This window comes from Devosia sp., assembly GCF_025809055.1.
Taxonomy (GTDB): Bacteria; Pseudomonadota; Alphaproteobacteria; order Rhizobiales; family Devosiaceae; genus Devosia.
Map to the genome: position 1 here is coordinate 964,816 of NZ_CP075529.1, position 57,671 is coordinate 1,022,486.

The window sequence follows — 57,671 nt, forward strand, 5'->3', positions numbered from 1 at the left end:
CGCGTCTGATCCGTCTCATTGGGAAATTGTCCACTCTGCGTTCAAATAGGTGCGTAGGGCCCGAAGCCTGCATTGAAGGAGCAAGCCCCGTGCCAAACTCTGGTTTCTGCGTCACAGATGACGGGCGGGAACCATTGGAGCGCACCGCAATGGCACGGGCCGGCAAAGTTCACCCCTGAAATCAGAGCCATTCCGCAATGGATTTCCGTTTCGCTCAGCGGCCTCCCAATCAACAGACTTGCCGAAGACCCTCGCCAGTTAAGGGTCACGCATGACCCCAACGCGATCTCCAATGTTACCGGATTGACCCATTCTTGGCGCGACCAGCTCCAGCCTGGCGCCTGCACCAGTTCAGGTAAAATCCTGAAATCAGACGTGAAAATGCCTCCTGCCGGCTCACTCATCGATCCTGGCACGGCCGTTGCAATGAGAAGTGGGCGCCAAAACAAAACAATTCTCGGCGCGTATGGAGGAGTTCATGAAGAAGAGCCTTTTGGCCCTAACGGTAGCCACGCTGCTGTCCACGACCGCCATGGCCCAGCAGGTCACGGTCGTAACCTCGTTTTCCAAGGACGTCACTGACCCGATCAAGGCCGCATTCGAGGCCAGCAATCCCGGGATGACCCTTGAGGTCCAGAACAAGAGCACCAGTTCTGGCGTCGTCTACCTGGAGGAAACCCGCTCGAACAACCAGACTGACCTGTTTTGGGCGTCCGCACCCGACGCGTTCGTCACGCTGAAGGATCAGGGGCTGCTATACCCCTTCCGCCCAAATGTTGAAGGCATTCCGGAAACCGTTGGCTCCTATCACGTGAACGACCAGGACGGGTATTTCTTCGGCTTCGCGGCTTCCGGCTACGGCATGATGTGGAATACCCGCTATCTCGATGCCAACGGCATCGAAGCACCGGCCGAATGGGATGACCTGACCGAGGCGCAATATCACGACCACGTCGTGATCGCGGCGCCCTCGCGCTCGGGTACCACCCACCTCACCGTCGAAACGATCCTGCAAGGCGAGGGCTGGGACGGTGGTTGGAAATTGCTCAAGCTGATCGGCGGCAATTTTCAGCAGGTCACGGATCGATCCTTTGGCGTTCCTGACGCGGTCAATTCAGGCCAGGCCGGAGTTGGCATCGTGATCGATTTCTTCGGGTTTTCCGCACGCGCCAGTGGTTTCCCAGTCGATTTTGCCTATCCGTCGGTCACCACTGTCGTGCCTGCCAATATCGGCGTTGTAACAAACCCGCCCAATCTGGCCGGCGCGGAAGCTTTCGTGAACTTCCTGCTGTCCGAGGAAGGGCAACTGGTTCTGTTCGATCCCGCCATACAGCGTCTGCCGATCAATCCCGCAGTTTATGACCGCGCTCCAGAGGGTCTCCCTAATCCATTCGAGGATGCACAGTTTGCCTCGATGATGACTTTTGATGGCAACCTGTCTTCGCAGCGAAGCGCTGTGGTCGACGCGCTGTTCGACCAGACCATCACATTCCAGCTCGAAAACCTGCGGGCTGCCATTGGCGCAATCCAGGCAGCGGAAGCGGCAGCAATAGGCATGGACAATGCCGAGGCCCAGGCGCTGATCGATGAAGCCATTGGCTTGGTCGCCGCGCTGCCGGTCGATGCAACCGCAGCGATCAGTCCGGACATTGTCGACGCCTTTGAAGGTGGGGAACAGGCCTCTGCCCGCCAGTCGCAGCTGGAGCAGGAATGGGCCACCTTCGCCCAGACCAACTATGCCCAGGCCAAAGAGAAGGCTGAAGCGGCCCTGGCCCTCCTGAGCTAGCTCGGCTTGGGATGTTGCTCGCTCCCGCCGCCTCCCGGCGGGGGCGGGTAGCACTCATCAACTCAACACTAAAAAGAGATAATCCGATGGCTGATATCAGCTTACCCCAGGCCAAGGCCGGGCGGCGGGTGTCTGGTCTCGTGCTGCTCATGCTCGGCATCGCAGCGTTTTTGGCGATCTTCCTGCTTATCCCTGCAGGTACCGTCATCTACGTTGCATTCACCGAGAAAGGCACGGGCGCATTCACCCTCGTCAACTTTGTCGACTTTTTTTCAAACGACCTGTTCAAGCGCTCGTTTGCCAACTCACTCTATGTCTCGGCAATGTCGGTAGTCTGGGCCAGCATCTTCGCGCTCCCCTTGGCCGTCATTACAACGCGATTTGAATTTCGCGGGTCAGTACTGATCCAGACCCTGGGGTTCCTGCCACTGATCATGCCGCCTTTCGTTGGTGCCGTGGCCATGCAACTGCTGTTTGGCCGCAATGGCACCGTCAACCTGCTGCTCGAGCAGAATTTCGGCATCAGGCTCCCGTTCATGGAGGGTTTGAATGGTGTTATTTTCGTGCAGTCGCTGCACTATTTCCCATTCATTCTGATCAACGTCTCCAACAGCCTGCGTCAGATAGACAGTTCAATGGAGGAAGCGGCTCAGAACCTCGGGTCCAGCGGTTTCCGGTTGTTCCGCAAGATTGTTTTTCCGCTCGCAATGCCCGGATATCTCGCCGGCGCCGCCCTTGTCTTCGTCAAAGTCTTTGACGATCTGGCCACTCCCCTACTGCTCAATGTCAAGGACATGCTGGCCCCCCAGGCCTATCTGCGCGTGACGTCCATCGGTTTGACTGACCCAATGGGCTACGTCATTGCCTCAATCCTGATCGCAGTTTCAATCTTTGCCATGTGGGGCTCGGTCGCCATCATGAAAGGCCGCGACTACTCTACTGTCCAGCGCGGCGGCGGAGGCCTGGCCAGGCGTAAATTGAACCGCGGGGAGGCGGTCCTCGCCTATGGCGTTGTCGGGCTGGTACTGCTGCTGGTGCTGTCGCCCCACATCGGATTGTTGCTTCTGTCCTTTGCCACCATCTGGTCGTTCAGCCCGATGCCCGATGGCTATACCCTTGCCCATTATGGCCGCGTCATCGGGGAGAGCTCGATCTACATCCGAAACACCCTGGTTTACGCCTCGACGGCCGGATTGATCGACGTGGTGATCGGCGGGGGTATCGCCTATCTCGTGCTCCGCACGAAACTCTTTGGTCGGCAATGGCTCGATTGGGCCGCGTCGGCGGCCTTGGCCGTCCCCGGGGTCGTGCTGGGGATCGGATATTTGCGCACGTTCTACGACGTGACATTGCCCGACGGTACACCCCTGGCAACACTGCCAATCATGGTGATCCTCGCACTGGCCATCCGGCGTCTTCCATACGCCTTGCGTGCCGTTTTTGCTGCCATGCAGCAGATCTCGGTTTCACTTGAGGAGGCGGCCGAAAATCTTGGGGCCAACAAGAGCCGGACCGTTCGGCGCATCGTACTGCCACTCATGCTGGGCGGATTGTTGGCTGGATTTGTCACCAGCTTCGCGACAGCCGCTGTGGAGTTGTCGGCGACGCTCATGCTGATCCAATCGACCAGCGAGGCACCAATTGCCTATGGCCTCTATATGTTCATGCAGTCTCCCGCCGGTCGCGGCCCCGGAGCAGCACTTGGCGTGATTGCCGTTATCCTTGTCGCCGTCTGCACATTCGTGTCGCACATCGTCATCGAACGCAGCCAGAAATCCCTTGGAATGAAAAAATGACCAAGCCACTCGACATCTCTCGTACGCAGGTTGCCCCGATCAATCCTCAACCGATCAGCATTCGCGGGGTCAACGTCCACTATGGTCCTCTTCATGTCCTGAAGGACATCAATCTCGAAATCCAGCCGGGTGAACTGTTCGCGTTTCTTGGGCCGTCGGGCTGCGGCAAGACCACCCTGCTCCGCCTGATCGCCGGCTTTCTTTCGGCAAGCTCTGGAAGCGTGGCCGTGGGCTCAACTGAGCTTGAGGGCACGCCCCCCTGGGAACGTGATGTAGGCATGGTGTTTCAGTCCTACGCTCTTTGGCCACATATGACGGTTCGCAAGAACGTCGCCTTTGGCCTTGAGGAGCGCAAATTGCCACGCTCCGAGATCGACGCGCGCGTCGATGCTGCACTGGCACTGGTCGGAATGAGTCACCTCGCGGAGAGGCGCCCCTCGCAACTTTCCGGCGGCCAGCAACAGCGTGTGGCCGTGGCCCGGACGATCGCCATTCGCCCAAAAGTCCTTCTTCTCGACGAACCGCTTTCCAACCTGGATGCGAAGATGCGTGTGCAGGTTCGTCAGGAACTGCGGGACCTTCAGCAAAGTCTTGGGCTTACTGCAATATTTGTGACTCACGACCAGGAAGAGGCAAACACGATCTGCGACAGGATAGCGGTATTCAGCGAAGGCGAGATCCAGCAGGTCGGGCGTCCCATGGACTTGTACGCCAAGCCGGACAATCTGTTTGTCGCAAGCTTTCTTGGCACGGCCAACATCGTGGAAGGAACACTGAGCGGCGAAGGCGGCACGCGTATTTTTACCACCGCGGGCTCCGTCGCCCTGACCGTTGGTGAAAAGGCCGAAGTGCCAGAAGGTGCCAAGCTTGTATTCAGACCCCAGCATTGCAGCCTGAGCCGCAACGATCCCACCGATGCACTCCTGCCGGGAGTGGTGGAAACGATCGAGTTTCTGGGCTCTTCAGTGCGGTATGTACTCAAGATGGGTTCGGATACTATTCTCGTCGAAACCCCGTTCCAAAGCGAAGGCCAGGTACGTGCGGTGGGAGCTCAGATGGAGGTTTTTCTGCCTCAGGATGCAATGCTGTGGTTGAACCAATAACAGCCTGGGCACGGCCTTAGCGCCGTGCCCGTTCACCCGCACATGAGGAGGATGTGCAAGTGTCAAAACTAATCTGGGCCGTACGACCATTGATTGCGCTTCTGGCCCTCGTGGGACAGGTTCCGGCGGGGCATGGCGAGGACCTGATCATCCTGACATCGTTCCCGCCGGCCTTTTATGAGCCTATCACCGAGAAATTCCAGCAATCGCACCCCGATATCACAGTTGAAATCGTGCAACGCAGCACGACCAGCGCCGTCCGATTTCTGCTCGAGCGCGACAGGGTTGATGTTGATGTGTTCTGGGCGTCTTCCCCGGACGCCTTCGAACTGCTCAAAAGCCAGAACCAACTGGCCGTACTGCAGGTGTCGACGCCGCTGGAAGACCGGACCGTCGCCGGTTATCCGGTCAATGACGTGGACAACACCTACTTTGGCTTCGCATTCTCAACTTTTGGGGCTGCCTATAATCCCGACTATCTTGCACGCCACGATTTGCCGGTTCCGCGACGTTGGTCAGATCTGACCCTACCGGCGTACTGGGGGCATGTGGGCGTCACCTCCCCCTCGCGATCCGGAACAACGCATTTTATCGTTGAGGCGATCTTGCAGACATATGGCTGGGATCAGGGCTGGGCACTGATCGCACGAATGGGTGGTAATCTGTCCACCATCACCGCGCGCAGTTTTGGTATCGCCGACGGCATCGAGCAAGCACGATTTGGCCTGGGACCAAGCATAGACTTTTTGGCCACGGTCGAACGATCCTCCGACGCGATCGCATTCGCTGTCTTGGATCCGCTGTTTCTTGTGCCGGCCAGCGTCGCCGTACTGGAGCGCAGCGCGTCCCCAACCGCTGGTGCTGCGTTTGTGGACTTTCTCCTGTCGACGGACGTCCAACTCATGCTGATGTCCCCCCAGCTTGGTCGCATTCCGGTGATCGATGAACTGCGTACGCTTGCTCTTGCCAAGCGCGGCACCCGCCTGCCTGCCCCGTTGCTGGACAATGGTGCCACGTTTGATGCCGCCCTTTCGGCGCACCGCTACGGACTGGTCAATGCCTTGTTTGACGCCTGGATTGTGGACCATCGAAGCGAGATCAGCGCAATCTGGGCTCGGGTCAACACTATGGACGCAACCAGCGCTCGTTCACTCATTTCGCTGCTCACCCAACCGCCCATCGACGAATTGCGGGCGCTAGAGCTTATGGCCATTCCAAATGACGCTGGATACGGTGGGCCGATTGAGGAGATGCCGGAGGTTTCTGAAGAGATTTCTCAGGCTGTGAGCGGCCGCCTGTCTATGATTGCAAGCGAGTTGGAACGTGTTGCAAGTAACCCAGCGACCCAATGACCTGACGTTGCGGCCCATTCGGTCACGATGGGGCATTGCGACGCGCATCGCGCTTGCCTTTGCACTGGTTGTCGGTCTCTCCAGCCTCACTTGCCTTGCCGGGCTGCTGCTCTACGAGCGGCTGTCCATTGAAATGCAGCGCATCGCCCAGCATGAATTGCCGCGACTGTCGGCCGCGACACGGCTTGCGCGGACCGGGGCAGACATCAATGCCAGCGTGGCCCTGCTGTCTCGCGCGGAAACTCTTGCCGAATTCGAAACGCTTTTTGAGGAAGCCAGGGAGCGGTTTGCCCGGCTTGAAAGTGCGATCAGCAGTTCGTCAGAATGGCGTGACAACGCCTCGCTTCATGATCGGCAACACGAGCTCACCGAAAACCTTGAGGCGCTGGAGGTGCTGGCATTGCTGCGGTTCAACCTCGCGGCGCGACAGCGTGAACTGGTTGAAGAACTAAGATGGCTCCAGGCAGACCTGATTGTCGAGATTGAACCGCTGATCGACGATGCGCGATTCAATATTGCCCAGGATCTCCAGATTGCAGCGGCTCCCGACAGCGTTCTGCGCGAGTCCGCTCGTAGCGAGGCACTGTTGACGACTTTGGCACAGGCCAACCTTTCCGTTGGACTGCTGTCTCGGTTTTCCGAGTTGTCCAGCCGCTCGGGTGTCAGTGACGCACTGGCATTTCTCGATGACAGCACAGACGATCTGTCACGCAGTATCGAGGTCCTTACGGCCTGGTCAGACAGCATTACAGTGAGACAGCTCGCGTCGCGCGTGCTGAGCCTATCGGACCGCGAGAACGGGCTACCTGCCCTCAAGTTTGGTGAACTGGACATTCTGACGGACATCACGACCAGTATCGTTTCTGCGCAGGGGGCGGTGGAAGCACTCAATGCGCAAATTGGCCTTGAGGTCAGCGAAAGCGAGGCGGTATCCCGTGCGGCATCAAGCAGCGTCGAGACGGTACTGATGATTGGCCGCGTTCTGCTGATCACGATCGTCGCCCTGTCGATAGGTGGGGCTTGGGCCGTGGCATATTTTTATGTCTATCGGAACATCGTCGCGGGCATCCGGCGGTTGGCCGAAGAGGCGGTCAATGCTTCGCAAGGTCTGCCGGCCAGCACTGAACCACTTCCGCGCAATGGTGAACTTGGGGAACTTTCCACCGCTCTTGAGCAACTCCGGCAAACCCGCGATGACCTCATCCAGTCGGCAAAGCTGGCCGCCTTGGGTCAAATGGCAACTGGCATTGCCCACGAACTCAACCAGCCCCTGTCAGCCCTGAGATCGCATTCCTTTAACGGCTCTCGCCAGCTCGATCGGGGCAACGTCGCCTCCGCAAAGGTCTCGCTCGAAAAAATCACTGGGCTGATCGAGCGGATGAGCAATCAGATTTCGCACATTCGGCGATTTGCCCGTCGACCCGAAGACACCCTCGAACGCACGTCCGTGCGCGCATCGATGACGGAAGCCATAGCGCTTCTTTCGCATCGGCTGGAAACTGAAGGGGTGGTAATTTCGGTCGAACCCGCAAACGCCGATACCTTTGATGCGCGCGCCGAACCGGTGCGACTTGAGCAGGTCCTTATCAACCTTCTTGCAAACAGCATGGACTGCATGGCCGGGCGCACCGAACGGCGGATAGACGTTGAACTACAGAGGGGACCTGGGTCCATTCAGGTTCGGTTGCGTGATACCGGCCCTGGTATTTCGGCCGATGAGCAAGACAAGATATTCGACCCGTTCTTCACAACAAAAGCCCCCGGCGCCGGCCTCGGCCTGGGACTGTCGATTTCCTTTAACATAGCGCGCGACTTTGGCGGCAGACTGGTTCTTGAGAGCAGTTCCCCCTCCGGCAGTGTATTTATACTTGAACTCAAGGACTGGGCCCGTGACTGACGTAGAAGTCCTGTTTTGCGACGACGATCCAGAGGTCCTTGATGCCCTGACCGAGTCGTTTCAGATCGAAGGGCTCCGGGTATTGCCTTTCTCAAGGGCAGATCAGGCACTGTTGGCACTGTCGCCCCAAACCCCGGCAGTCGTCCTTACCGATGTACGGATGCCAGTAATCGACGGATTGGACCTGCTCACCCGCGTGCAGGCCATTGATACACAGATCCCCGTCCTATTGCTGACGGGCCACGGCGATGTGCCAATGGCAGTCCAGGCCCTGCGAAATGGCGCCTGGGACTTTTTTGAAAAGCCCGCCGACCCTCTGGTGCTTGTTCAGTCACTCAAGCGGGCGATGGTGCACCGAGCGGCAATATTGGAGAACAGACGCCTCAAGACTGCCTCGCGGGACATGTATTCGATCGAAGGACGCGTTCTGGGATCTGCACCTGCAACGGCGAAGCTCAGGGACACACTGGCGCGACTGGCAACGAGCTCCGTCGATGTTCTCCTGTTGGGAGAGACCGGCACCGGCAAAGAGGTGGCCGCCCGGATCCTGCATGACTTTAGCGGCGAACGGGACCGCCCTTTCGTCGCGGTAAACTGCGGTGCGCTGGCAGAGAGCATGATCGAATCCGAGCTTTTCGGCCACGAAGCTGGCGCCTTTACCGGGGCTGGGAAGCAGCGGATTGGCATGGTCGAATACGCCGATGGCGGCACACTGTTCCTGGACGAGATTGAAGCGATGCCGATGGCGGCCCAGGTCCGGCTGCTCCGCGTGTTGCAGGAGCGGCGCGTGGTCAGGCTCGGCTCAAACCGCGAAGTGCCCGTCAAGCTCCGCGTGGTGACCGCCGCCAAGGAAGATCTTGTCGAGCGCAGCAGGCGTGGGCTGTTCAGGGAGGATCTCGCCTACCGGCTCGATGTGGCGCGCATCGATATTCCACCTTTGCGCAAAAGGCCGGGCGACGCCGACTTGCTGTTTGACTACTTCCTCGCCCTCGCCGCCGAACGCGAGGGGCAGCCGCCGCCGGCGGTGTCCCCTGCTCTGAGGCAATTTCTGTCCACGCACGATTGGCCGGGAAACGTTCGCGAGGTGCGCAATCGGGCGGAACGATACTTCCTTGGCTTGGACGAATTAAGCCCTTCTCATGCTGAGGTGGATGACACCACCCTGCAGGGCCACCGGGACCAGGCGGAAGTGGTCGCCATCGCCCAGGCCCTGCGCGCCAACAACTTCAGGGCAGGCCGAACTGCCGATGCGCTGGGCATTTCCAGAAAGACCCTCTATCTGAAGATGCAAAAATACGGCCTCCGCGACCTCGGCTAGGTTTTGGCACCGCTTGCGAAGCGCCGGCAAAAAAGCTACCGCTCGGCCATGAGCCGCAACAAGTTCCCGCCCAAACCGAAATACGATCCCGACACCGGGCCGGTCTATCTATATGGCCTGCACACGGTGCGCTCGGCGCTCGACAACCCGTCCCGGGTCAAGAAAATCCTGCTGGCGACGCCAAACGGACTCAATCGCCTCAAGGAAGGCGGAGAGATCGGCAAGGTCAAGGTGACCGAAACCACGCCGAAGGAACTGGACCGGCTGCTGGGCGGCGAGGCTGTGCATCAGGGCGTGGCGCTTGAAGTCGACCCCGTGAGCCGCTTCGGTCTCGATGATATCCACGAGCCACGCCTGGTGGTGGTCCTCGACCAGCTGACTGACCCACATAATGTCGGCGCCATCCTGCGCACCGCCTGTGCCTTTGGTGCCAATGCCGTCATCACCACCGCCCGGCACTCGCCCCGCGAAACCGGGGTCATGGCCAAGGCAGCGTCGGGCGCACTCGATCTCGTACCGATGATCGAGGTGCGCAATCTGGGAGATGCACTCGAAAAACTCAAACAGCGCGGCATGTTGGTCCTGGGCTTTGATTCAGAAGCTGAAGAACAGTTGAAACCCCGCGGGGGCGGCAAGCCGCTGGCCATCGTGCTGGGCGCCGAGGGCAAAGGCCTGCGCCAGCGCACCCGCGAACTCTGCGACGAGATGGTGCGCCTCGACATGCCTGGCCCCATCAAGTCGCTCAACGTCTCCAACGCTGCGGCGATTGCTCTCTTCGCGGCGACGGCCGGAGAAAAGCCGTGAGCGCGTTCGAACCCTTTGCCATGGCACTGCGATTGAGCGGCGTTATGCTCTCCCAGAAAGATCTCGAGGTCGCCACGCGCCAACTGGTCGTGCGCTATGAGACCGAGGACGCCGAGGGTAGTTTTTACGCGCAGATCGAAGTGCCCGTGAACAATCCGGTGCGGGCCATTCTTGATCTTGCCGACCGCTCGGGAGCCACTATCGCCGCCATGCTCGAGGATCGGCGCATCGGCAGGGCCGTGCTCGACATCGCCTTCGACTACCCACCGGATGGCGAGGCCATGTCCGCCCGGCTGCCGGCCCACGCCGCCGCGGCAATTGCCGGCCATGGCATCGACCTCGAAATCTCGGTCTATCTGGTCGATGTCGAGGACGACGAAGGCTGACGCCCTTCGAAATAAACCATTAAGCCAATCTGGCTTGGACGGCAGGCCACCCAATGCGTTAAGACTTCGCTAACCATTGAGCGAGGCCGAAATGCGCGTACCCAATGCCGGACAGCCCCTTTTCGAACGTCGAATCGTGCGTGAGGGCAAGGCCTTGGCCGAACGGATGCTGGCAGGCTACGACGTGACGGCCAACGGCACATTTGTCAGGTCCGGCAGCTCCAATCGACCTTCCATTGCCGCTTTGATGGACATGCTGCTTCCCGCCCTGCCCCGGCATAAGCTTTCCGCAAGCCACGTCCGCATCTGGAAATAGTGGCTCTCAGTAGCCGCCGCGCAGGGCGTCAAGTTCGGCCGTAATGATGCTGCGGGCAAAGACCCCGCCATTCTTGGGCGCCAGCGTCACCACTGAATAGCCTCGCGCCGAGAGTTCCGCCAGGAAATCGGGCAGCATGTCGACTGTGCGCTGGTGGATGTCATGGAACAGCACGATGCCGCTACCGCGGGCGTCCAGCCGTTCCAGCGTGCGCTCGGCCACTGCCTGGGCGCTGTCGCTATAGTAGTCCTTGCTGTCGATATCGACGTCGAGCACCACAAGGTCCCCCTGCAGCAGGGTCGTGCGCAGATACCCGGTCTGCGACAGGTAGGGAAAGCGGAAGAAGGGCGACATGGCCTCGCCGCTGCCCGCCAGCGCCGCCGAAACAGCGGCCTCGCCCTTGGCAATTTCCTCAAGCGCCGCCTGCCTGTCGAGGGTCCCCAAATCGACATGACTATAGGTATGGCTGCCCACAGTGTGCCCACGCTGGGCAACCTGCTGGGCCAGCGCAGGATTGGCGCGCGCCGCCGATCCCAGCATCAGGAAAGTTGCCTTGACGCCATAGCGGTCGAGCGTATCGAGAATTGCCGGGGTCTTGCCGGCCCGCGGGCCGTCGTCGAATGTGAGGATCACCTCGCCCGGCCGCAGCACGATATCGGCGGTGCTGGCCACGGCCAGAGTGCGCCCGGCCAGGCTCGAATGGCCGAATAACCGGTTGGGCATTTTCTGCGCCATAGTCGGCTGAGCCTGTCGTTGCATGCTGCCGGTCACCAAACTGTCGGTCGGACCGGCATGGTCCGTCGGAGAAACCGGCTTTGCACAACCGCCCATCAGGCATGCCAAAAGACCGGCAACAACCAGACCTCGAACCAACCGCACTTGCACACCCACAACACAACATTACGTGGGCCCAACAATTTGCGATTATGGTTAATATTCCCCTCGCGAAATCTTAAGAACTACTTACCCGCCAAGGATTTGGCTCGTCTACCCAGCGCATCGAGGGCACCGAGAAAGGCCGATCGGTCTGCGGGTCGAAAGCCAGGATTGTGCCCGGCAATTTCTCCGGTTTCGCGTAGATGCTGCTTGAGGTCGCGCATGGCCAGCGCCATGCCGATGGACGCCGGCGTGAACGGTTTTCCGGTGAAACCGAGAACGTGGCACCCCTTGTCGATCGCCCGACTGGCCAGAGGAATATCCGCGGTCAGGACGATGTCGTTGCTCCGCGCCTGCTCGACGATCCAGTCATCCGCCGCATCCGCCCCCGCCGGCACGACCACCACGCGCACCATCGGGTCACGCGACGGCCGGATGCCGCCATTGCTGACAAAGGTGACCACCAGACCCAGCCGCTCTGCCACCCGGCGCGCTTCGTCCTTGACCGGACAGGCGTCGGCATCGACGAAAATGATAGGTTCTATCATGCCAGAGTCGTCAGCCACGGCCGCCCTCGTCCTTCAACAAACGTGGAACAAGGCCCCCCGACCAAAAGTAGCGTATCGGCAGTCTCAAAGGCCTCATGGTGAGCCTGTCGAACCAGGAGGTCGCAGCCACATGCCTCAGTAAACAACCACGCTGCGAATGCTCTCGCCGGCATGCATCATCTCGAATCCTTTGTTGATGTCTTCAAGACGCAGGGTATGGGTAATCATCGGATCGATCTCGATCTTGCCGTCGAGATACCAGTCCACGATCTTGGGTACGTCGGTCCGCCCTTTGGCGCCGCCAAAGGCGGTACCCATCCACGTGCGCCCGGTGACCAGCTGGAACGGCCGGGTTGAAATCTCCTGCCCCGCGCCGGCCACGCCGATGACCACGGACTTGCCCCAGCCACGATGCGCGCTTTCCAGCGCCTGGCGCATAACCTTGGTGTTACCGGTGCAGTCGAACGTATAGTCCGCGCCCCCGATAAGATCGCCACGGCGCTTGGTCAGATTGACGAGGTAGGGGACGATATCCTCGCCGATTTCGCTCGGATTGACGAAATGGGTCATGCCGAAGCGTTCGCCCCATTCCTTTTTGCCATTGTTGAGATCGACGCCGATGATCATGTCGGCCCCGGCGAGCCGCAGGCCCTGGATGACATTGAGACCGATGCCGCCGAGCCCGAACACCACCGCCGTCGCGCCGATTTCCACCTTCGCCGTATTGATCACGGCGCCGATACCTGTGGTCACGCCGCAGCCGACATAGCAGACCTTGTCGAAGGCCGCGGCAGCGTCGATCTTGGCCACGGCGATTTCCGGCATCACCGTGTAGTTGGAGAAGGTCGAGCAGCCCATGTAGTGAAAGATCGGCTTGCCCTCGAAGGAAAAGCGCGAGGTGCCATCCGGCATCAGCCCCTGCCCCTGCGTGGCGCGGATGGCTGTGCACAGATTGGTCTTGCCCGAACGGCAGGAATAGCATTCGCGACATTCGGGCGTGTAGAGCGGGATCACGTGATCGCCCTTTTTCACCGACGTCACTCCGGCGCCAACGTCGACCACCACTCCTGCCCCTTCATGGCCGAGGATCGACGGAAACAGGCCCTCGGGATCGGCTCCGGACAAGGTGAAATCATCGGTATGGCAGAGACCGGTCGCCTTGATCTCGATCAGCACTTCACCGGCCTTTGGCCCCTCGAGGTCAACATCGACGATTTTGAGCGGTTTTCCGGCGGCGAAGGCTACGGCGGCGCGGGTCTTCATGGGATTCTCCTGATCGTTTTGCCAAGGGTGGCATGGCCGCCCGGTGGCAATCAACTCATCAGGCGCCGCCCAGGCTCAGAATGACGTTCACCGCCGATGCCAGAATGATGGTGTTGAACAGATGCGAGAACACCAGATGCCCTGTCACCAGCCGGCGCATCTTGCGGCTTTCCACTTTGGTGTCGGAGGTTGCCACCGACGTACCGACCGTGAACGAGAAATAGAGGAAATCGTAGCCGTCCGGCTCGTCCCGTCCCGCAAACCCGAGGCCGCCATCAATGTCCGGACCATCGGATGTCTCGTAATATTCGTAGGCGTAATGCAGCGCGCCCATGGCATGGACCGTGAACCAGCCGAGCACGACGGCGCCCACGCCCACGGCAACCTCCCAAGGGTCTGGATTGCCGCCGCCCAGTGCAAGGAAAAGCGACACGACCGACGCCAGAATGACGATGAAGACGATGAGGAAAATTCCCGCAACCGGCGTATCCTCTTCCCCGGCATGGTCTCGGAGATAATCGGCGGTCAGCAGCGGCATTTTGATGCCGGTCAGCGCCAGAAAGGCCACGAACAGTCCGCTCGCTCCGAGCCCGATCGCAAATTCGGGCACAACCAGCAAAGCGATGACCGCCACGATCACGCCGACCACCAGCCCGCCATAGAATGGCGCAAGGCGCGGCATGATTCGCTGTGTCATGACCCCGTGCCGGCGCGCACCGGTTGCCGTCTTCTCGGGCCCTGCCCCGCCTCGGCTTGATCGAGCCATGTTCCGTCCACCCGTCCGGTTCGTTTGACCGTTGAGGTGTAACGCCGATCAGTCGCGGATGGCTCCCGGACCGGGTGTTGCACCCGGCGGGACCTTGCCCATGATGATCATGCCGAGCACCTCGTCTTTGGTTACATCGGACGTCTTGGCCTCACCCACGACCTGGCCGTTCTTCATGACGACAACCCGATCCGCGAGATCGAACACGTCGTGAATGTCGTGGCTGATGAGGAATATCCCGATACCGTCCGACTTGAGCTGCTTGATGAGTTCGCCCACCTGTGCCGTTTCCTGCGGTCCAAGCGCGGCCGTCGGCTCGTCCATGATGAGAATGCGGGCGTTGAACAGGATGGCGCGGGCAATGGCGACCGATTGCCGTTGCCCGCCGGACAGCGCCTTCACCGGCTCCTTGAAGCGCCGAAAATTCGGGTTGAGCCGCCCCATCACTTCCCGCGCCTTGGACTCCATGGCGGCGTCATCGAGCGTACCGATGGCCGTGGTCATCTCCCGGCCAAGGAACAGGTTGGCAGCCGCATCGACATTGTCGGCAACCGCAAGCTGCTGGTAGATGGTCTCGATCCCGTAGGCCTTGGCATCGCGCGGATTGTTGATCGTCGCCGCCTCGCCATTGATGCGGATGTCGCCCGCATCCCGCTTATAGGCGCCAGACAACACCTTGATCAGCGTCGACTTTCCGGCGCCGTTATGTCCCAGAAGGCCGACCACCTCCCCGCGATGCAGGTTGATGGAAGCCTGGTCGACGGCGCGAATGCCGCCGAAGGCGATGGAGATATCGGTCATCTCGACCAGGGGTGCGCTGGTATCCAGCATGAACGGAACTCCTAATGCTTGTTCCGGCGGTAGAGCGTGTCGAGCCACACCGCGAAGACCAGAACGATACCGACGACGATCGATTGCAGCGGGCTGTCTATGCCCATCAGCACCATGCCCGATTGCAGGGACTGCATCACCAGCGCGCCGAGCAAGGCCCCGGCCACTGTGCCCACGCCACCCGCCAGCGAGGTACCCCCGATCACCGCCGCGGCGATGACATAGAGCTCATCCAGCGTGCCCAGGGCATTGGTTGCCGCGTTGAGCCGGGCCGTCGAAATGGCCGCCGCGATGGCGCAGAGCGCCCCCATCAACATGAAGATCTTGACCGTCACCCAGCGCGTATTGATGCCCGCCAGTTCCGCCGCCTCGGGATTGCCGCCCATGGCATAGACATAGCGGCCGAAGCGGGTGCGGGTCGCAAGGAAGGTCATGACCACTCCGACACCCACCGCGATCAGCACCGGGATGGCGATCCCGTGCGAGATGAACAGCCCACCCTCGGGCACCGGCAGATTATTGGCGGTTGCAAAATTCTCGGCGATCCGCACCGGCCAGGGATAGGCATTGGCGACGGCGATCGCAGCGATGGTCGCACCACACCCGATGACCGCAAGGGCCACCTCGGCCCAGACCGGCCGCTGCGGAAACTTGAACCGCCGCCGCTGCACGCGCCCGAAATAAAGCGCGCCGACAATGGCGGCACAGGCAATGGCTGCAACCACCCAGCTCCAGAATGCGCCGATCGAACCCGACGGCCCGCCCCCCATGAGCTGGAAGGTTGAATCCATGGGCGCCACGGTTCGCCCGGCAGTCACCCACCACGCCGCTCCGCGCCACACCAGATAGCCGCCCAGCGTCACGATAAAGGCCGGGACCTTGAGATAGGCGATGATACTGCCCTGCAGGGCGCCGATCCCCATGCCCACTGCCAGTCCGATGACCAGCGACAGCAACCAGATCATGGGATGCCCGAGCCCTAGGCCCAGTTGTACTGGCAGCACCTGCGTTTGCATCACCCCCATGACCATGCCCACGAGCCCGAGAATGGAGCCAACCGACAGGTCGATATTGCGCGTCACGATGACCAGCACCATGCCCGTGACCATCACCGCCACCGAGGCAGTCTGCACCGACAGGTTCCACAGATTGCGTGGCGTCAGGAACAGGCCACCCGAAAAGATATTGAACGAGACCCAGATGATGGCGAGCGCACCGATCATGCCCAGGAGGCGCGTGTCCACCTCCGTGGCCATCAGGAAGCGCTGCAATGGATTCTGAACGAGCTGACTTGGATGCGTCGTGCCGGACATGGCCTGTGGTTCAGCCATTGTATTCCCCCGTGGCGAGTCCCCGTTCCGCCGGGGCTGTCCATTGACGAAGTGCCGCAACCGTCGGGTCGCGGCACTCCATGTTGTGCCTAGATTGTCACGCGATCAATCGCAGGCTGCAACCGAACCGGCCGCTACGCCCTGGCACACCACATCCTTGGACACCCAACCGGCATCGATGACAACGCTGAGGTTGTCCTGTGTGATGGCCACGGGGGCGATGAAGAACGCGTTCATCTCGACGCCATTGGGTCCACCGGCAAACGGCACCACGCCGGTCACCTCGTTGAGCGCCTTGCCGCCGGCGAGTTCGATGGCCACTTCAGCGGCCTTCTTGCCAAGCTCGCGCGCATCTTTCCACACGGACACGGTTTGCGTGCCCAGGGCGATGCGATTGAGAGCGGCATGGTCACCATCCTGGCCGGAAACCGGCACGGCGCCGGCCAGGCCCTGGGCGGCGAGCGCCGCGATGGCGCCACCGGCGGTGCCGTCATTGGAGGCCACGACGGCGTCGACTTCGTTATTATTGGCGGTCAGGAACTGTTCCATGTTCGCCTGGGCGACTTCAGGGTTCCAGTTGTCGGTATAGGCTTCGCCGACATTCTTGATCGTGCCCGCGTCGATACCGGCCTGAAGCACTTCCATCTGGCCTTCGAACAGGAAGTCGGCATTCGGATCAGCCGAATTGCCCTTGATGAAGACAAAATTGCCTTCTGGCTGCACGGCGGCAACGCCCGCGGCCTGCAGGCGACCCACTTCCTTGTTGTCGAAGGTGAGATAGAAGGCGTCCGGATTTTCGATCAGGCGGTCATAGCCGATCACCGGAATGCCTTCAGCCACGGCTGCGGCAACCGCGGGGCCAACGGCTTCGCTGTCCTGCGCCAGCACGATGATGACGTCTGCACCCTGGCTGATCAGGCTTTCGATGTCCGTCAGCTGCTTGGAGGCGGACGACTGGGCGTCGGCCGAGATATACTGGGCGCCGGCCGCGTCCAGAACGCTCTTGATGGCGCCTTCATCGGTTTTCCAGCGCTCTTCCTGGAAGTTGTTCCAGCTCACGCCAACAACGATCTGATCCTGTGCAACCGCCGAACCGGCGAGCACAGTCGTGGCCAGCAAGGCCGCGACAAACTTGTTCATGATGTCCTCCCAATGGGCAGTACTGCCCGCAAGCACGGCTGCCAGCGCCCTCAAACGCCGCGACCCTGCACCCTGAGCATTATTTCGTTGCTCGAAAAAACGTCTCGCATGTGCCGCAACGCCAAGTCAACTTCAATTTCGAGTCTCGAACAAATTCATTTTGTGAGATATGCAGTTGGCGATTGAGTTGCGTAGCGGGGAGACGAGGGCTTGGCGCGAGCGGTCAGCGACAGCGACAGTGTGCGCCGGCAGAATCGCGGCCTTGTCCTGTCGACTCTGCGCCGCCAGGGCGATCAGTCCCGCACGGCACTTGCCGGCCTGACCGGCCTCAGCCATGCCAGCATGACCGCAATCATGAGCGACCTGCTCGCCCAGGGGCTGGTCGAGGAGCGCGTCGCGGAACGGCCTGATTCTCGTGGACGCGGGCGGCCACCCACCCAGGTCGGGTTCAGCCGTTCGGCCGCCTATGCGGTCCTTTTCGAGATCGACGTCAATCACGCGCGCATGTCGCTCGTGGACTATGCCGGAATTCTCGTCGATCGCCTCGATCATGACCTCACCCCGGCCAGCTTCGCGGCCCAGGCCCCTGCGGACTACATCGAGGAACGCCTGCACCTGCTGATGCAGCGCAACAAGGCTGCCGCCGGTCGGATCAGGCGCATGGCGATTTCAGTCCAGGGCATACTCGACAAGACGGGTACCGGGCTGACCTGGTCGCCGGTGCCCTCCCTGGCCGGTTCGGCCTTCGGCACCGCGCTTTCGGAACGCACCGGCATCCCCGTTGCCATCTACAAGCGCGCCCGGCTGCTTGCCGAGGGCGTGCGCTGGCTGGATCCTGCCCTGCATGAAGCCAGCGTCGCCACGGTTTTTGTCGGTTCCACCGTTGCCATGGGCCTGACCTCGGATGGCCGCATGATGGCGCGTGGTGATGGCGGGGCTACCGAGTTCGGTCACATGAACCACATTGCCGGTGGGGCCCTCTGCCGTTGCGGCATGCGCGGTTGCATCGAGGCCTACGCCGCCGACTACGGCGTGCTGCGAACCGCATATTCTGTGCCCGAAACGGCCACGCCGGCGCCCAGCGTTCCCGCTCAGCAATATCAGGCGCTGATCCAGCGCGCCGAGGCCGGCGACCGTGCCGCCTCCCACGCCTTCAATCTGGCTGGCCGGGCCATCGGCTATGGCATCGGCCGCATGTTGGCGGTTCTCGACCCGGCCCACGTCCTGATCGTCGGACCGGGCGCCGCCGCCCTGCCCCATATGCGCAACGAAATCGTCGCCGCCCTGCAGTCCACCCTGGTATGCAAGATCAACGGCCTTCCCCGCATCGCCGCTCATGCTGACGAGCGCGAACCCATCTATCGTGGCCTGCTGCTCAAGGCCCTGCAGGCGCTCGACAGCGATTTTGAATAGGTGACGCGCCCTCGCGATCCCGGTTAGGGTGCCGGAAAAGCAGATCGCAAGGGGGCAGATGATTTTGGTCGAACCAATCGTTCCGGTCATTTTGGCGGGCGGACAGGGCTCGCGTCTTTGGCCCATGTCGCGGTCGGCACGACCGAAGCAGTTTCTTCCGCTCACCGGGCATTCCAGCCTCTATCAGCAAGCTCTGGAGCGGGTCTCGGATCGTAGCCGCTATCATCCGCCTCTGGTGCTGACCAACAACGATTATCGCTTCATTGTCGCCGAACAGGCCGAAGAAGTAGGCCAAGCACCCGGGGCGATCCTCCTCGAACCGGCCGCCCGCAATACGGCAACTGCCATCGCCACCGCCGCGGCCTATGTCGACAAGACCTACGGACCGCGTGCCCTGCTGCACATCCTGCCCTCCGACCATCTCGTCACCATCGATGCGTCCTACTGGCAAAGCCTGGACGCCGCGATTGCAGCCGCCCGCGACGGGCGCTTGGTCACTTTTGGGATCAAGCCAACTCATCCCGAAACCGGCTACGGCTACATCAAGTCGGCTGCTGCCCCGGGCGATGGCGCAGCGCGAATCGAGCGCTTTGTGGAAAAGCCTGACGCCGCGCGCGCATCAGAAATGCTGGCCGAGGGCGGCTACTTCTGGAACTCGGGCATGTTCATGCTCGGGGCCGGTGCCTTTCTGGCGGAGTGCGAACGCCTTGCCCCCGACATTCTTCTCGCCGCGCGAGACGGCGTCAGCCTGGCGCGGACTGACCTCGATTTTGTCCGTCTGCATGAGGAAAGTTTTCTGCGCGCGCCCAATATTTCGGTGGACTACGCCATCTTTGAAAAGACCGACAAGGCAGCCATGGTGGCCGTCGACTTTCCCTGGTCGGATCTGGGCAGTTGGGACGCGGTCTGGAAAACCGGCAAACACGAAGGCCCCGGCAACGTTACCCACGGCGCCATCACGCTCGACGAGGTCCAGAATTCCTTGGTGTTGACGGACCACGCGCATGTTGCGGTGAGCGGCCTCGACAGTATTGCCGTGGTCGCGACCTACGATGCCGTTTACGTGGGGCGACTGGACCGCGCACAGAGCGTCGGCGACATTGTCAAACGCCTCAAGGACGACCCGAAAACGCTCGGCCTGACAGAAATTCACCGCACCGCCTACCGCCCCTGGGGTGGCTATACCTCGATGCTGCAGGGGGACCGCTTCCAGGTGAAACGCCTCTTCGTCAAACCCGGCAAGAAGCTCAGCCTGCAAAAGCATCACCATCGCGCCGAACACTGGATCGTGGTGCGCGGAACGGCCGAGGTGACCATCGACGGCACAGTCACCACGCTGTCCGAGAACCAGTCGATCTACCTACCCCAGGGCTGCCTGCACCGACTGGCCAATCCCGGCAAGATCGAGTTGGAACTGATCGAGGTCCAGACCGGATCCTATCTTGGCGAGGATGATATCATCCGCGTTGAGGACGAATTCGGCCGGACGTGAACGGCCTATACGCCACGTTCAAGCATGTCGCGAATCCGTACAGCCTTCTCGAAATGGTCAAGCCTGTGGGTCCATATCCACCACGTCGCCGCCTCGAGCAGCAATTCGGGATCGTCATTCCTGTTGGCGAAGAACGCATAGAAGGACACGCCGACATCGGCGCCCTTTTGCGCAATCTTGCGATTGCAGACGGCGATAGCCTTTTGCCGGAGCGATGGACGCATGAAGGAAAATCAATCTTCCGCTGATCGGTCGAACAACCGCTCAGTTAAGTGGGCCTGCTGACAGAATGCATCAGCAGGCCCTGATCATTCCCAGAGCCGCAATGCCCCTGCCCTCAATATTTTAGGAATGCGTGGAGTTCGTCTGCCAGCGCGACCGGTTCGGCCTCGGCACCGTGCAGCACGAGTTCCGGTGTGCTGGGGGGCTCGAACGGAGAATCGATACCGGTGAAGTTCTTGATTTCACCTGCCCTGGCCCGCTTGTAGAGCCCCTTCGGATCACGCGCCTCGCACACCTCGATAGGCGTGTCGACAAAGACCTCTGTGAAGGTGATGTCTCCGGCGATCTCGCGAGCCAGCCGCCGTTCCTTCTCGAATGGTGAGATGAACGAGACCAGCACGATCAGCCCGGCATCGGCCATGAGCTTTGCGACCTCCGCGACGCGCCGGATGTTCTCGACACGCGCCGCCTCGGTGAAGCCGAGATCCTTGTTGAGGCCGTGGCGAACATTGTCGCCATCGAGGATATAGGCGTGCCGCCCTTCGGCAGTCAGGCGCTTTTCGAGCAGGTTGGCGACCGAGGACTTGCCGGAACCGGAAAGCCCGGTGAACCACACGATCTGCGCCGCCTGTCCCTTTTGCCGGGCCCGCACCTCGCGGTTCACATCGAAAGCCTGATAGGTCAGGTTCTGCGCGCGGCGCAGGCCGAATTCGATGGTCCCCGCGCCCAGCGTCGCATTGGAGATGCGGTCGATCAGAATGAACCCGCCCGTCCGGGCATTGGTGGCATAGGGATCGAATGCCACCGGCTTGTCGGTGGCAATGGTCACCGTCGCCACTTCGTTGAGCTCAATCTTTGTCGCAGCTGAATGCTCCAACGTGTTGACATTGGTGCGATATTTCAAGTCGGTAATGGTCGCCGGTACAGTTTGCGCGCCGATCTTGAGCAGATAGGAACGCCCCGGATAGGCCGCTTCCTCGTTCATCCAGACCACACGCGCCTGGAACTGATTGGAGAATTCCGGCGTCTCCCCGGCATGGGTCAGCACATCGCCGCGGGAAATGTCCACCTCGCGGTCCAGCACCAGCGTCACCGCCTGCCCGGCAATCGCCCGGTCGAGATCGCCGTCCATGGTCACGATCCGGTTGATGACAGCCGGCTTGCGGGAGGATGCAATCAACACCTCGTCACCCACGCGCGCCGAACCGCCCGCCAGGGTTCCCGAGAACCCGCGGAAATCCAGGTTCGGCCGATTGACCCACTGCACCGGAAACCGGAATTTTTCGGTGGTCCTGTCCTCCGAAACGTCGATGGTTTCGAGATAGGGCACCAGCGGCGTGCCGGTAAACCACGGCGTCCGCGCACTTGGCGTGAGAATATTGTCGCCTCGCAGGGCGGAAACCGGGACTGCCGCGAGGGTCTTGAAGCCTAGCGGTTCTGCAAAGGCCTGATATTCGCCCACGATCCGCTCAAAGGTGGCCTGGTCATAATCGACAAGGTCGATCTTGTTGACCACCAGCACAACATGCTTCACCCCGATCAGCGACAGGATGAAGGAATGCCGCCGCGTCTGCGTAAGCACGCCCTTGCGGGCATCGATCAGCACCAGCGCCAGATCGGCATTGGACGCGCCGGTGGCCATATTGCGTGTATATTGTTCGTGGCCCGGCGTGTCGGCGACGATGAACTTGCGCTTGTCGGTCGAGAAGAACCGATAGGCCACGTCGATGGTGATACCCTGTTCCCGCTCGGCCACGAGCCCGTCGACCAATAGCGAAAAGTCGATCCCCTCGTCGCCCACCGTCCGGTTGTGACTTTCCTTTTTGAGGCTCGCCAGCTGATCGTCGAGAATGAGCTGGCTGTCATAGAGCAGCCGGCCGATCAGGGTGGACTTGCCGTCGTCGACCGAGCCGCAGGTCAGGAAACGCAGCAGCGACTTGCCGGTCTGCTGTTCCAGCCAAAGGTCGAGGTCGGTATGTGCAGTTGCAGTGGCTACGCTCATCTCAGAAATAGCCTTCCTGCTTCTTCTTCTCCATCGAGCCGACGGAATCGCTGTCAATCAAACGGCCTTCGCGCTCGGATGTCCGGCTGGCCTGCATTTCCATGATGATGGACGGCAGATCCGCCGCGCCCGAGCGGATCGCACCGGTCAGCGGATAGCAGCCGAGTGTTCTGAACCGCACGATCTCCTCGCGCGGCGTCTCACCCGGTGCCAGCGGCAAACGCTCGTCATCGACCATAATCAGGGTGCCAGAGCGTTCAACCACCGGACGCGGCCGCGCGAAATAGAGCGGCACGATCGGAATGTTTTCCGAATAGATGTAGGTCCACACGTCCAGCTCGGTCCAGTTCGAGATCGGAAACACCCGCATGCTCTCGCCCGGATTGAGCCGCGTATTGAACGTTCGCCACAACTCGGGTCGCTGGTTCTTCGGGTCCCAGGCATGGCTGGCATTGCGATGGGAGAACACGCGCTCCTTGGCGCGGCTCTTCTCCTCGTCGCGACGCGCGCCGCCAATGGCCGCATCATACTTTCCGGCGTTGAGCGCCTGGCGCAGCGCTGCGGTCTTCATGATGTCGGTGTAGCGCGAGGACCCGTGATCAAACGGATTGATGCCGTCCCGAACCCCGTCCTGGTTGGTATGGGTGATCAGGTCAAACCCATAGTCTGCCGCCGTCTTGTCCCGGAACGCGATCATCTCGCGAAATTTGAACGTGGTGTCCACATGCAACAGCGGAAACGGGATCTTGCTGGGAAAGAACGCCTTGCGCGCCAGATGCAGAAGGACACTCGAATCCTTGCCGATCGAATACATCATCACCGGCCGCTCGAAACTGGCCGCGACTTCGCGCAGGATTTCGATGCTCTCGGCCTCCAGGGCCTGCAGATGGGTCAGTCTGTCTTGGGTCACGCCGGCACGCCTCACAATCACCATGCGGCTGCATGGCTCGTGGGTCACACCTATCCTTCCGGCCTATGTTCATTCAAGCCGGAAAGTGCCGGAAACACTGGGCATACAAAGGCTTGGGGCAAAATAGTGCGGCAAGGCGCACGCTGGTGCCAAACCCTCCTTCGCCACGCTTTTCAAGGCCAGCCAAAGTGCGCCCGAAGCCACATGGGCAGAATAAAAGTTCCCTGCCCCGCCCGGCTCGACCAAATCCACGCAATCCATGTTGCCGCTCCGCCGAACCGATGCTAAACGCCTGCCCAGTGCCGGTATAGCTCAGTTGGTAGAGCACCTGATTTGTAATCAGGGGGTCGCGGGTTCGAACCCTGCTGCCGGCACCATCGAAATCAAGATGATCTTAGTGATCTAGTGAATCGCCTACACCAGACGGCTGCCGTTCATATTGCAGTTTGATGCGCGGCTAACCCTCTGATTTCACTGGCACCCCTTACGAACCAATGCGACACAGAGTGGAACTTAGGCGGCTTCTCTTCACGTGACAGGACCACCTAATCCATGTGAGATGGATGGGACAAGGGGAGCAAAATGCATAGAACGCAGTCAGTTTCAACCGCACAGGAATTGTATCGCGCTGCAGCCGCAATGGAAGATATGGCGACACTGGCAAGGCCGCACATCCGCCCCAAGCACGAGAAGCAGCTCGCGCTGTTTTTAGGATACTACTTCAACCTCGGTTTCGCGGTAGAGCTCTACCTCAAAGCATTTCTCAGGGATGTCATCGGTGCAGACCCCGCTGACTACGGACACGATCTTCAGAAGCTCATGGATGATGCCGAGAAACACGGGTTCTCTTTCGAACTTCAGGGGATGAAGAAGGTTGTCGCAGTCCTACACCCGAGCCATAAGGGGTTGAATTTCAGATATGCCGAAGGAGCTGCATCCTACCCCTATTTCGAAGATTTGACTGCCGTTCATCTCGTGCTTGAGGCAAGCTATAAAGGCATGAGTCATTTAGCCTGATCCGCGACCATTTCATCGAACCCCGCGTGGGGCTTGATCCTGTTCCCCTAAAAGTCCGGATCGTAGTTGAAGTACAGCGGGTTGGAGAGCGCCACCATGTTCTGGCTGAGGGCCATGGAATTGGGCACCTCCGGATAAGGCACCTGCGGACCTTCGATTTCGACGCGATAGTAGTGGCGCTGGCCGACCTCGGGCGTGTCGAAGAACCGGACGCTCCGGGTCACCGGATCGGTCAGCAGGGTCGCGAACTCATCCCGGTCGCGCACCACGCGTACCCGGTAGATTGTCCCGGCAATGCCGCCGCCCACGAGGCGCACCTCGAAGGTCACCGGGCCGCCCGTCGCCCGGACATTGTCGCCCATCATCATGTCCATGATGCCGTCACCATCGTGATCGGCGACCAGTTCGACCCGCGGATTGAACGGGTTGGAACTGACCGAACCGCGCCCAGCCGCCATCGCCTCGAGGATCGCAGGCAATGACCGCTCCCGCGCAAAGGTCCAGGTCGTTGGCGTTCCAACATAATTCGCGGTGGCCTCGACCGATTGCGCCGTGGTCCATTCGGGCACATCCGGAACGCCATGATGGGAATCGCTGCCCCCGCGTCCCCCGATCATCCGCCCGGATTTGAGCATGTCGTCCCAGATGCGCACGCCCGGCACGTTCTTGGGCCACACGCTCCCGTTCCAGATTTCGACAGAATCCGCCAGGTCGAACGAAAAGCCATAATGGTTTTTGGTGCTCGGATGATTGGCGGAAAAATGCACGCCCAGTTCCCGCTTCAGCGCCAGCAGGTCCCAGTCCCGCGCATCGCGATGGTCAAACACCCGCTGGTGATCATAGGGCCCGGTCGAGAGAATGTTGATGTGGCCGCGATTGGCCGTGAGCTCGGCGCCATGGAACAGCAGCACGCGATCCGAATGAAATTCCGGGTCTGCCCAGGTGTGGCTCGCCACTGCCCCCAGCACATGCACGTCATGGTCAGTTATGGCCAGGTAGTCGAACCCATGGCGCTCGGCAAAACCGATGATTTTGGACAGCGGATTATTCGTGGAATCGGTGCTGTGCCGGGAATGGAGGTGCCAGTCCCCCTTCAGCCAAATACCCGGCCGCTCACCCGGAGCCTCCCCCGTCACGCCGCCGCCCCTTGCGTCAGTTTGAGCGTCACGATCTGGAATGGCGACAGGTCGAGCGTCACTCTTCCATCTTCAATGACCAGTGGCTGAGGCTTGCGCTCGAGCAGATTGACGATTTCGGCCCCTTGCGTGCCCTCGGGCAGCACGACGACGGCCTCGCCCGCGCGCCCATGCGTCTCCCACAGCCGGGCGATCAGGCCCTTGCCATCCTCGCTCTGCTTGAGCGCCTCCAAAGTCACCCCACTGCCCAAAACCTGCAGAAGCGGCCGGGCTGCATCCGACTCTGCGTTCCCCGGAACCAGCCTGAGCGGCAGGTTGAAGGCTTCCGCGCGTGCCGGGATATCGGCCGCAAAAAGCCCGTGATGCAGCGCCAGCGCATAGCGGAAATGATGCTCGCCCTGGTCCGCTTCGGGCCAGGGATAGACCGGAGATTTCAGCAGGGTGAGCCTGACTGTCTTTCCCCGCAAGTCGTAGCCATATTTGCAGTCGTTGAGGAACGCGACGCCGAAATTGGGCTCGGAAACATCCAGCCAGCGATGCATCACTGTTTCAAACCGCGCCTGGTCCCAGGACGTGTTGGCGTGTCCAGGCCGCCGGACATGCCCGAACTGGATTTCGGCCGTGCTGTCTTGGGCCAGCACATCCAGCGTGAACGCCGTCTTCACCAGGGTGTCGTGCTCCCGCCAGTCCGCGAAGCAGTCGATGTCGATCTGGTCGCTCCCCTCTTCCAGGGCGATAACCTGAACGATTCTGGATCGCTCATAGGCCCATTCGAAACGCAGTGCTGCCCGGTGCGGTCCGGTCTCGACCACCCGCGCATCCACCAAATCGTCGATGTCCCAGACCTGGTCCTCAAAACTGTCGTCAATATCCCAGGCGTCATACTCGACCGGCATGTCGCGGAAGGCCTGCAGACGATTGCCCGGTTGGCCGGCAACAAGGGCCTCGCGGCCTGTCCGCTTGTCGAAAAACGAGATCAGCCGCCCGCGATCATCAAACCGGGCGCAAACCAGCGCGTTTTCGAGGTGGCGCTCTGAAACCGCGAGCGTGGACTTGTCCCCCGTGGCAACAGGTGCGCCCAGCCGCGCGCTCGTCACCGAAACGGGCGGAAGGCTCTTGACGAGAACGCCCTGCCTTGTCCGGCCATCGGCTCGATGGATAGCCTGAGCACTCAATGTCTCGCCGCGGAGCGTTAGGCTCGAAGCCTCCGGCGCGTCGAATTCGAGCAGTCCGCCCCGGTTGCGCCCCAGGGCATTGAGCACGCCAAACCCGCCCTTCTGTGCCAGGACACCGGTCAGATCGGCGCGAAGCCGGTCGGCGCTCTCGAAGAAGCGGGCATAGTCGTGGTCGCTGTCATCGAACACACCGCCAATCGACGTTCCGGGCAAAATGTCGTGGAATTGGTTGAGCAGCACAATCCGCCAGAGACCATGCAACTCGCCTGCCGGATAGGGCGTCCCGGCACGATCCCCAGCCAGCACGGCGAGCACTTCGAGTTCTCGCAAGGTCTGCTCGGCAAGCCTGTTGTTGCGCTTGTTCTTGGCCACCGAGGTCAGCGTACCGCGATGATATTCGAGGTAGAGCTCCCCCACCCAGGTCGGATAATCCCCGGCGCGGTCGTTCATGCGCTTGAGCAGCCGGTCGAAATAAGGGCGCATATGCTCGTGCCGGATCCTGGGGCAGCCGGGGATGCCCCTTTCCATGCGGCGGATGTTCTCCAGCATTTCGCGCGTCGGACCGCCTCCGCCATCGCCGTGCCCATACACCATGAATAGTTCGCTGTTCAGCGCCTGCTGGGCATGGCGTTTCCAGGTTCCCATGACGAAAGTTGGCTTGATATCGGCGTTGTAGGTCGTGCCGAACCCGGTGGCGGTATAGGGCTGCGTCGTCATGAAATAGGCGGCCACCGTGCTGCCATCGATGCCCTGCCAGTGGAAAGTCTCGTTCGGCATCCGGTTGGTGTCGTTCCAGCTCATCTTGTGCGTCACGAACACGTCGACATCGGCCAGCTTCATCATCTGCGGCAAGGCAGCAGAATAGCCAAACGTATCGGGCAACCAGAACACGCGCGGGGTCACGCCGAACGTGTCCTCGTGGTAGCGCACTCCATGCAGGATATGGCGGGCGAAGGATTCCCCGCTGGTGATATTGGCGTCGGGCTCAAGCCACAGCGCACCTTCGATCTCGAAGGAGCCGTCTTTGACCTTGCTCTGCAGCCTCTCGAAAATCTCCGGATAGTCCTCGCTGAGATAGTCCAGCAGCACACCCTGGTTATACATGAACCGGTAGTCCGGGTATTGCTCCATCAGGGCCAGGGCCGTGGACATGGACCGTGCCATCTTCTGGCGTGTCTCGCGCACCCGCCAGAGCCAGGCCACGTCGATATGCGTGTGCCCGGTGACCGTGATCACCGGCATGTCCTCGAAATCATGCGCAGCGTAGATCGCCTCCGCGATCGCCTCGGCCTTGTCCAGTGATGCCTGGAACCGCGCTTCGTCGCCGGGTCTGAAGTCGATGACTGCCAAGGCGGCATCGACGCGGTTGAGAATGAAATGCCGCCGGGGATCGTCGGCCGCCAGCAGGCGCGCCACGTCGAGCGGCACCGAGAGGTCATAAAACACCTTCTCGGCCCGCTCGTCATGCGCCAGCAGCGACAGGGACATCCCATATTGCCGCCGATCCTCGATCGTACCCGCCTCGATCAGCACCGACACCTGCTCGCCGGCCCGCACGGCCCTGCCAAGCAGGATTTCCTGGTGATTTCCGTCCGCACCTTGCGCGATGCGGCCATTGACCCGCACCAGGCATTGCGGGTCGGAGCGTCCCCGCGTATTGCCGAACTGCGCATTGACCTTGAGGAAGACGCAGCGCCCGTCGGCCTCTGCTGGCATTGCAAACGCGGTCGCAAACCAGAAATAGCTTTCGGGTTCACCCCAGACCAGGTCGGCCGCCACCGCTTCCCATGCGCCCGGATCCTGCGCCACGATGTCGGCCCGCTGCTCCGGCAGGCCCCTCCGGAACCGCAGCGGCAAGTCCGCCTCGATCGGTGTAAATATCCGGTCCCTGAGGCGTTTCAGCAGGTGATCGAGCTTTTTGATGCGCATCTGGTTCGTCCGCTCCTACACCGTTCTCGTCTGAACCATCGGCGTCACGCCATCCGGTTGGGGCTGGGCCTTGGAGTCGATGGTGAGACCCCCGCGCCATTCCAGCTCAAGCTTTGCCAGGCCTGGCCCGTCCAGCGCCAATGTCTCACCTGTCATGACCACCCGGCATCTCGCCACGCGCGCCGCAAACTCCGCGAGGTTATCGCTGTCACCCGCGATAACCGCCCAGCCATGGAGCGCTCCGTGGCACCGATATTCGAGCCCATCCGCCGGGCCCCTGGCAATCGCCTCCAGCGGGCCAGTGGCCTTGAAGGCCACGAAACCCTCACCGCCTTCAAGGATCAGCGTATCACCATGGTGATGATGGATCAGCCCGGCGCGCGACGCATAGACATGGGTGAACCCCAGCCGCGCGTCCGGGCCCAGCCGATACATGACGAGCGCAGCGTTTTCATGCTGGCCCACCCGCGGCAACACGCCATTGCCCGCCCAATAAGACGGCCTCTGCTGGCCCCACGGATCGTCCTCGCCGGGATGATTGATCCAGGCACGCGCCATCGGGTGCGTCGCAAACCGCAGGTCGATCACATGCTGCTGGTGCCCATAGCCGCCCGCCTTCGCACCGCTATTGGTGGACAATTGCACATGCCGCGTCTTGTAGAGGCCCAGCGAAGCCGCGGGCCCGTATCCCTGCAGATAGCGGGCGGTGATCACCTCACCCTGCCCCGGCCAGGCCAGGCGCCCCAGCCCCTCCGGCGGTTCATAGCGCCCCGCAGCAAACAGCGGCAGCGAGGCCACGCCCTTGTTCAGCCAGCCGCGACCGAATGCCACCGCCGCAAACGGTGCCAGTTCGGTCAGCGGCCCGGCCCGCAATTCCTTGTCATAGGCCCGCCCCATGGATCCGGCCGGCACGCCTTCCAGCGTATGCACGGCAACCATGGTGAATATCCGGTCGCACATCGACTTGGCACGGCTCGCCAATGCGCTCGGGCCCAGTTCGGCCAGCGTCAGTAGGCCGATGAAATCCACCGGATAGTAGGCCGCCGAGTTCCATTCGGCTAGGCCATCGTCCTCGACGGCATCGAACCATTGCCCCAGCCGCGCCGCGGCAAGCTCCGCCTGCTCGGACCCGCTGCGCCCGGAAGCAGAAAACCGTTCATCCGGGAGACTCTGACCCGCCAGCAACTGCGCCACATGAAAACACAGCGCGTGATTTTCGCTCCAGAACCACATGGCATCATTGCCGGGCTCATCGACCCAATAGCGGAAATCGAGCAAGGTCTGCCGGATCCGTTGGCTCAGCGCCGCATCGAGAGCGTCCCGGTGCCGATACCAGACCCAGAGTAGAGGCACGGCAATGAAGTCGGCGCAATCGTGCCGCTCGGCCATGGTGTGCAGGGTTTCATCCACGATCTCGGTGATCCGGGAATCATCCACCCGCCCGGTTTCGAGCAGGGCCACGACCAGCCCCATGCGCCGCTCGCCGTGCTCAGCCGCATGCGCAAGCGCCGCGGCCTTGCGCTCATCCAGACTGAAGCCAAGATCAGCGGGCCCCGGCTGATGCAGGATCGCGCAGCCGATGGCCCTCTCGACCACGCTGTCCCCGGCCGAAAATGTCAGGCGCAGATCGTGATAACCCTGAGGCAGCGACGCACCACGGCACAACTCCAGTTCTACCGCGCCCGGCGCCAGTTCGAATTCGGCATCGAGGAGCAAGGCCCGCGTATGCGAGGTCGACGCGATCACCGCCCGCACCTTGACCGGATTTTGCACCGGCGTATCGAACACCAGCACCAGCTTTTCATCGGCGAGAACCACATCGCCGCGCGGCCGCACCTGTGTGGACAACTGCCGCAAGGCTTCCACCTTGTCGCCCAGGCTCGCCCCCGGCAGATGCACGTCTAGCGCAACATCGTCGAGCAGAACCAGCTCGAAAAACCAGTTCGTGTCCCGCTCGGCCATGTCCTCGGTCAGGACCACGATATCGCTGCCATCGGCCTTGATAGGCAGGTGCACCACGCTGCGCTGGTCCGCATTGCGGGTATAGGGCTCGAAGCGCCCGGCCAGTTCGCCATCGACCCAGATATGCACGCCGCCCCGCGTGCGGAGCTCAAACGAACAGTAGCGGTCGACACGACTGCTCACCCGCGTCCGGCACCAGCGGGCCAGCCGGGTCGGCCGGTGCCGGAACTGGCTGAATTCCACCCGCCGGTTATTGCCCGGCAGGTAGAGGGCCTCGACCGGCCAATCGGTGCGCAGTTCGACGGTGCGTGTGGCCACGTCCCGCCAGGTCGCCACCCGGCACGGCAGATCACCAACATCCACGAACCCATTGATATACTTGTAGTTCTGCGGATCGCTGGATGGCGCCGGATCACCGGGAAAGTATCGAGCTTCGACGGCCGAAAGGGCCCAGGCATTGAGGCTCTCGCCTCTGGCAATGGTCATCAATGGTTGGGGCATGGATCGTGCCTGATTACTGCGTTTCGCCGGACTGCTGCACCGGCATACGGTAAGGCAAAAGCGCCTCGATCTTGTCCAGCAGCCCCGGGAATCGGGCCGGTGCCGCGATCCGGAAATCCGGCACTTCGCTGGCATCGGCCGGAACATGCGTCCTCAAGGTCGACCAGGCCATGAATACCGACACGATCCCCAGCGCATTCGCCCCCTTGATGTCGCGCGACAGGTTGTTGCCGATCATCACGCAACGCCAGGCATCATCGCGGGCGAGTCCCAGTGCCGCCAGCGCCGCATCGAACATGCGCGCGTCGGGTTTCAAGGCGCCAATATCGCTCGAAATGATGTGGGCGTCGAAAACATCCCACAGGCCATGCTGTTGCAGCAGGTTCTCGAAGGTCTGGCGCGGGCCATCAGCCACCAGGACGAGCGGATAGCCGGCCGCTTTCAGCGCCAGCATCATGTCCTTGGCGCCCGGGATCAGGTCGCCACGCAGCACAATTTCGCTTCCAGGTTCCTTCACCTCGGTGCGCTCGTCGACCAGAGTATCCCCGCAATCGATGAAGATCGCCGCCAGATGCGCCCTGTCCTCGGCAAGCGCCTGCAACTGGGCCTCCACCCGGCCGGGAATGGCTGCTGCGAGGTCCGGCCATGGCATGAGGACCGGCTCCGTCTCCGCAGCGACGAACTGCTGGCTCGGCACAAAACTGTCCCGCTGCATTTTCAGCCGGGCGCGTCGGTGGTCCGCTGCGGACGCCGAAAAATGCCCGGCCTTTGCCAGATCATTGTCGAGGTGCACCCCTTCAAGCCCGGCCAGTGGACCACACAGGGCCGCCAGCTTCCGTTGCGCTGGCGCTGTCATCAGGTGCGGCGAGGCCCAGTGTGCATGTTTGCCTGCCTCGACATAGACGACCGGCCGGCCGTTGCGGAATTCGGCCCATCCCTCCCCGGCATCCATGACCAGGCGACCGCCGTGCGATGACGCCTCCACCCTGGCGACTCCGCCATCCGCGTCGATGTGAACCCACACATGTTCCAGGTCATAGAGATGGCCGATATCCCAGTCGTAGAAGACGGCGTATTCGACAACGATATCGGCAACGGGCTCGATCTCGAATTTGCTCGACGGCGATTTGCCGCGCGTCCGAAACACCGTCCAACCGGCTGCATAGGGTTGATAAGGCTCGGCGCGATCAAGCATGAAGACCGGCGCATAGCGCGCCGCCAGGGTCTGGTCAGTCATGGTCAGGCCACGGCTCCGACAAGGGACAGGTCCTCCGCAAAGTGGCAGCGCACCTGCCGGCCGCCTTCTACAGTCCGCAGCGCCGGAACTTCGGCACTGCACCTGGCCTGCGCATAGGGGCAGCGCGGATGGAACGAGCATCCCGAAGGTGGATTTGCCGCATTGGCAATCTCTCCTTTGAGCGGCACGCGCTTGCGGGTGCGATTGCCGCGCGGATCGGGCTGCGGAACGGCAGCCATCAGCGCTTCGGTATAGGGGTGCAGCGGCCTTGAGAACAGCGTCTCCGTCGGCGCGACCTCCATGAGCCGCCCCAGATACATCACCCCCACCCGGTCGGAAATGTGCTCGACCATGCCCAGGTCATGGGTGATGAACAGATAGGTCAGCCCGAACTGTTCCTGCAGGTCCTGCAGCAGGTTGATGTTCTGCGCCGCCACCGACACGTCCAGCGCCGACACCGCCTCGTCGGCAGCGATGAAGCTGGGATTGAGCGCCAGGGCGCGGGCAATACCGATGCGCTGGCGCTGGCCGCCGGAAAAGGCATGCGGGTAGCGGTTGATGAATTCGGGGCGCAGACCCACGACCTTCAGCAATTCGGCCACGCGGTCGCGGATTTCCCCGGCATTGCCCTTGCCGTGAATGGTCATCGGCTCGCCCACCAGTTCGAGCAAGGTCATGCGCGGATTGAGCGAGGAATAGGGATCCTGGAAGATCATCTGCATTTCGGCCCGTATCGGCCGCATTTCGCGGTCCGTGAGGCGCGAAAGGTCGATGATCTCGTCATTGGCCCGGCGGAACAGGATCTGCCCGTCGGTCAGGTCATAGGCCCGCAGCATCAGCCGCGCGACCGTGGACTTGCCGGAGCCGGATTCGCCCACAAGGCCCAGTGTCTCGCCCTTCTTGATGTCGAGCGAGACATCGTCGATCGCCTTGACGTCGCCGATATGCTTCCGGAGCCAGCCCGCATGAATGGGGAAATATTTCTTGAGGCCACGCACCGAGAACAGCACGTCATCGGGCAGCGAAAGGCCTGGTGTCGCCGAAAGATCAGACATGGGCGAACTCCCGGGCAAACTGGTCGGCAATGTGGCAGCGCGACATCTGTGCGCCAAAGCGCTTTTCTGGTGGCGTCTCGACATCGCAAAGGCCGGCGACGGCGTGACTGCACCGCGGATTGAAGGCGCAGCCAGGTGGCACGCTGAACGGATCGGGGACCATTCCCGGAATGGTCGGAAGCCGCCGCCCCTGATCGACACCGAGCCGCGGAATGGAACGCAGCAGGGCCTGGGTATAGGGATGCTTGGGCGCATAGAAGATGTCGTCGACGCTGGCGGTCTCGACTATGCGCCCCAGATACATCACGGAAACCCGGTCGGCGATATCCGCCACCACCCCAAAGTTGTGGGTGATGAAGATGATCGCCATGCCCAGTTCCGACTGGAGCGATTTCAACAGCTCGAGAATCTGCGCCTCGGTCGTGACGTCCAGCGCCGTGGTCGGCTCGTCGGCAATCAGCAGGCTCGGATCGCACGAAATGGCCAGTGCGATCATGGCGCGCTGGCGCATCCCGCCGGACAGTTGGTGCGGATAAGCATCGACCATCTGGGCGGGGCGCGGCATCTGCACTTTTGCCAGGAGGTCGATGGCCCGTTCCCGGGCGGCGGCCTTGCTCAGTCCCATGTGCAATTGCACGGTGCGCATGATCTGGGTCCCGATCGTGTGGACGGGAGACAGGGCCGTCATCGGCTCCTGAAAGATCATGCCGATATGACGCCCGCGCACCTGCCGGATGGCGCGGCTGTTGCGGTCGAGGCCCGACAGGTCGAAATCCTCGCCCGTGCGGGGCCGGAACCGGATCGTGCCCTGCGGCGGCGCCGCGCGTTTGGGCAACAGGCGCATGATGGCCCGCGCGGTGATGGACTTGCCCGACCCGGACTCGCCGACAATCCCCAGCACTTCACCCTTGTTGACATGATACGAAACGCCGTTGACGGCCTTCACCAGCCCTTCCCGCAGCGGGAAATGAACATGGACATTGTCAAGTTCGAGCAGACGTTCGGGCGGCATGGGGTGTTGAGCCATTGCGGTCTTGGTGGTCATGATGCCCGTCCTCGATATTGCCACAAGCTCAGGGCTGCCCTCGGGCTTGACCCGAGGGCCGGCATGGGAGCCCGAAACGAAGCTGTTTGCGGGCCGGAATTGGCCCTCGGGTCATGCCCGAGGGTAGCGCGGTGGGGAGGCGACGCGGAGCGCCGGAATGCATGGGAACGGCGATGGGAACAACAACGCATATTCTTACTGCCCATAGGGGTCCGCGGCGTCGCGGAGACCGTCGCCTAGGAAGTTGAAGGCCAGCACGGTCAGCACCACCGCCAATCCCGGGGACAGCAGCCAGGGTGCCAGGGAAATGGACCGCAGGTTCTGCGCATCCTGCAGCAGCACGCCCCAGGAGACGACGGGGGGCCTGAGGCCGAGGCCAAGGAAGCTGAGCGCCGTTTCGCCCAGGATCATTTCCGGCACCGCCAGCGTCAGCGCCGCGATGATGTACGAGGTCATCGATGGCAACATATGCTTGGTGATGATGCGGTATTCGCTCGCGCCCGCCAGGCGCGCCGCCATGACATAGTCTTCATTGCGTATGGCAAAAAACTGCCCACGCACCACGCGCGCTACGCTTGTCCAGCCGATCAACGCCAGGATCAGGGTGATGAGCACATAGACAAACAGGGGGTCCCACGCGATGGGCAGCGCAGCCGCAAGTCCCATCCAGAGAGGAATGGTCGGTATGGACCGGATGAATTCCATAAGTCTTTGGATGGACCCATCGATCCAACCGCCGAAATAACCTGAGATCGAGCCCAGTGCCAGCCCGAGAACGAAGGCGAATGCCACCCCGATCATGCCCGCAGAGAGCGTGATCCGCGCCCCATGGATGAGCCGCGAGAACACGTCCCGCCCGAGGTCGTCGGTCCCGAGCAGGTTGATCTGCTCCCGCCGGTCATCGACCCCGAAGAAATGAACATTGGTCTCGAACAGACCGAGAAACCGGTATGTGTCGCCACCATAGAAGAGTTGGATTGGCAGAACCGTATCCGTGTCTGTTTCGTAGATCACCCGCGCCGTGTCGGGGTCTCGCTCACGGGCCAGACCATAGACAAACGGTCCGACGAACTGGCCCTCATGAAAGAGATGTATTCCGGTCGGAGGCGCCAATGTACGCAGGCGCTGTACCTTGAACGGGTCATACGGTCCGACAAATTCTGCAAAGACAGCAGAAAGTGCCAGCAGGATCAGGAACCACATCGAGACGACGGCGAGGAAGTGCTTGGAGAACCGCCGCCAGATCAGTTGCCACGGCTTCGCCGTGTAGAGGTCTTCCTTGCGATCCTTGATCTTGGGCGTATTGATGGCCTGGTCTGTCATGGGGCGGACCTCACGCGTAACGGATGCGCGGGTCGAACCACGCCAGGAGAATGTCGGAAATCAGCGTACCGATCACGGTGAAGACGCTGAGGATGAGAATGAAGCTGCCGGCCAGATACATGTCCTGCATCTTGAGCGCCTGCAGAAGCAGCGGGCCGGTTGTTGGCAGGTTCAGCACCACGGCTGTGATGACATCGCCCGAGAACAGCGCCGGCAGTGCCCAGCCTACCGTTGAAATGAACGGGTTCAGAGCAACGCGCACTGGGTAGTTCCAGACCACCTTCGACTCGGACAGTCCCTGCGCATAGGCGGTTTCGACATATGGCTTGCCCAATTCGTCGAGCATGTTGGCGCGCATGACGCGGATGAGGCCCGCAGCGCCACCAGTGGCCAGAACCACCAGCGGAATCCAAAGATGCGCGAGCAGGTCCACCAGCTTGGCAAGCGACCACGGCGCATTCTGATACTGCGGCGAAAACAGGCCGCCGACATCGAGGTTCAAATAGGCGAAGGCCATCCACATCAGCACCAGCGCCAGCAGGAAATCGGGAATTCCCTTGCCCAGAAAACCGAAGACCGTGAAGAGGTGATCAAAGAAGGAATACTGGCGCGTGGCCGAATAGACGCCGACGGGAATGGCGATGAGCCAGGTGATGATCAGGCTGGCGGAGGAAATCGCCAGGGTCAGGCCGAGGCGGTCCCAGATGAGCGAACTGACCGGCGCATTCCATTCCAGCGAGTAGCCGAACTCGCCACGGAACACGATATTGGTGATCCAGCGCCAGTACTGGACCAGCATGGGGTCGTTGAGCCCAAACTGCTCGCGGAGCTGAGCCTCCTGGACGGCCGAGATATACTCACCTGCCTGGCGCAGTTGCGCGACATAGGCCGTCACGTAGTCGCCAGGCGGGAGCTGGATGATGACGAAGGAGATAAAGGAAATGAAGATGAGCGTCGGTATCGCGAGAAGCGCCCGCCGCAAAATGAAACTTACCATGGTCTGACCTGTCTCCCCTGCCCGGTACGCCCGGATATGCCCTGCGCGGCCGGGGCCGCGCGAGGCTGAGCGGGCTGCCCTGATGGAGCTCGGCGTGAGGCCTCGCCGGCTCCGGCAGCATGAGCGGAGAGGCGGAAACCGCCTCCCCGCTGCCCAAGTGGAACTTAGTCCTGCTCGATCCAGAACTGTGCGGGATAGGCAATGCCCTTGCCGCGATGCACATCGTCCAGCACCAGCCCGTCCCGCAGATTGTGGAACTTGTTGGAGACGATGATCGGTGCCGGCTCCTCGCCCACCACGCCGATAACCCAGGCGTTGCGCACAAAGGTGTCGATCATCTTGTTGACCGCCTGGTCGGCCACCTCGACGCTCGCTGCTTCCGAGGCTTCTCCCCAAGCGGCCCAGACATCGCGGATCGGGTTGTCTTCGGCCGGCTCTATGCCTTCGGCTCCTGCAGTTTCATACCACTTGAAGTATTCGGAGGCGAAGCCGTCGTCGCCCATCATCCGCCGCGGATCTGCCGGAACGACCGAGAGGCGGTCGAACGGCATCCACTGCATCTGGAAGTCGTTGTTCTGGCGATTATTCTCCCATTGGGTTCGATCGATGATACGGGCCAGAAGCTCGATGCCGACATCGCGATAATTTTCCGCGATCAACTCCAGAGGCTTGGAGTGGCTCGCGTCATTCGCCTCGATGACGATGGACAGGCGCTGCCCGTCCGGACGAAGGCGGAAGCCCGCGCTGTCGCGTTCTGTCAGGCCCAGGCCGTCGAGCAACTCATCCGCCCGATCCGGATCGTATTCCGTCAGATAGGTTTCGAGCTCCTCGCTGAAATAGGGCGAGCCGGTGATCGGCGAGGCAGAGCGCGGTTCGGCAAGGCCGGAATAGGCCAGTTCGTTGACCAGTTCGCGGTCAACGGCGACCTGCAGCGCCTCGCGGAATTCGAACTTGTCGTAAAGTGCGTTCAGCACCTCGTCCTTGACGTTGTAGTTCGGCATCAGCGACCAGACGGTTGCACCGATCCAGCGAAGGGTGTGGTAGTTCCCGCGCTCTTCATTCTCGCGGTAGAACGTGTAATTGGCCAACTGCATGAAGCGGTTCTGGGCGTCGATCTGGCCCTGCGCCACCATGAGGCTGAGCGTTTCGTTGTCCTGGAACAGGCGATGCGCGATGCGATCGATATAGGGAAGCTGGTTACCTTCCTGATCGACTGCGTAATAGTACGGGTTGCGCACCATCGTCACGGTCTCGGCGGGTGCCGGAGTTTCGATTTTCCAGGCGGTGATGACGGGCAGATCCGCATTGAACCACCATGCCGTGACAACACCACGCGAACCCCACAGGTCGGTCCACTTCTCGACATTGTACTTGGCGGCGGCGGCCTTGAGCTCATCCTCGCTGGCATACTTGTCGTTGAACTGGCTGAGATAGTGCTTCGGCATGATGAAGCTTGGGCGATCCAGGCTCGGCTCGCCGGTGGAATCCTTTGCCAGGATCTGCAGGAAGTACACGTATGGCTGGGCGAACTTGACGGTGAACGTACGCTCGTCGGCGATTTCCAGCTGCATCGGCACGCCACCCGGCGCAAAGGTCGGATCGATGGTGGGCACAAGTGCGGAGTTGAGGAAGACGTCTTCGTACCAGAACTTGACGTCCTCGGTGGTCACCGGGTGGCCGTCGGACCACTTGAGCCCTTCGAGCAATGTGAAGGTGAACTCAGTGGAGTCCTCGTTGACCGAATAGGACTCGATGAAACCGGGCTCCAGATAGGCGACGCCGTTCTCGTCTGCGGCCCATTTCAGCACGCGCTCTTCCATCAGCTTGGTCGGCCCCCAACGGTCACCCGGACCGTTGTAGGCGCGGTGCCATGTTCCGCCATACTCGCCAACGCTGACGGCATTCACCACCGTGGGGTTGGCCGGCAGGCGCTCGTCCACGGGTGGCAGGCTGCCTGCCTCCACCATCTCGGTCAGCATGGGCGATTCCTGAAACGCCCAGGCCGGCACGGTCAGGGCCGTAGATGACAGTGCCGCGAGCGAAAGCGCGGCGACCCAATGATTTGCAGTCATAGACTTCTCCTCAACTCACGCGCCGTGATCCGCTAGCGCGGCAATGCGCAAAATTCAGCCATGAGAGGCAGATAGCGATGTGGTGCAATTTTTTGCATTACCCACCCTCTCCCTGCCACGTCCATAAATCGGAGCCGATTTTCTTGTTTTCTGGCTCTAATCAACGTGACGGGCCGCATACTTGCCGTGGTTTTCACCAAGCGCAATATGAAATAATTTTCGCACCGAAGAATGAGGCTGAAGCGGCAAAGTCTGATGTACGTGCGTCCAGGTGAGACTGATATGAAATTCAATACCTTACCTGCTCACGCAGGCGTGTCCTCACGTCGTGGGTGAGACGTGAAAAAATTCTCCAACCAGTTACTTAGTGGAGACTCCGCGCTGTGGCGGAACAGGTTTTGGCCTTCGGGAAGTCATCGCCTGACCGGCGCGACAAGCCGTTTTCGTGATCGGAATCGACCACGCACTGCGAACTGCAAAGCGGTCAGATGAGTGGGCGTACGCTGCCGCGCACCGTCAGCCGGCACCCCAATTCCAGCCGGTTGGCCGGCATTGTCGCATCAGCCGCCACGATGCGCTGCTCCAGCAGGGTCAGGGCCGAAAGACCGAGGTGGTCGAGTGGCACGCTGACAGTGGTCAGTGGAGGGGAGGTGAAGTCGCCCAGCGCCACCCCGTCAAACCCGACCACGGACACGTCCTCGGGCAGCGAGAAGTTTGCGCTCTGCAATGCCCGGATGACGCCGAGGGCCAGGTTGTCTGCCGCACAGAAGATGGCCGTTATGCCCCCCAGCCCCTCGTGCTTGTCGATCCAGCGGCGGATCGCAGCGGCGCCCATGTCGGGAAAATAGCCTTCGGCATAGTGCACATAGGCCGTTTCCATGGACAGATCGTTGTCGCGGAAGGCGTCCAGGAACCCGTCGCGACGCCGGCGGACCGTGCCGCGCCCCTCCCAGGTCAGGTGCATGATGGAGCGGTGACCCTGCCGGATCAGCCAGTTGGTGGCAAAGCGCGCCGCGAACCTGTTGCCAGGGGTGACGCTGTCGATCTGCATCTCGTGGTCTTCACCGTTCATCAGCACGGCGGGGATGCGCGAATTGGCGATGGCGCGCAGCATTTCGGGCCGGTCATCGCTGAGCAGCAGGATGCCGTCCACATCGGCCTGCCGTGCCACCTCGACGAGGCGGGCGCCGTTGAAATTGGGAGAATCCAGTTCGACGGGGATCACCCGTATGGACCGCCGTTCACATTCCCGCATCAGCCGGCTCAGCAGCGTCCATGAGAACAGATTGTGCTGGTTGTTCGGCAGCGTATCGCTGGGCATGGCCAGAACGATGCTGCGGAGCACCGCAATCGAAGCCTTCTCGCGCCGCTTGGCCAGATAGCCCAGTTCACGCGCGGCACCCAGCACGCGCTCGCGCACTTCGAGGGAAATCGTCGCGGTGCCGTTGAGCACGTGAGACACCGTCGACGCGGCGACTTCTGCGCGTGCGGCGATGTCCTTGATCCCGACTTTCCGGTTCACTCGAGGGCCCTCGTCATCGTCTTGGCCGCCATCCTAGAGCGTTTTCAAGGTAAATGGACACCACTTTTCTGGTGTGAAACCGCGATCGATCAAAGACTTACCCGGCCTCAGCTCGCCGAGCGCGGCCTATTCCGCAGGCTTGAGCGCCTGACCGATCTGGAATGGATAGGAATGGGTGGTCTTGTCCCACACGATCGGCTTGCCCGTCGCCTTGTGGCGGGAAAAGATGAAGGCGGCCCGCAGTGTCGCGAAGAAGTTCAACAGGTTCGACACCACCATTCTCGGTCCGGCCATCAGCCCCTGCGTTACCCCGTATATGCGCGCCGTAAAGAATGTGCGCTGCACCAACCGGTTGCCCAGCAGGATCAGGTTGAGCACCAGCAGCGTGCGATAGTTCTCGGTGTCGAGCAGCACATAGGGCGGCCGATTGACCTCCGGCAGAAGCTGGAAGAGGCCATGCAGGACGACAAGGCTGAACATGATGAAATAGGCCAGGATGGCCCCGGGCGCCGTTAGCAGACCCTTGCGGTCACGCAGAAAGAAGTATTTCGAGCCCCAGTTCCCTTCCCAGCCGTGCTGCGTCCATCCTTGAAAGGCGATGCCCAGCAGCCAGCGGGCCCTTTGCCGGTATGCGGCTCGAAAGTCCTCGGGGAAAAACTCCCTTGTCGCGATCGGCATGTTGCGGCGCGTGATGCGCGGCAGCCCATCGGGGCCCACCGACTCCACAACCAGCGAAATCGGAAACCGCACGAAAATCTCGCGCATGCCCATGCCCGCAAGGCGGAAGGCAATGTCGTAGTCCTCGGTGAGGCTGGTGGTGGAGAAAACCTCGCCCGACCGTTCTGCGCGCAGAGCGTCAATGGCCCGGTGCGAGAAACATGCCGCAACGCCGGCGCAGGGCACGACACCGGTCATGCTTTCGCGCACCACCAGGTCTTTCGAGTGCCATTCGGCGAACTCGTCCATGTAGGTGCCGGCCACCAACTGGTGGAGGCCGCGGGGAAACGAATAGACGGGCAGTTGCACGAGGTCCATGCGGTCCAGCAGGTAGTTGAACAGCTTGAGCTCGTAGGGATGGATCACATCCTCGCTGTCATGCAGCGCGATGCCGATAAACCGTGTTCCTGTATCGCGCTCATGCGCCAGAATGTCGGCAAGAACCACATTGAGACAGTCGGCTTTGCTGGTCGGGCCATCGCGGGGCACCACCGACATGGAGACATTGGGGAACCGGGCCATCGCCGCCCGCACCTCCGCCATGGTCTCGGCATCGTTTTGATAAACGCCCACGAAAATCCGGTAGTTCGCATATCGGATCAAGGCATTGGAGGTCGTGAGCATGGCCTGGATGACCTCGCTCTCCTTCCAGGCCGGCACCATGATGGCAATCGGCCTTTCCTCCTTGGCGTCGAGTGCCTCGGCGGTCAGTCGCGGATAGCGGGCCCGGATCCAGAACCAGCGATAGAAATTTCTGGCCCAGTACCAGATATCGACAAACAGGTCGTCGAGGCTCGACAACAGGATCAGGATGGTGATCCCCACCGCAAGCAGTTCGATCACCCGCTGGTAGGTGACCAGCGTGACGACGATCTCGATCATTTTCTGGCGCGACGGCGGAAGTGGCGGCGCATGAGTTCGCGCGCGGCGACCACAAGCAGGAGCAGGCCGGCAATCACCATCGTCCAGAACACGCCTTCGGCGCGCAGGATGTCGACAATGCCTCGCGAAGCATCGCGGGCCTGATCGAGCAGCGCCGATGGCGCCCCGGTCCGCACATCCTGCCACAGCACGCCCTGATCGCCGACCAGCGCCTTGCTGCCATTGCCCAGGAACACGCTTGTGGGATCAGGAATGGTCTGGCCCTGCAGCACCACCACGTCGAGGCGTTCCCTGGCACCATCGGCGACAAGGCTCGCCAACGGCTGGCTGATCGAGAAATTGACGTCCTCCTGCCCCTCGCCCGGCGCAACCGGCAGTGACAGGCCGTTGATGCCGCTTGGCGCAATCCGGATCACCGGCGTGCCGGCCGCTGGATCAGCATCTGAAAACGCAACCGAAACGGGGGCGGACCCGACCCCGAGGCCGGACAGTACCCGCGCTGCAAGGCCCAGATATGCCGTGCCGTCCGCATCGGCCGCGCCCGGCGGCAAGATCAGCGTGCCACCGCGCTTGAAGGCCTTGGCGACCGCCGCGAACCCACCGAGGGTATCACTGTCGTAGTCGACCCCGGTTCCGGTCATCAACTGAACCGCATGACCGGGCGATGGCCCCGGGCAGTATGCTTCCCTCTGGGCGCGATCCACCACCACCGTCAGCCGGTTGGACTGGCGCAACAGATCGTCCGGCAATGGCGCCGAAATCAGGTTTTCGCCGATATCGGCCCGCAGCGCGGTCAGCATCTGCCCGTTGAGATAGACCGTCACGACCGGCTCTGCGTCCGACCAGTCCGGCGCTACCATCAGCCGCAAGCGGGCTTCGGTGGCGCGACGCCCATCCGCATCGAGCATGGCAAAATCCAGCCCGATATCGCCGGTCTGCAATACGCGCAGGGGTCCGGGAAGGCTGGCAAATGGCACGAAACCGCTATCGGAGCCGCGTGCGCTATCCGGCATGGTGGCCGTCGTCAGGTCATCCCCCGCAAGGGCAGCGGGCGCCGCCTGCCACAGCCGCGACAGGGCTGCGATGTCGGCATTCTCGCTGATGGCCACGACCAGCGCGCCATCCCCGCGCTCCAGCCGCACGCCGGCCGCGTCATCGCCCTGTACCAGCCGCAGGTGAACCGGCCCCTCCCCGTCACCCTCGGCACCGAATTCGGCGCGATAGCCCTTTGCCGCAAGTGCACCGGCCAACTGCAATGCCGCCGCACTCGCCTCCGGCGTCAGGGGCGATGGCACCTCGATCAGCGGCTTTCCGGGCAACAGCGCCAGCGCATCGCCGATCGTGGTGAGCGCATCCAGGTCGACATCATAGGACACGGTCGTGTCAGCCAGCACCTGCAGCGTATCCGCGGGGTCGAAATCGTCGGTACAGATTTCAGAATGGGCGATCAGATCCGCGCGGAACCGCACATCCAGCGCCTGCGCGCGCATCGGATCGCCTTCCGAAACCAGCGCCTCCAGCGCCACCTTGCGGGCCGAACTGCTTTCCTCGAGCCGTTCCGCTTCCACCGGCACGCCGTTGACCAGCACCACGACACTGCCGCGCGCCAGGTTCGGGGTCACGGCGAGCGCATCCAGCGACACACGCACATTGGAGACATCCACCCCCGGCGGCAGCGGCAGGTATAGGCTCGCCGATTGCCGCCCGGACAGGATCATCCCATCGGGGTAACCATGGTCCTCAAGGCTCGTGGTGATCGTGACCGTTTCGGCCAGAGCCGGGTTCGCGCAGGCCAGGAGCGGCAGCAGATAAAGACTTTTACGCACGAATGGTCACTCCTGGATGCCCGCAACGGGGCTGACGGGGCCGAAACTCCGCCGCATGGCTTCGACAATACGATTGGCGGCATGGCCATCGCCATAGGGAAATACCGGTCGCGCCATCTGCGCATAGGCATCGGCGCTTTCATGCAACAGGTCCAGCGCATCCAGAATCCGTGCCCGGTCCGTGCCGACGAGCCGCACCGCCCCGCTGGCAATGGCTTCCGGCCGCTCAGTGACATCGCGCAGCACCAGCACCGGCTTGCCAAGCGCTGGCGCCTCTTCCTGGAGCCCACCACTATCGGTCACCACCGCCCAGCAGGCACCCAGCGCCGCAACGAGCTGCGCATAGGCCAGCGGCTCGGTCAGCACGATCCGCTCATGCCCGCCCAGAATGCGCTGGGCCACGGCGCGAATATTGGGATTGGGATGAACCGGGAAATAGAGGCCGATATCGGCATAGCGGTCCACCGCCTCCCGCAAGGCACCGAACGCTTCCTCGATCTGTGGCCCGAAACTTTCCCGCCGATGCGCGGTCACCAGGATCGGGCGGGGAACGGCCGGAAAATCGCCCGGCAGCGCCGGTTTACGGGCCTTCATGGCCAGCAGCGCGTCGATAACCGTGTTTCCCGATTGCACAATGGCCGCCTCGGCCACCCCCTCGGCACGCAGTGCCTGTGCCGCCTGCTCCGTCGGCGCGCAATGCAGGCTCGCCCCGATCGCTGCCACCCGCCGGTTGAACTCCTCGGGAAACGGCGCCGAAAGGTCGCCGGTACGCAAACCGGCCTCGACATGCACAAAGGGCAATCGCCTGTAAAACGCGACCATGGCCGCCGCCATCACTGTCGTTGTGTCGCCCTGCGCCACCACACAGCCGGCCCCTGCCCCATCGAGAAATTCATCGAGCTGATCCATCGCCTGCGACGCCACTTCAAGGATGGATCCGCGACGCCGGTCAATCGTCACCCGATGATCGATGCTGAGGCCGAAGTCGGCGACTGCGCGATCGAGCAGTTCGACATGCTGGCCGATGCTGACCACCAGCGGTCGGGCCCAGTCGCTGGCCGCCAGGCGCTCGATCACCGGCGCCATCTTGATCACTTCCGGCCGCGTGCCGATGACACAGAGGCAGATCACCTTATCTGCCATCACCGCCCTACCCGCCTGGCCAGGATCACAAAAGAGATGACGATCCCGGCAGTCATCCCGAGCACCGCCCCGAAAGTCCCGCCAAGATAAGCGCCCATCAATCCGAGAACCGTGGCTGCGGCAAAACTGATGAGTAGAGACAAGACAGACAGAAACATTCGAAACAGTCTTTGATAGGGCCGCAACGCAGGGCCTCCGGTCTGCCCTTACGGGCCCACCGGTCCGATTTCACTTCGGCATGAAGGCGGCAGTTCGTCTAATCAATTCCGCTGTGGTTAACCAGAACTTGAAAGCCACACTTAACGAATTCTTTCGCGGCTGCAGCAAATGCAGGTGTTCACTTCAAGCCGCCCGCAGCTTTTTCCCGTCATGGTCGCCTCAGGAACGAGGAATGGCCGTGAACCAGCAGTCGCCGGAAATGCATCAGCATCAGGACACAACGACCACCATGACGGTGGCGCGCTGTGATGGCCGCCTGCTCTCCGCCGAAGACGTTCTCGGCCTGCGCACCAGCGGCAAGCTCCCGGCGCACACAATGCCCCTGCTTCTCTCGGGCTGGCTGGGACTTTTGCTTATCCTGTCGAGCCCGATCGCTGGTCTCTTCACCCTGTTTGCCGCGCCCCTCCTGCTCACCCACGTCACTGCCGCTCGCCACGCCTGACGAAACCTGACATCATGGATGTCCGGGTCTGACCAACCACGCGGATGGCTTGGCCGGGCCGGATGCCGCCGCAGATTGCGGTGCCCTCTACTTGCCGTGCCCTCCACGGTCGTCCACAGATTGCGGAGCGTCCCGTCGTGATCAGCAGGCTCTTCCAGTCGATCTTGCCCCCGAGGCGCACTCCCTCGGGGCGCGCGCGCCTCGTCGAAGCCGAATGGCCCGCCGCCATCTATGCCATCGGCGATGTGCACGGCTGCCGGGAGCAACTCGAGGATTTGCAGGCCGCCATCGTTGCCGATGCCTCCGCAACCCAAGGCGAGAAATGGCTGGTCATGCTGGGAGACTATGTCGACCGCGGGCCGGATTCGGCCGGGGTTCTCGACCTGCTGATGCGCCCGGCGCCCGCCGGATTCCGGCGCATTTGCCTCTGTGGCAATCATGAACAACTGATGCTGGATTTCGTGTCCAGCCTTGACCTCGAGTCGAACTGGCTGAAATGGGGTGGCCTGAAGACGCTCGCTTCATATGGACTGTCGCCCACCGATTTGCCCAACATGAGCAGGAAAGCGCTCCGTCAGGCGCTCGACTACCTTGTGCCCCCCGAGCACCTCGACTTCATGCGCGGCCTCCCGGTCGCATTGCGCCTGCCGGACGTCGCCTTCGTCCATGCCGGTGTCCGGCCCGATATTGCATTTGAGGACCAGCAGGATGACGATCTCATCTGGATTCGCGAGCCCTTCCTCAGCACCGAAGACCATCCCGGCTATCTCGTGGTTCATGGCCACACCCCTGAATCGTCCCCAACCATCCTGCCGCACCGTATCGGCATCGACACATGCGCCTTTGGCGGGGGCCCACTCACGGCATTGAGGTTGATGCCCGGTAAGCCGGTGCACTTCCTCCAGGCATTTCCCCGCTCGTAAAACGCTTCGGCGGACTGAACCATGGCCTCTTTCGCCCCCTCGCTCCTCTGGGGAGAGGGTAGCGACGCCGGAAGCGCAGCGACCCGGCAGAGCTGGGGTGAGGGGTGAAGCAATATGCCCATGGGCCGGAGATCGGTGCACCGGTGAAATGCCCGGGCCGGCCTCATGCCTCCACTCTGATGTCGTCGCGCGCTGGCCTCGGTCGCGCCACCATGATACGCAGGCACGCCTTCAGCGGAGACAGCGTCTTGTCCACTCAGCCCCGCATCAGCTTTGTGACCAACAACACCGCCGCAGCAGACGCTGCAGCCCGGCGCCTGCGCGACCGCTATGGCGATTCAGACCTCGATTCCGCGGAACTGGTCGTTGCTCTTGGCGGCGACGGCCTCATGCTGCAGACCCTGCACCGGGTCATGGGCCGGGACGTACCGACCTATGGCATGAATTTCGGCACCGTCGGGTTCATGATGAACGACTTTAGCGAGGACGACCTGCGCGAGCGCATCGCCGTCGCGCAACGCACCCACATCTATCCCTTGTCCATGACCGTGGTCGACGCCTCAGGTCAGTCCCGCACCGCCCTGGCCATCAACGAAGTATCGCTGTTTCGATCCACCTATCAGGCCGCCAAGCTGCAGATCCTGGTTGATGGTGAGGTCCGCCTCGACGAACTGATCTGCGACGGAGCCCTGCTGTCGACGCCGGCGGGTTCGACAGCTTACAACCTGTCCGCGCACGGCCCCATCCTGCCGATCGAGGCGCCTCTGCTGGCCTTGACCCCGATTTCGCCCTTCCGTCCGCGACGCTGGCGCGGTGCGATTCTGTCAAACCGCGCCACGGTCACCTTTCTCACGCGCGAACCGGACAAGCGCCCCGTCAGTGCCGTGGCCGACAATGTCGAATTTCAAAACGTGCGCGAGGTCACCGTGCGCGAAGACCGCAGTCACCGCGTCACCCTGCTCTTCGACCCCGGCACGAGCCTCGAAGAACGCGTCCTAACCGAGCAATTCCGCTTCTGATCGCATCGCCCCGGCTGGTTCAGCCGGTCCGTGCGCTGATCCATCGCCCCCTCACCCTCCGGGAAGAGGGCCGGGGTGAAGCCCCACCCCTTCACCTCCCCCTTGAAGGGGCCTTGAAGCGGCCGAAGGCAAGATCGCTCCAGTGGAGCGATCTTAGCGGACTTCGAACACGGTCGCGCAGCGGGGAGCGGCTCCAGTGGAGCCGGTCCAGTCGAGAAGGCCATGAGAGCTGTGCTCGAATGGCAAGTAGCGACGCTAGGCCCATAGGGCCGTAGCAGAGCTAGGTGGGGGTGTTCCGCGCCCGGTCCCGCACGACCCTGTCCAGCCCATGCTCCGCTTTTGAAAAATGTGCTGCTGGCAGGACCAACTCGATTTCGTCCCAAGTTCAATCAAACCGGGAAATGATCAAGGCCGGCTCAGGCCGCCGTCAACGCGCGAACCTCGCCAGCCTCTGCCATCGGCAGCGCGATGACGCCCTCGCGCGATCCCGCGAATGCGGAGACGACACCACGCGCCGCCTTGCGCGCCAGGGTGATGTTCTGCTCGCTGAGATAGGTAAAAACCTCTTCGAGCTCGGCCGGAATGTCGCCGTCATACTCGGCGATCATCTCCTCGGTCAGCGCCGTCACCACATAGTGCCGGGCAGCCAGGTCGTCGGACAGATCGGCAAGCCGGGCGTGCAGGATCAACCGGGCCAGGACACGGGCAACCCCTTCCCGCAACCCTGCCCGCCCAAAGAGCGCCATCAGCGCCGTGCGGCTGCCGGTCTCCAGTAGCGAAAAGACTTTGCTTTCGGAAACCTCTGCCAGGGCCGTGAGGCAGGACGAGAAAAACATGACATGGCCGGTGAGCACCGCGTGCAGCAAGACCCTGGTACTGACTTGCTCGTGCTGGACCAGCGAGCGGGCATAGTCACCCCCGGAAGCGGCCATTTCCCCGATTGCCGACAGGGCGGTATCGGTGCCGTCGCGCAGCACCCGATCAAGCCGGTCAGGCGCAAGTGCGCCCTTGACCAGCCGGCACTTCCGCAGGCTTTCCGCCACGCAGCGCACCAGCACCATGCGGGCCTCGGCGGGCAGGTCCCGCCGCGCCAGAAGCGCCCCACGCAGCCGCGCGTCGCCCCGATATTTCAGCGTAAGAGTTGCCAGCACGTCTTTGGGGAGCGGCACATCCATGCGCTGCAACAGCCGCAGAACCAGATTGTCGTCGCCCGCTTCAACCAGTGCCGCAGCAATCTTGCCGCTGATCTTGGGGCGTTGCGCAATGGCCACCAGGCCACCCGCATCCCCCGAGCGGATCAGAGGCATGAGATCGGCATCGACCAGAACAGGAGAATACTGCAGCACTGCCCGCGCAATGACCGGACTGTCGCGCAGCAGCGCCAGAATGATCGGCCGCGGCACTTCGGGCGAGTGCAGCAAGCCATAGGCCAGCGCTGCCCGCACCTTAACCGAAGGATCGTCGAGAAACCCGATCAGGGCAGCGTAGAGCGCGGCATGTTCGTCCGCCGGACCGGAATGATCAAGATAGGCCTGCGCCGCCAGATGAGCCGCATGGCCTCGCTCATTGCTGTCGGTGGACAGCGAGAGGTCTGCAAACGCCTGGTACCCGATCATAAAGCTACTCCGCACATGGCGAAGTCACCCTAACCACCAGAGCTTAAGGAACGGTTCACCATAATTGCGGCAATCGGCAGAGGGGAACTACTGGCTGTAGAGCTGTGTGAAAAATGCCGGATTGGATGCCGATCCCGTCTCCTCTGACGCCGCAGGCTCGGGCGTGTTGAGGAAGAGGCCGGTGAATGACATGTCCTCGCGGGAGAACCGGGAGGGCAAAGGCGGCTCGCTTTCGCGCTGCGGGGCGCTGCCGCCCTGCCCGGCCATCTGTTGCACCGAGAAGCCCGCATTGCCCCCGCCCTCATGCTTGGCGGTCAGCACCTGGTAAACCTGCCTTATCGTCCGCGCCTTGCCGGAGCTGTCGAAGAAGATCGAGCGATTGGCATCAGCCTGGCGGGGGAACAGGTTGACGGCGACCTGGTCGGGATTCTGCAACCCCGCCGTGAACATGCGCTCGGCGCCCTGGGCACCAAGAAAATGGGCAATATAAAGCTCACCCGGACTGGGCATGCGTCCGAATGCCGACATCAGATAGTCGCCATTGGACCGCGTAAAGGCCGCGGCGAGGTCGGCAGCAATCTGGGGATTTTCTCTGAGCTTGAGGATTTCCGCCCGCTTGGCCGAATCGCGCACGACATAGTCGCCACCGCGCACCTCGATCTGGTCGGCATAGGCCGAATATCCCAGGCGCGGCCCCTGCTCCTTCATCACCTGAAGCCAGGTGCCCTCAAGAAATTGAAACAGGCCGGTAGCCGATGATGTCCGCGCCTTGGCCTCTGGATTGAGACTGCTCTCCCGGATGGCGGTCTGCAGCAGATAGTCAAAATCCACCCCACTCCGGCTACCTGCGGACTGCAGGGCGGTCGCCAGGCTCGATGGAATGCTGATTGGCTGCACACCCATTGAAGGGCTTTCAAACTGGACTCAAAGACATTCACCAGTAGAACTGGCTAGTGTTAACAGTGTGTTAACCATATCAACCCTGAAGGGGACTGCTCCAGGTGGTCACCACGTCCTCGAGCGCCGGGCGCGGACGATCCTCCATCACCGCCGCAGCCGTCCCGATATGGACAAATCCGACGAACTGCTCGCCATCTTTTGCACCCAGAATGCCCGCCGCCTCGGCGTCAAAAGCATACCACCGCGTGACCCAAGATGCCGCGTAACCCATTGCAAACGCTGCATGACTGAGATTGAACGCGACGTTCCCCGCCGACAGCACCTGCTCCAGCCGAGGCACCTTGGGATGGTCCTGCGGCCGCGAGATAACACCCACGGTCAGGGGCGCCGGCAGAAAGCGGCTCCGCTCCACCTCCAGGTCCGCTTCCGACGCATCCGGATTGCGACGGCGCACCAGATCAGCCAGCGCCTCCCCCGCCTTAACCCTTGATTCTCCAGCGAAAATTACCAGCCGCCAGGGCGTGATCTTCCCATGATCCGGCACCCGCGTGGCGATCGTGAGCATGGTCGCCAGTTCCTCATCACTCGGCCCCGGCTCGCGCAGAAAGGCCAGCCCCACCGAGCGGCGCGTGAGGAGATAGTCGCGAAGTGGCACGTTTACAGGCATTTACCGTCTCCAGTTCGGTCCGACTGATAACCCCCACGCCCGGCAACACAAGGCCCCGACTACAAATTCTTGCGCGCAGGCGCCGATCCGGTTTCAAAATCGCCCCGAGTGTGACACAGCTTTTCCCCAATCACGGCCTAGGCAGACCCGGTCGTGAACGGCAAGCCTGCTGATGCGGCACGGGAGTATTCATGCGCGTCTTTCTTGCAACCGCCCTGGTGCTGGGTTTGGCCTTTTCCGCACTGCCGGTGGCCCTGCCCGCGTTCGCCCAGGACAATACGGAAATCCCCCCCTTGCCGCGCCCGCGCCCTGACCGTGATGCCGCCAGCACGCCAACCCCACCCGGTACAACTGCCGCCGACGCCATTCAGCAAGTCACCAGCGTGCCGCAACCGGTGACCCTGACCGCCCGCATCACTGAAGACGGCGCCGTCGTGCCGGAAGGTCTGACCTGGCGCATTTTCGAGAACACGGCGGACGCCAATGGCGAAGTCGCTCTGGTTGCCAGAGCCGACACGGGCACCGCCAACCTTGAAATCCCGCCCGGACAGTACACGCTACACGTGGCCTACGGAAACGCCCAGGTCACCCAGGAAATGTCGGTGGCACCTGGCGCCAACGCCGTGGACGTTGTGCTGGACGCCGGCGCACTGCGCCTCAACTCTGCCGTGACCGGCGACATAGCAATCTCGCCCGCCCTGCTGAAGTTCGAGATTCATACCACGGCCGAGAATGGCGAGGTCCTGATCGTCGACAATCTGCCTCCCAACGAAGTGGTCACCCTCAATGCCGGCGTTTACGAAGTCGTATCGCGGTTCGGGGCGATCAACGCAGTCGTGCGTGCCGATCTTCGCGTCGAGCCCGGCCAGTTGACCGACGCTACCCTTTATCATCACGCCAGCGAAATCGCGCTGCGGCTGGTATCGGAAGCTGGCGGAGAGGCGATTGCCGATGTGGAATGGACCATCAAATCCTCCGACGGGACGACAATCTTCACGGACCGCGGCGCGTTCCCCTCAGCGGTACTTTCCGAAGGCGAGTACCTGGTTCTCGCCAAGCTTGGAGACCAGGTCTACAATCGCGAAATACAGGTGCAGTCCGGCGGCCCAAGAGAAATCGAAGTGCTTTCGACCATCTACTAGCCGCCAACGCTATAGGTATAGAACGGCCTGTTCACACGACGAGGTTAGCCCGATAACTTGGATGCAGTCGCGCGTATCGATCATACGGCGCCACATGCGAACGGAGACGACGATGACAAACACCCGTGCGACCCGGCCGACACTAGCGACTGCAACAGCGGCGCTGCTCCTCGGCGTGGCAATGCCAGCGCTTCCCGCCCTGGCCAAGGAAAAGGTCAAGACGCCACCGGCCTCCGAGGCGACCGCCTCCATCGCGCACTCCGTATCCATTCCAACCGTACAAAGTGATGGCGCCAGCATCGACGAGGCCACACTGCGGGCCATTCTGTCCGGCGACATTGCCGGTCACGCCGAAGAACTTGCCACACTCGACGCCACAAGCATCCTGGTGCCCGAAATTATCGTCACGGTCACTTCGTCAGGCGCGGACGGCTCGGAGAGCGGCGTGCTCACATTCTCCGACCTATTGCTCGAAAACGTCCAGAATGGCGTGGCAGCGTCAGTAAGCCTTGCCGGCATCGACATGACCATGGACGATGGCGCGGTCAGCTTCGGGACCATGACGGCGAGCAATTTCAGCATCGGCGGCATTCTCGGCGTCTACGGCATGGTGGACAGCGCAAGCACCGAAATGTCCACGCTCTACACCGATTTTGCGAGCGAGGGCGGCACGCTGAATGCCGAGGAAGTCTCCTGCACCTTTGGTGGGGTTTCCGGCGCCGAAGTTCGCGCCCGCCCGCTGAAAACATCCTTCATCGAGTTCATGGCCCTGGCGCAGTCGATGGAAGACGATCCCGAAAATCTTGATCCGGCCGTCCTTGGCAAGGTCCTGCGGATGTATGCCGACATCTTCACGGCGTTCGAGACCTCGGAAGTTACATTCGATGGCTTTGCCTGTGACGGTGAAGACGACGAAGGGCGTCCGATGGTCTTTGAAGTCGCCGGCATGAGCATGGGCGGCATGAGCCCTGGAGTATACCCGGCGCTTTCGATGGATGGCCTCAAGATCGAGGTCGAGGGCGATGGCTTCATCGAACTGGGCAATTTCACCTTCAAGCAGATGGATCTGACCCAGGCCATCGCGACGCTGCAAAGCGCCCCGGAACTGGTGGATGAAACCTGGCTCGAAGACAATGTGCGCCACCTGATCCCGGCCATGGAAGGCCTGTCCATTGCCGACCTCAGCATCGATGTTCCCGATCCCGATGAGGCGGACACGCGCATCAAGGCCACTGTCGGCGCCTTTGATCTGTCGCTTGCCAATTACCTAAACGGCATTCCGACAGACTTCGACATGTCGTCCAGCGAGATCGTCGCCCAATTGCCGGAGACCGGCGGTGACGAGATGATCGATCAACTCCGGGCGCTCAATATCACCAGCATCAATGCCGGCTTCCGGCTTGCAGCAATCTGGGATGAGGCGGCCCAGTCGATCAACATCAAAGAGGTGTCGTTCAACGGCGCTGATCTCGGCAGTGTGGCCCTTGCCGGAACTATTGCAAACGCAACCGCCGACCTGTTCGCGCTGGATGAAGACGTTGCCCTGCAGGCAGCTATGAGCGTCCTCGTGAAAAATCTTGACGCCACGGTAGAGGATTGGGGTCTGTCCGACATCATCCTTGAGGTTGTCGGAAAGGAACAGGGCTCCGATCCCGCGACCCTCCGCCCAATCTTCGCCGACCTGGCCAAGGGAACGACGATCGGCATGATGGCGGGTCTCGCCGATGCTTCCAAGCTCGGTGACGCCGTGGATGCATTCGTCCGGGGCACGGCCAAGACCCTGGCCATCGGCATCACGGCCAAGAATGATACGGGACTCTCGCTTGTCGATTTCATGGCCGCGGAAGAAGACCCCACGTCGCTTCTGGGCAAAGTCAACGTGACGGCGACGGCTAAGTAACCCTCGTTAAGCGCGCAATTCGCGCCTCAGCACGTCGAGCCCCCAGACCAGCAAGGCCTGGGCGGCCTTCGGCGTCGCCGCTTCCACGTAGCAACGCATCTCGGGTGCGTTGCCCGAGGCCCGAAAATGCACGACATCTCCCGAAACCATGGTGAACCGGACGCCATCGATCGCGGAGATGTGCCCGACCCTGTGCGGCGCCAGCACAGCCGCCGCAAAGCCCCCTCCCTTCTCCAATCTGGCCAAAAAGTCCCGGCACGCGGGTATCGAGACGTCCTGCAACCGTCCCGCCGCCGTCGGCCGCACAGGCAAGGTCGCAACCAGGTCGCGAACGGACACCCGTTCCCGTGCGGCTAGGCCAAACACAGAAAGCAGCGGAAGAATAGCATCACGGGTCGGAAGGGGAGCCAGCGCCCTGCCGCTCACGGTGACGCCATTGCCGACAAACGTGCCGCCATTGGCCTCAAAGCCCACTGCCCCGTCGCCTGCTGCCTCCAGGCCCTCGACAACATAGGGCGAGCCCACTCGGGTCCGCACCGTGGCGGTGAAGTAGCCAGTACGTTCAATGGCCGAATTGGATGTCACGGGGGTGACGACTGTGTTCGCCCCAAGGAACCGGGCGGCCACGAGGCCCAGAACGTCACCTGGTACGAAGTCGCCGCCGCTGTCCATCAGCAGAGGCCGATCGCCGTCGCCGTCCGCGGACACAATGGCGTCCAGCTTGAACTCATGGAGCCATAACTTGAGCGGAGCAAATACGGCGTCATCAAAGGCCTCGGTATCGACGGGAACGAATTCGTCACTTCGGCCCAGCTGGATTGTTTCGGCCCCATGATGGTCAAGAACCCGGGCAAGATCGTCACGGGCAACGCTTGAGTGCTCGAAAATCCCGATGCGCAAACCAGACAACGCTGCTTTGGGCAGCAGGCTGGCATAGCGGTCGAAATACCGGGTTCGGGTCTCGTTGTGTTCACTGGCCAAGCCGACCGCTGCCGGGAGCATGGCCCCTTCACCAAGGTGCGAGATAATGCCGGCCTCGTCAGTCTTGCTGATCTCGCCGGCCGGCGAGTAAAACTTGAGGCCATTGCGATCAGCAGGAATGTGGCTTCCGGTCACCATGATCGCTGATCCGCCCCTGCTTTGCGCATGCAGCGCCAGCGCGGGCGTCGGCACGTCGCCGCAGTCAATCGGGATCAAGCCCGCATCGGCAATCCCCGCCGCGCAATCGGCAAGAATACCGGGGCTTGATGGACGATAATCCCGGCCCAGATAGACCGCGCCATTGCCTGTGCGACCATTTTCTTGCAGGTACCTGCAAAACGCACGCGCATATCGCTGCGCCTGATGCCCGGCCAGGTCTGTAACCAGGCCGCGCAACCCGCTGGTGCCGAACTTGAGATCGCTCATGCCCTAGCCGCCGCTGGGGCCGTCGTAGTTCCGGAACCACTCGACAAATTTCCCCACCCCGACGTCAAGCGGCGTGTTCGGAAGCGCGCCAACAAGACCACTGAGGAGCCGGGTGTCGGCTTCGGTTGCCACCACATCCCCCGGCTGCATAGGCAACATGTTCAGGATTGCCTTCTTGCCTAGGGCATCCTCGAGAACCGCTATGAAATCCATGAGCTCCGCCGGATGCCCGCCGCCGATGTTGACGGTTCGGAACGGGGCGACTGGAGACAGTGAGTCTGCGTCTGAGGCATTCCCTTGCACCGGAGGCTTGGACATCAGCGATGCCATTGCCGTCACCAGATCGCTGACATAGGTAAAATCGCGCCGCATCTTTCCGTGTCCGTAAACGTCGATGGGCCTGCCCGCCTCGATGGCACGAGCAAACTTGAGCAGGGCCATGTCCGGCCGTCCATAGGGGCCATAAACGGTAAAAAACCGAACGCAGGTCGATGGGATCGACCAGAGATGGGCATAGGAGTGGACCAGAGCCTCACCGGCCTTCTTGGTCGCGGCGTAGAGGGAGAGCTGAGCATCGGCCCTGTCAGTTTCTGCGTAGGGCATATGCTCGTTGCCGCCGTAAACCGAACTGGTCGATGCGAAGATGAGGTGAGCCGGCGGACTGGCCCGGAGCGCTTCGAGCAAGTTTGCCGTGCCGACGACATTGGACTGGATGTAACTGGCTGGGTTCTCGATGCTGTATCGAACGCCCGGCTGTGCCGCGAGATGAACGACGACCTCGGCTCCAACTTGTCCGACATAGGCTTTGAGTGCCTCGGCATCGGTCAGGTCGAGCCTCTCGAACGAGAACCCTGGCATGGATTGTAAAATATCCAGCCGGGCCTGCTTGAGGGCGGGATCGTAGTAGGCGGTCATGGCGTCCATGCCGAAGACTGCATGCCCCTGCTCGACCAGCAGGCGCGACAAATGAAACCCGATAAATCCGGCGGCCCCGGTCACCAGTATCTTCATGGCATGTCCCTTATTCAGCCGCCTCGGAAACGCTACCCATTCCACCAGCCTCTGGGCGGCCGACACTGAAATAATGGAACCCGTGCTTTCGCACTTCCTGTGGCCGATAGACGTTGCGCAGGTCCACGAAGACAGGTGTCTGCATCAGAGCCTTCAGACGCGACAGGTCCAATGAACGAAACTCGTTCCATTCCGTGACCAGAACGACAACGTCCGCACCTTCCGCAGCCGAATAGGCATTCGGTGCAAACTTGACTCCGTCCACGAGCTTTTCGGCTGCCTTCATACCTTGCGGATCATAGGCGACAATCCGTGCCCCCCGGTCCTGCAGGCCCCTTATGATGTCGATAGACGGGGCTTCCCGCATGTCATCGGTGTTCGGCTTGAATGTAAGCCCCAATATCCCGACAGTCTTGCCCCGCACGTCCCCGCCACAGGCGGCAATGACCTTGCGCGACATGGCCCGCTTGCGCTGCTCGTTGATGGACACGGTGGTTTCCACCAGGCGCATCGGGCTGCCGAAATCCTGCCCGATCTTGACAAGCGCCTGGGTGTCTTTCGGAAAACAAGACCCGCCATAACCGGGACCCGCATGAAGGAATTTGGAGCCGATACGGTTGTCCAGCCCGATGCCTCGGGCCACCTCCTGCACATTCGCACCGGCCACCTCACAGAGGTCCGCGACCTCGTTGATGAACGTGATCTTCATGGCGAGAAATGCGTTGGCCGAATACTTGATGAGTTCAGCGGTGCGGCGGTTGGTAAACTGCAGAGGCGCCTGGTTGAGATAGAGTGGCCGATAGACCTCGGTCATCACCTCGCGAGCCCGCTCGTCTTCAATGCCGATCACAATGCGGTCCGGCCGTTTGAAGTCGTCTATTGCGGCGCCCTCGCGCAAGAACTCGGGGTTTGAGACAACCGTAAAGTCGGCCTCCGGACTTGCGGCCCGGAGAATGTGGTCGACCTCGTCGCCGGTCCCCACGGGAACCGTGGACTTGGTGGCAACGACGGTAAAGCCATTTAAGGCTCCTGCCACTTCGCGTGCCACGTCATAGACATATCGCAGGTCAGCATGGCCGTCCCCGCGACGGCTGGGCGTGCCAACGGCGATGAAGACGACCTCCGCCTGGCCAACGGCGGTGGGCAGATCGGTGGTAAAGGTCAGGCGCCCGGCAGCCACGTTCGTGCTGACCAGGTCAGAAAGACCCGGTTCAAAAATCGGAATAATGCCTTGGCTCAGTGCCTCGATCTTGGCCGCGTCCTTGTCGACGCAGACTATGTCATGCCCAAAATCCGCTAGGCATACACCAGTGACCAATCCGACATAGCCCGAA

At 61.8% G+C, this 57,671-nt stretch carries 47 protein-coding genes and 1 tRNA gene (2 of these 48 only partly in view); 18 read left to right on the forward strand and 30 right to left on the reverse strand.

Annotated elements, in window-relative coordinates:
- Window positions 1–19, reverse strand: the 5' end (the start) of a protein-coding gene (gene pyk / locus KIT02_RS04730) for a pyruvate kinase (RefSeq protein WP_297582882.1). It extends 1,412 nt beyond the left edge of the window; 19 of the gene's 1,431 nt are visible here — the first part of the coding sequence; the start codon lies at window positions 17–19; its stop codon lies beyond the left edge, outside the window.
- A 459-nt stretch (window positions 20–478) separates the two neighbouring features.
- Between pyk and KIT02_RS04735 the strand changes: the two genes are divergently transcribed.
- The 9 genes from KIT02_RS04735 to KIT02_RS04775 all read left to right on the forward strand — a co-directional run bounded on the left by KIT02_RS04735 (window position 479) and on the right by KIT02_RS04775 (window position 10,758).
- Complete coding sequence (locus KIT02_RS04735) at window positions 479–1,786, forward strand: extracellular solute-binding protein (RefSeq protein ID WP_297582884.1); 1,308 nt, start codon at window positions 479–481, stop codon at window positions 1,784–1,786.
- Between the two features lie 86 nt (window positions 1,787–1,872).
- On the forward strand, window positions 1,873–3,582 hold the full coding sequence (locus tag KIT02_RS04740; RefSeq protein ID WP_297582886.1) for an iron ABC transporter permease: 1,710 nt from the start codon (window positions 1,873–1,875) through the stop codon (window positions 3,580–3,582).
- A complete protein-coding gene (locus tag KIT02_RS04745) occupies window positions 3,579–4,685 on the forward strand; it encodes an ABC transporter ATP-binding protein (protein WP_297582887.1) in 1,107 nt (368 codons plus the stop codon). The genes KIT02_RS04740 and KIT02_RS04745 overlap by 4 nt, the downstream gene beginning before the upstream one ends.
- Window positions 4,686–4,744: 59 nt before the next feature.
- A complete protein-coding gene (locus KIT02_RS04750; protein ID WP_297582889.1) occupies window positions 4,745–6,037 on the forward strand; it encodes an extracellular solute-binding protein in 1,293 nt (430 codons plus the stop codon).
- Window positions 6,009–7,934, forward strand: coding sequence for an ATP-binding protein (locus KIT02_RS04755; RefSeq protein ID WP_297582891.1), 1,926 nt, complete (start codon window positions 6,009–6,011; stop codon window positions 7,932–7,934). The genes KIT02_RS04750 and KIT02_RS04755 overlap by 29 nt, the downstream gene beginning before the upstream one ends.
- On the forward strand, window positions 7,927–9,252 hold the full coding sequence (locus tag KIT02_RS04760) for a sigma-54 dependent transcriptional regulator (protein ID WP_297582894.1): 1,326 nt from the start codon (window positions 7,927–7,929) through the stop codon (window positions 9,250–9,252). Before KIT02_RS04755 ends, KIT02_RS04760 begins: the two co-directional genes overlap by 8 nt.
- A 48-nt stretch (window positions 9,253–9,300) precedes the next feature.
- Complete coding sequence (gene rlmB / locus KIT02_RS04765; protein ID WP_297582897.1) at window positions 9,301–10,056, forward strand: 23S rRNA (guanosine(2251)-2'-O)-methyltransferase RlmB; 756 nt, start codon at window positions 9,301–9,303, stop codon at window positions 10,054–10,056.
- On the forward strand, window positions 10,053–10,442 hold the full coding sequence (locus tag KIT02_RS04770) for a hypothetical protein (RefSeq protein WP_297582899.1): 390 nt from the start codon (window positions 10,053–10,055) through the stop codon (window positions 10,440–10,442). The genes rlmB and KIT02_RS04770 overlap by 4 nt, the downstream gene beginning before the upstream one ends.
- A 91-nt stretch (window positions 10,443–10,533) precedes the next feature.
- Entirely contained in the window at window positions 10,534–10,758 is a 225-nt protein-coding gene (locus tag KIT02_RS04775) for a hypothetical protein (protein WP_297582901.1), read from the forward strand.
- Between the two features lie 6 nt (window positions 10,759–10,764).
- Here the strand turns inward: KIT02_RS04775 and KIT02_RS04780 are convergent, their stop codons facing one another.
- From KIT02_RS04780 to xylF, 7 genes are all read right to left on the reverse strand, one after another.
- A complete protein-coding gene (locus KIT02_RS04780; RefSeq protein ID WP_297582903.1) occupies window positions 10,765–11,481 on the reverse strand; it encodes a polysaccharide deacetylase family protein in 717 nt (238 codons plus the stop codon).
- 236 nt (window positions 11,482–11,717) lie between these two features.
- A complete protein-coding gene (locus tag KIT02_RS04785) occupies window positions 11,718–12,182 on the reverse strand; it encodes a YaiI/YqxD family protein (RefSeq protein WP_297582905.1) in 465 nt (154 codons plus the stop codon).
- 135 nt (window positions 12,183–12,317) lie between these two features.
- Entirely contained in the window at window positions 12,318–13,445 is a 1,128-nt protein-coding gene (locus KIT02_RS04790) for an S-(hydroxymethyl)glutathione dehydrogenase/class III alcohol dehydrogenase (RefSeq protein WP_297582907.1), read from the reverse strand.
- Window positions 13,446–13,503: 58 nt separating this feature from the next.
- Window positions 13,504–14,142: a DUF1345 domain-containing protein gene (locus tag KIT02_RS04795; RefSeq protein WP_297582909.1), complete on the reverse strand. Its 639-nt coding sequence runs from the start codon at window positions 14,140–14,142 to the stop codon at window positions 13,504–13,506.
- A 117-nt stretch (window positions 14,143–14,259) separates the two neighbouring features.
- The gene (locus KIT02_RS04800) at window positions 14,260–15,042 is read right to left on the reverse strand and encodes an ATP-binding cassette domain-containing protein (RefSeq protein WP_297582911.1); all 783 of its coding nucleotides are present in this window, start codon (window positions 15,040–15,042) and stop codon (window positions 14,260–14,262) included.
- A gap of 11 nt (window positions 15,043–15,053) precedes the next feature.
- Complete coding sequence (locus KIT02_RS04805) at window positions 15,054–16,355, reverse strand: sugar ABC transporter permease (RefSeq protein WP_297585113.1); 1,302 nt, start codon at window positions 16,353–16,355, stop codon at window positions 15,054–15,056.
- Window positions 16,356–16,478: 123 nt separating this feature from the next.
- Window positions 16,479–17,513: a D-xylose ABC transporter substrate-binding protein gene (gene xylF, locus KIT02_RS04810; RefSeq protein WP_297582913.1), complete on the reverse strand. Its 1,035-nt coding sequence runs from the start codon at window positions 17,511–17,513 to the stop codon at window positions 16,479–16,481.
- Window positions 17,514–17,723: 210 nt separating this feature from the next.
- Between xylF and KIT02_RS04815 the strand changes: the two genes are divergently transcribed.
- Together KIT02_RS04815 and KIT02_RS04820 are read left to right on the forward strand one after the other, a co-directional pair.
- A complete protein-coding gene (locus tag KIT02_RS04815) occupies window positions 17,724–18,926 on the forward strand; it encodes an ROK family transcriptional regulator (RefSeq protein ID WP_297582915.1) in 1,203 nt (400 codons plus the stop codon).
- Between the two features lie 64 nt (window positions 18,927–18,990).
- Window positions 18,991–20,418, forward strand: a complete 1,428-nt coding sequence (locus tag KIT02_RS04820) for a mannose-1-phosphate guanylyltransferase/mannose-6-phosphate isomerase (RefSeq protein ID WP_297582917.1) — start codon at window positions 18,991–18,993, stop codon at window positions 20,416–20,418.
- Between the two features lie 5 nt (window positions 20,419–20,423).
- Here the strand turns inward: KIT02_RS04820 and KIT02_RS04825 are convergent, their stop codons facing one another.
- The 3 genes from KIT02_RS04825 to cysD form a co-directional block, all read right to left on the reverse strand.
- A complete protein-coding gene (locus tag KIT02_RS04825; RefSeq protein ID WP_297582919.1) occupies window positions 20,424–20,642 on the reverse strand; it encodes a DUF6500 family protein in 219 nt (72 codons plus the stop codon).
- Window positions 20,643–20,755: 113 nt separating this feature from the next.
- Window positions 20,756–22,642 (reverse strand): sulfate adenylyltransferase subunit CysN, encoded by a 1,887-nt coding sequence (cysN, locus tag KIT02_RS04830; RefSeq protein WP_297582921.1) that lies wholly within the window; start codon window positions 22,640–22,642, stop codon window positions 20,756–20,758.
- A 1-nt stretch (window position 22,643) separates the two neighbouring features.
- Entirely contained in the window at window positions 22,644–23,552 is a 909-nt protein-coding gene (cysD, locus tag KIT02_RS04835) for a sulfate adenylyltransferase subunit CysD (protein ID WP_297582924.1), read from the reverse strand.
- Window positions 23,553–23,853: 301 nt separating this feature from the next.
- Between cysD and KIT02_RS04840 the strand changes: the two genes are divergently transcribed.
- Window positions 23,854–23,929 (forward strand) — tRNA-Thr (locus tag KIT02_RS04840).
- Between the two features lie 205 nt (window positions 23,930–24,134).
- The gene (locus KIT02_RS04845; protein ID WP_297582926.1) at window positions 24,135–24,569 is read left to right on the forward strand and encodes a hypothetical protein; all 435 of its coding nucleotides are present in this window, start codon (window positions 24,135–24,137) and stop codon (window positions 24,567–24,569) included.
- A gap of 47 nt (window positions 24,570–24,616) precedes the next feature.
- On the opposite strand, the gene KIT02_RS04850 is transcribed toward KIT02_RS04845, so the two are convergent.
- From KIT02_RS04850 to wecB, 13 genes are all read right to left on the reverse strand, one after another.
- Complete coding sequence (locus tag KIT02_RS04850) at window positions 24,617–25,705, reverse strand: CehA/McbA family metallohydrolase (RefSeq protein WP_297582928.1); 1,089 nt, start codon at window positions 25,703–25,705, stop codon at window positions 24,617–24,619.
- Window positions 25,702–28,809, reverse strand: coding sequence for a glycoside hydrolase family 38 C-terminal domain-containing protein (locus tag KIT02_RS04855; protein ID WP_297582930.1), 3,108 nt, complete (start codon window positions 28,807–28,809; stop codon window positions 25,702–25,704). Before KIT02_RS04855 ends, KIT02_RS04850 begins: the two co-directional genes overlap by 4 nt.
- 15 nt (window positions 28,810–28,824) lie before the next feature.
- Complete coding sequence (locus KIT02_RS04860; RefSeq protein ID WP_297582932.1) at window positions 28,825–31,272, reverse strand: hypothetical protein; 2,448 nt, start codon at window positions 31,270–31,272, stop codon at window positions 28,825–28,827.
- Between the two features lie 13 nt (window positions 31,273–31,285).
- Window positions 31,286–32,509, reverse strand: coding sequence for an HAD family hydrolase (locus tag KIT02_RS04865; protein WP_297582934.1), 1,224 nt, complete (start codon window positions 32,507–32,509; stop codon window positions 31,286–31,288).
- A 2-nt stretch (window positions 32,510–32,511) separates the two neighbouring features.
- Window positions 32,512–33,564 carry an oligopeptide/dipeptide ABC transporter ATP-binding protein gene (locus KIT02_RS04870; RefSeq protein WP_297582937.1) on the reverse strand — a complete coding sequence of 351 codons (1,053 nt, stop codon included), beginning with the start codon at window positions 33,562–33,564 and terminating at the stop codon, window positions 32,512–32,514.
- Window positions 33,557–34,609: an ABC transporter ATP-binding protein gene (locus tag KIT02_RS04875; RefSeq protein WP_297582941.1), complete on the reverse strand. Its 1,053-nt coding sequence runs from the start codon at window positions 34,607–34,609 to the stop codon at window positions 33,557–33,559. Before KIT02_RS04875 ends, KIT02_RS04870 begins: the two co-directional genes overlap by 8 nt.
- A 195-nt stretch (window positions 34,610–34,804) precedes the next feature.
- Entirely contained in the window at window positions 34,805–35,932 is a 1,128-nt protein-coding gene (locus KIT02_RS04880) for an ABC transporter permease (protein ID WP_297582944.1), read from the reverse strand.
- A gap of 10 nt (window positions 35,933–35,942) precedes the next feature.
- A complete protein-coding gene (locus KIT02_RS04885) occupies window positions 35,943–36,929 on the reverse strand; it encodes an ABC transporter permease (protein WP_297582946.1) in 987 nt (328 codons plus the stop codon).
- 164 nt (window positions 36,930–37,093) lie between these two features.
- Window positions 37,094–39,001, reverse strand: coding sequence for an ABC transporter substrate-binding protein (locus tag KIT02_RS04890; protein WP_297582948.1), 1,908 nt, complete (start codon window positions 38,999–39,001; stop codon window positions 37,094–37,096).
- Between the two features lie 484 nt (window positions 39,002–39,485).
- Window positions 39,486–40,523, reverse strand: a complete 1,038-nt coding sequence (locus tag KIT02_RS04895) for a LacI family DNA-binding transcriptional regulator (protein WP_297582950.1) — start codon at window positions 40,521–40,523, stop codon at window positions 39,486–39,488.
- A 126-nt stretch (window positions 40,524–40,649) separates the two neighbouring features.
- A complete protein-coding gene (locus KIT02_RS04900) occupies window positions 40,650–42,122 on the reverse strand; it encodes a glycosyl transferase family protein (RefSeq protein ID WP_297582952.1) in 1,473 nt (490 codons plus the stop codon).
- A complete protein-coding gene (locus tag KIT02_RS04905; protein WP_297582954.1) occupies window positions 42,119–43,948 on the reverse strand; it encodes a cellulose biosynthesis cyclic di-GMP-binding regulatory protein BcsB in 1,830 nt (609 codons plus the stop codon). The genes KIT02_RS04900 and KIT02_RS04905 overlap by 4 nt, the downstream gene beginning before the upstream one ends.
- A gap of 6 nt (window positions 43,949–43,954) precedes the next feature.
- Window positions 43,955–45,091: a UDP-N-acetylglucosamine 2-epimerase (non-hydrolyzing) gene (gene wecB, locus KIT02_RS04910; protein ID WP_297582956.1), complete on the reverse strand. Its 1,137-nt coding sequence runs from the start codon at window positions 45,089–45,091 to the stop codon at window positions 43,955–43,957.
- Window positions 45,092–45,482: 391 nt separating this feature from the next.
- On the opposite strand from wecB, the gene KIT02_RS04915 reads away from it, so the two are divergent.
- From KIT02_RS04915 to KIT02_RS04925, 3 genes are all read left to right on the forward strand, one after another.
- Window positions 45,483–45,752 (forward strand): hypothetical protein, encoded by a 270-nt coding sequence (locus KIT02_RS04915; protein WP_297582957.1) that lies wholly within the window; start codon window positions 45,483–45,485, stop codon window positions 45,750–45,752.
- Window positions 45,753–45,814: 62 nt separating this feature from the next.
- On the forward strand, window positions 45,815–46,675 hold the full coding sequence (locus tag KIT02_RS04920; protein WP_297582958.1) for a metallophosphoesterase family protein: 861 nt from the start codon (window positions 45,815–45,817) through the stop codon (window positions 46,673–46,675).
- Between the two features lie 248 nt (window positions 46,676–46,923).
- The gene (locus KIT02_RS04925) at window positions 46,924–47,694 is read left to right on the forward strand and encodes an NAD kinase (protein ID WP_297582959.1); all 771 of its coding nucleotides are present in this window, start codon (window positions 46,924–46,926) and stop codon (window positions 47,692–47,694) included.
- A 416-nt stretch (window positions 47,695–48,110) separates the two neighbouring features.
- On the opposite strand, the gene KIT02_RS04930 is transcribed toward KIT02_RS04925, so the two are convergent.
- The 3 genes from KIT02_RS04930 to KIT02_RS04940 all read right to left on the reverse strand — a co-directional run bounded on the left by KIT02_RS04930 (window position 48,111) and on the right by KIT02_RS04940 (window position 50,877).
- Complete coding sequence (locus KIT02_RS04930; RefSeq protein WP_297582964.1) at window positions 48,111–49,310, reverse strand: DUF2336 domain-containing protein; 1,200 nt, start codon at window positions 49,308–49,310, stop codon at window positions 48,111–48,113.
- A gap of 87 nt (window positions 49,311–49,397) precedes the next feature.
- Complete coding sequence (locus KIT02_RS04935) at window positions 49,398–50,213, reverse strand: transglycosylase SLT domain-containing protein (protein WP_297582969.1); 816 nt, start codon at window positions 50,211–50,213, stop codon at window positions 49,398–49,400.
- Window positions 50,214–50,286: 73 nt separating this feature from the next.
- Entirely contained in the window at window positions 50,287–50,877 is a 591-nt protein-coding gene (locus KIT02_RS04940; protein ID WP_297582971.1) for a nitroreductase, read from the reverse strand.
- Between the two features lie 191 nt (window positions 50,878–51,068).
- Between KIT02_RS04940 and KIT02_RS04945 the strand changes: the two genes are divergently transcribed.
- Together KIT02_RS04945 and KIT02_RS04950 are read left to right on the forward strand one after the other, a co-directional pair.
- Complete coding sequence (locus tag KIT02_RS04945) at window positions 51,069–52,019, forward strand: hypothetical protein (protein WP_297582973.1); 951 nt, start codon at window positions 51,069–51,071, stop codon at window positions 52,017–52,019.
- A 112-nt stretch (window positions 52,020–52,131) separates the two neighbouring features.
- Window positions 52,132–53,919: a hypothetical protein gene (locus KIT02_RS04950; protein ID WP_297582975.1), complete on the forward strand. Its 1,788-nt coding sequence runs from the start codon at window positions 52,132–52,134 to the stop codon at window positions 53,917–53,919.
- Window positions 53,920–53,925: 6 nt separating this feature from the next.
- Here the strand turns inward: KIT02_RS04950 and KIT02_RS04955 are convergent, their stop codons facing one another.
- The 3 genes in view from KIT02_RS04955 to KIT02_RS04965 are tightly spaced (at most 10 nt apart) and all read right to left on the reverse strand, a layout consistent with a single transcriptional unit that may run on beyond the window.
- Window positions 53,926–55,326 carry a phosphomannomutase gene (locus KIT02_RS04955; protein WP_297582977.1) on the reverse strand — a complete coding sequence of 467 codons (1,401 nt, stop codon included), beginning with the start codon at window positions 55,324–55,326 and terminating at the stop codon, window positions 53,926–53,928.
- A 3-nt stretch (window positions 55,327–55,329) separates the two neighbouring features.
- Window positions 55,330–56,337, reverse strand: a complete 1,008-nt coding sequence (locus KIT02_RS04960) for an NAD-dependent epimerase/dehydratase family protein (RefSeq protein ID WP_297582978.1) — start codon at window positions 56,335–56,337, stop codon at window positions 55,330–55,332.
- Between the two features lie 10 nt (window positions 56,338–56,347).
- Window positions 56,348–57,671: the 3' portion of a UDP-glucose/GDP-mannose dehydrogenase family protein gene (locus KIT02_RS04965; protein ID WP_297582982.1), read on the reverse strand. Its footprint extends 20 nt past the window's final position; the window shows 1,324 of its 1,344 coding nt (coding positions 21–1,344); its start codon lies off the right edge, out of view; its stop codon occupies window positions 56,348–56,350.

Excerpts from the sequence above, each read along its gene's own strand:
- KIT02_RS04735 (WP_297582884.1), top strand. The coding sequence starts at position 479 with ATGAAGAAGAGCCTTTTGGCCCTAACGGTAGCCACGCTGCTGTCCACG.
- KIT02_RS04740 (WP_297582886.1), top strand. The coding sequence starts at position 1,873 with ATGGCTGATATCAGCTTACCCCAGGCCAAGGCCGGGCGGCGGGTGTCT.
- KIT02_RS04745 (WP_297582887.1), top strand. The coding sequence starts at position 3,579 with ATGACCAAGCCACTCGACATCTCTCGTACGCAGGTTGCCCCGATCAAT.
- rlmB (WP_297582897.1), top strand. The coding sequence starts at position 9,301 with ATGAGCCGCAACAAGTTCCCGCCCAAACCGAAATACGATCCCGACACC.
- KIT02_RS04775 (WP_297582901.1), top strand. The coding sequence starts at position 10,534 with ATGCGCGTACCCAATGCCGGACAGCCCCTTTTCGAACGTCGAATCGTG.
- KIT02_RS04780 (WP_297582903.1), bottom strand. The coding sequence starts at position 11,481 with ATGCCCAACCGGTTATTCGGCCATTCGAGCCTGGCCGGGCGCACTCTG.
- KIT02_RS04785 (WP_297582905.1), bottom strand. The coding sequence starts at position 12,182 with ATGATAGAACCTATCATTTTCGTCGATGCCGACGCCTGTCCGGTCAAG.
- KIT02_RS04790 (WP_297582907.1), bottom strand. The coding sequence starts at position 13,445 with ATGAAGACCCGCGCCGCCGTAGCCTTCGCCGCCGGAAAACCGCTCAAA.
- KIT02_RS04795 (WP_297582909.1), bottom strand. The coding sequence starts at position 14,142 with ATGACACAGCGAATCATGCCGCGCCTTGCGCCATTCTATGGCGGGCTG.
- KIT02_RS04800 (WP_297582911.1), bottom strand. The coding sequence starts at position 15,042 with ATGCTGGATACCAGCGCACCCCTGGTCGAGATGACCGATATCTCCATC.
- KIT02_RS04805 (WP_297585113.1), bottom strand. The coding sequence starts at position 16,355 with ATGTCCGGCACGACGCATCCAAGTCAGCTCGTTCAGAATCCATTGCAG.
- xylF (WP_297582913.1), bottom strand. The coding sequence starts at position 17,513 with ATGAACAAGTTTGTCGCGGCCTTGCTGGCCACGACTGTGCTCGCCGGT.
- KIT02_RS04825 (WP_297582919.1), bottom strand. The coding sequence starts at position 20,642 with ATGCGTCCATCGCTCCGGCAAAAGGCTATCGCCGTCTGCAATCGCAAG.
- cysN (WP_297582921.1), bottom strand. The coding sequence starts at position 22,642 with ATGAGCGTAGCCACTGCAACTGCACATACCGACCTCGACCTTTGGCTG.
- KIT02_RS04845 (WP_297582926.1), top strand. The coding sequence starts at position 24,135 with ATGCATAGAACGCAGTCAGTTTCAACCGCACAGGAATTGTATCGCGCT.
- KIT02_RS04855 (WP_297582930.1), bottom strand. The coding sequence starts at position 28,809 with ATGCGCATCAAAAAGCTCGATCACCTGCTGAAACGCCTCAGGGACCGG.
- KIT02_RS04860 (WP_297582932.1), bottom strand. The coding sequence starts at position 31,272 with ATGCCCCAACCATTGATGACCATTGCCAGAGGCGAGAGCCTCAATGCC.
- KIT02_RS04865 (WP_297582934.1), bottom strand. The coding sequence starts at position 32,509 with ATGACTGACCAGACCCTGGCGGCGCGCTATGCGCCGGTCTTCATGCTT.
- KIT02_RS04870 (WP_297582937.1), bottom strand. The coding sequence starts at position 33,564 with ATGTCTGATCTTTCGGCGACACCAGGCCTTTCGCTGCCCGATGACGTG.
- KIT02_RS04875 (WP_297582941.1), bottom strand. The coding sequence starts at position 34,609 with ATGACCACCAAGACCGCAATGGCTCAACACCCCATGCCGCCCGAACGT.
- KIT02_RS04880 (WP_297582944.1), bottom strand. The coding sequence starts at position 35,932 with ATGACAGACCAGGCCATCAATACGCCCAAGATCAAGGATCGCAAGGAA.
- KIT02_RS04885 (WP_297582946.1), bottom strand. The coding sequence starts at position 36,929 with ATGGTAAGTTTCATTTTGCGGCGGGCGCTTCTCGCGATACCGACGCTC.
- KIT02_RS04890 (WP_297582948.1), bottom strand. The coding sequence starts at position 39,001 with ATGACTGCAAATCATTGGGTCGCCGCGCTTTCGCTCGCGGCACTGTCA.
- KIT02_RS04900 (WP_297582952.1), bottom strand. The coding sequence starts at position 42,122 with ATGATCGAGATCGTCGTCACGCTGGTCACCTACCAGCGGGTGATCGAA.
- wecB (WP_297582956.1), bottom strand. The coding sequence starts at position 45,091 with ATGGCAGATAAGGTGATCTGCCTCTGTGTCATCGGCACGCGGCCGGAA.
- KIT02_RS04915 (WP_297582957.1), top strand. The coding sequence starts at position 45,483 with ATGGCCGTGAACCAGCAGTCGCCGGAAATGCATCAGCATCAGGACACA.
- KIT02_RS04920 (WP_297582958.1), top strand. The coding sequence starts at position 45,815 with ATGCCGCCGCAGATTGCGGTGCCCTCTACTTGCCGTGCCCTCCACGGT.
- KIT02_RS04930 (WP_297582964.1), bottom strand. The coding sequence starts at position 49,310 with ATGATCGGGTACCAGGCGTTTGCAGACCTCTCGCTGTCCACCGACAGC.
- KIT02_RS04935 (WP_297582969.1), bottom strand. The coding sequence starts at position 50,213 with ATGGGTGTGCAGCCAATCAGCATTCCATCGAGCCTGGCGACCGCCCTG.
- KIT02_RS04940 (WP_297582971.1), bottom strand. The coding sequence starts at position 50,877 with ATGCCTGTAAACGTGCCACTTCGCGACTATCTCCTCACGCGCCGCTCG.
- KIT02_RS04945 (WP_297582973.1), top strand. The coding sequence starts at position 51,069 with ATGCGCGTCTTTCTTGCAACCGCCCTGGTGCTGGGTTTGGCCTTTTCC.
- KIT02_RS04950 (WP_297582975.1), top strand. The coding sequence starts at position 52,132 with ATGACAAACACCCGTGCGACCCGGCCGACACTAGCGACTGCAACAGCG.
- KIT02_RS04955 (WP_297582977.1), bottom strand. The coding sequence starts at position 55,326 with ATGAGCGATCTCAAGTTCGGCACCAGCGGGTTGCGCGGCCTGGTTACA.
- KIT02_RS04960 (WP_297582978.1), bottom strand. The coding sequence starts at position 56,337 with ATGAAGATACTGGTGACCGGGGCCGCCGGATTTATCGGGTTTCATTTG.